This window comes from Streptomyces sp. NPDC044106 (assembly GCF_056433985.1).
Map to the genome: position 1 here is coordinate 280,134 of NZ_JBWKFZ010000009.1, position 55,696 is coordinate 335,829.

Consider the following 55,696-nt stretch of genomic DNA (forward strand, 5'->3'; position numbering starts at 1 on the left):
CGGCGTGGAGAACAAGGACTCCTGCCAGGGCGACAGCGGCGGCCCCATCTTCCGCAAGGTCCCCGGCCGCGAGGCCCCGATCCTGATCGGCGTCGTCTCCTACGGCGACGGCTGCGGGGCGCAGGGCGCACCCGGCGTCTACACGTCCCTGAGCTCGTCGAAGCTGTGGAAGACGCTGGACGAGTCGCCGTCGGGCAAGAAGGTCGGACGGGCGTTGAACCGCCGCTGACAGCAGGGTGATTCGGGCGGGCGGCCCGGGACGGACAACCGGGTCCCGGGCCGCCCTTCCCGAATGACCCGGTTCAGCGGATACCCTCGATGAGTTTCTCCAGTGCCTCGTCGCCGGTATCGGCGAGCAGCGTGACACTGTCCATGCCGATAAAGACCTTGCCGTCCGGCGCGATGCCCAGATAGCTGTTGCGGCGGTCGGCCTCGCCGACGGGATACAGATACGCGCCCGCTTCCTCGCTGAGCACGTCGAAGATCTCGTCGTCCCATTCGGCCGCGAGAGGGTCGAGCCGGAAGCCCATGCGGGCCATCGTCCTGCCCGGGCCCCGCTCTTCGCACGCCAGGCCTCCGAATTCGGCGAGGAAGAGCCGCGCCGCCTCGTGAATCTCGAAGCCGCCGTGTTCGTGCAGGACTCTCTCCCACTCGGCCGTGGGCACGGTACGCCCGGGGTGCCAGCCAGCCGGCCGCAGTACGCGGTCGGACTCCACGGACCAACGCCCGGGGGATTCTTCAGTCATCTCCAGGTCACCGCCGTGATTCCGAATCGGTCGAGCACATGCTGACCTGACGAACATGGGGCTTTCGGCACACCGTGTTTCGGATTGCCCACCGCCCGCACATCGGCGTCGGATCCTTCTCCAGATCCAGGACTCACTTCAGTGACCGTATGCGGAAGCGAAGTCACTTGCAGCCCTCTGATCAGGGAAAGCTGTCCCCGCTACGCCGCAAAGCGGAACGTAGAAGTCACCGCGTCGAAAATGTCGAAGAAGGAGTCCGCCAGGTCCAGGATCTGGCTGCTGCCCGAGACGAGCGCGACCTTTCCCTTCTCGCCCGGGACCGGGATGAACGTCTGCATCAGGACGACGCGGATCGTGCGCTCGTCGCCGTCCACGGAGATGTCCTCGATGCCGTACGTGCGGGCCGCGAGGCCGACGCCCGGGATGTCGACCGTCGTCACCTTCCGCCACGCGTCACCCTCCCGCCTGGCCTCGCGCACGCCGAGCTGGGCGACGATGCGCTCGGGGTCGGTGGGCAGCAGGTCGCCGTCCGGGGTGCGGGCGCCGACCAGGGAGACGGTGACCGAGCCCGTGACCGGCGTATCGCCGCCGAAGCTCTCCGCCATGCAGCCGCAGTACAGCGCGCCGGACTGCCAGGCGTCCTTCGCCGCCTTGCGCAGGAACGCCTCGAAGGTGTCCCGGTGCGGGGCCAGCTCAGGACGCGCGCGGACGCGGTCGTTGATCATCTGCCGGATGGCGGCGTCGCGCGACTCGGGGCGCACGTCGAACTCCCACCACGTCTCCGGCACCTTGATGCTGAATCCGCCGCGCGCGATGGTCTGCGGTGGTGTGTAGCGGGCCATGGCTGGCACTCTCCCCGTCCCCGGTCCGACTGGTATGCGAGCGCCAGCCTACGGGGGCCGCCCTGCGGGGCTGCCCACGCGGGCTACTCCCCGGTGGCTCCGTCGATCCGCTCCCTGAGCAGGTCGGCGTGGCCGTTGTGGCGGGCGTACTCCTCGATCATGTGCGTGAGGATGTAGCGGAGCGAGTACGTGTCGCCGCGGAAGTCGACGGTGGCGTCGAGGGAGTCCAGGGCGCCCACGATGGCGCGGGAGCGTTCGCACTCCGTGTGCCATATCTCGAACGCCTCGTCGGGGTCGGCGTCCGCCACGTCGAAGTCGGCGTGCTCGCCGGGGACCCGGCCCTGCCAGTTGGCCCTGGCCGCCTCGCGGTTCAGGACGTTGCGGAACCAGCTCCGCTCGACCTCGGCGAGGTGCCGGACCAGCCCCAGCAGCGACATGTCGGAGGGCGGCACGGCCCGTTCCTTGAGCTGCTCGGCGGTCAGCCCGGCGCACTTCATGGCGAGGGTCTCGCGCTGGTACTGGAGGAACGCGGTGAGGGAGGCGCGTTCGTCGGCGGCGGAGTGTGGGGGTTGGGTTCTGTGGGGGGTGGGGGTCGGTGCGGGGGCGGGGGCTTGGGTTCGGTTCTGGGGAATGTCGTCGGGCATCGGGCCATCATGGTCACTTGGGGGCAGGGGCGCTCGCATTTTGGTGAGGGGGGCCGGTGGTGGGGTTGTGATGATCGGCGCTCCTCCCGGGGTGTGGCCGGGCAGCAAGGAGCTGCGGAGGAACGGAGCAGCGCACGTGCTGCAGGCGTTTCCTACTCCCAGTGCAGTGTTCCTGCCACGGTGTCGAAGAGCCCCACCATGTGCTGGGCAAGGCCTTCCATAGGAGTGGAGAAGGTCAGGGTCAACCATTTCCTACTCGCCGGGACGGGCACGTGGTACGCCACGGTCGTCGTCGCGAGGGTGTTGCCCATCTGACGCGCGGGGTCGGCTGCCTCGGTCTTCTCGGTCCGCACCGCGTCGCCCGCCGCGTCCAGTCGCCGGACCTCCGCGAGGCGTCCGGTCTCGCCCAGTCGGCGGGCCAGGTCGTGTGCCGTACGGCAGCCCGGCCAGCCGTCCGGGAGCACGCTCACGAGCAGCGATGAGGCCAGAGGCAGGCCCTCGACCGTCAACAGCGAGATGTACAGCTCGACGCCTCCCTCACGGTGCGCCTTCTTCGCCTGCTTCTGCAGGTCCCGCATCAGGCGTTCCTTGAGCACGGGTGCGTTGTCGACACCCGCGAACTGGCGGTCGGCCAGCGCGATGATGCCGCGGTCGCGTTCGCCGGGGTCGAGGTGCAGTTGGAACCAGCCGGCGGGAACGAAGATCGTGTAGTTGCCGGGAGGAGAGTCCCACTCGGTGCGGAGGGGCATGTCAGCTTTCGGTGGGGGCGGGGGCGTTGTCCGTGGTGGGCTCCGGGGGGACGGGGAGGAGGCGCATGGTGGGCATGAGGCTGTCGACGAGGCTTGTCAACTCGTCCGTACGCTCGAAGTTCAGCCACCGGGCCTCGACCACCAGGATCTCTTCCTGGCCGTCGGGCCAGACTCCGTACCGGAGCGCTTCGCTCAGCTTCTTACCCCAGCCAAAGCGCCGTTTCTCGGCCAGTACCGCCTGCACCCGGACGGCAGGGCCGATAGGCAGGTGGACGTCGGAGACCTGTGCATCACCTTTCACTTCGGCGTAAGACCACTTCACCAACCGAGGCAGGTACTCCTCTGGGGCGGGCCGCCGGACATCGTCCTCTCCGTATACGAAGACCGACAGATCCGCGAGCAGGATGCCGCCCTCCGTGTAGGCGACTGTTGTCAGGACCGGGCCGGACTCGAACGCCCCCAGCGCCAGCTGCTCCAGCTCATCCTGCAGCGAGGCCTTACTAACGCCGAGCTGCAGGGGATTGAACTGCTCCACAAGGCCTGACGCCATCCGTCGGGCCTCTGCACGAGTGCCTTCGTGGAGTGTCAGGGGGAGCCAGCCGTCATCGAAGTCAAAGTCGACGATGTAGTCCTCCTCAGGGGCGGGACCACTCCCCGTCGCCTCGTTCTGCGCTCGTTCCATCAGCTCACCTCGTCCAGGAGAAGACCACCAGCGGTGATCCCGCTACCGGCTACGTTCAGCGCTGTCACACGACTCGACATTTTGTTGACCGCGAAACCGTCACTCATACCCTTTCCCAGGTGTTTCATTTCCTTGAGGTCTGACGCCACAGAAGCATCCGAGAGGGACAACGACTTGAACCCTCCCTTGATGACGCTCCCATTTCCGCGGTCCCGAAGCACTTGTGCCGATTCGCGGTAGCCACCCTTGAAAGCGTCCGACCAAGTGGACCCCTTGAAGACCTCGGTGACCGGCTCCCGGATGGAATTCGAGATGTCACCCTTCTGAAGACCTGCGACGTGGGCGACATCTCGGTTGAACTTCTGGCGGTTTCGCTTGCCCTGCCGCGGGGTCTGCCTGCCGCCCTTGGCAGCCCTCATACGCTTCAACACCCCCTCCGCATACCGACCACTGACCTTGGACATCGCCTTGCCCGCCCCCATCATCAGCAGACCCACCGCCGCCGTGGCGAGCTTGGTCCAGGACGCGTCGCCCATGGCCACCTGAATCGCCGTGCAGGCGATATTGACCAGCGTGGCCACCATGGAAATGCCGCCCAGTAGCCCTGCGAGGCCTTGGCCGACGACGGGGATCCAGCCGACGGCCAGAGCGGCGAGGCCCGCGTACTTGGAGATGTCTTCGCTCCAGCTCGAAGCCCCCTCCACGAAGTCCGCGAAGTCGTCCCAGAAGCCGTCCTTGAGAGCGTCACCCGAAATGACTTCGTCGATCGCCTCACGGGCCCGGCGGGCGGCCGCGTCGCGGATTTCCTGAGCCTTCCGCAATTTCCCCCGGGCCGCCTCCAAGGACTTTCCGGCGGCCTGTGCCTTGTCCTCCAGGTCCTCTCTGCCCCCTTTCCCGGCCCCCTTCTCCTTCCCGGACAGGACATCCAGCCCTTTCCGAGCAGCACTCTTCTCGGCCTCGGCGTCCCGCGCCTCCTGTCGGGCGATCTCCGCCATCCGCTGCGCCCGGTGGAGTTCGGTGGCGTAGTTCCCGGGCGGGGCCGTCGCGTTGGATTCGTAGTCCGAGCCGTGGTCCACGAGGCGGTCGCCGACCGCGTCGGCCACCGTCTCGTACCGCTTGTGCGCGGCCTCCAGGCGGCCCCGGCACTTCTTCGCCTTCTCGCGGAACTCTTTGCCGGCGTCACTGTCCCAGGAGTCGGCCTCGGACGCCGCTTTCAGGTGACGGACCTGGCGTTTCAACTCGTCGGCGGTCCTGCGTAGTTTGCGGCCGAGCTGCTCCAGGCGGTCGGGATCGCCGGGGACCGGGTCCTGGTCCGCCAGCGGCTGCCAGCCTTTGGGGCGCGCGCCGGCCATCAGGACTTCTTCTTGACGGTCTTGTCGGCCTCGCGGAGTGCTCCGGCCAGTTCGCCGTCGACGCTCTCGTACGTCTTCGCCGCCGCCTTCGCGATCTCGCCCAGCCGCTTGATCTCGTCCCCGAGTTCCTCTCGGTGGCTCTCCCAGTTTTCGACGAAGTCCCCGAACTGCCAGGACAGGTCGTGCTCACCGAAGTCGTCCTCGTACTGCCCCTTCAGTTTCCCGAGGCCGTCGAACGCGTCCTTGATCCGGCCGAGGCCGACGCCCATCTCCCGGATGACGCCCAGGTCGTCGATCCTCGCGTACTCGCCCATCGGGCCCGCCCTCCCCCACTGCCGTGTCGCGGCCTCCCGCCGCCACCAGGGGCAACGAGAACCGGGGGTTCGGCGATACGCCCGGTCCCCCGCCCCGTTTCCGCCAGTCGGAGCCTCCACCGACCGGGCCCAGCGTCACGACCAGGTGACAGTCCCCTCGCATCAGGTGACTTGTCCCGCTATTGAGCCTGGCGGAATCAATAACCCCGTGGATAGCGTCTGCCCGTCGGAGACAACTACGCCCCACCGGGAGTCGACTGTGAACCGCCGCACCATGCCCGTCACCGCCGCGCTCGCCGCGACCGCAGCCTTGCTGCTGACAGCCTGCGGTGGTGGGAACGACGAGAAGTCCAAGGGCGACGACAAGATCGCCGGAGCGGACCAGGGCTCTGAGAAGCCGAAGAAGTCGGCCGACCCGGCCGCGGCGTCGGACGAGGACAAGCCGGACGGTGTGGACCTGTCCCTGCCCAAGGACATGAAGCTGGTCTTCGACTGGGACAGGCCCAAGGACAAGGACGAGGCGGCGGCCATGGATGACGCCGCCAATTACGTTCGCGCCATCTACCGGGGTGTCGACAAGCGCACCTCGAAGGAGGCGGCGGTGGCTGCGTACTCCACCGGTGACGGCCTGCATTACGCGAAGGTCCAGATCGACGACAGGGTCAAGGGCGGCTGGACGGCCACCGGCACCCGGCGCCACTACCGGGCCACCACGCGCTCCGCCCCCAACGGCAAGGCGGTGGAGGTCGCGTTCTGCGTGGATTCGAGCAAGTTCTACGGCAAAAAGATCAAGTCCGGGAAGGTCCTGAAGAGCAAGCCCAGCATCGAGGACTTCGACTACTTCAAGATCGTGATGTCCAAGTTCCCCACGGGTCAGGGCCTGTGGCAGGCCTCCAAGGTGTTCGTCGAGATGAAGGCGGAGAAGTGCCGGTGAACAGACCACGCCTCACATCCCTCGCAGCCGGCGCGGCGGTCCTGACGCTCGCCGTCACAACCGTCGGCCTCGCGGCACCGGCGTATGCCGCGGAACCCTCCAGCAACGGCAACGGAAGGAGCGCTGAACAACAAGGCGGAAGCGACGCCACCGGCATCTACGCCGCCGCGAAGGTCCAGTACTCCGGAGCCGTGGCCAAGGGCCGCAGCAGGGGAAACGTCTCCTCGACCGACGTCAACTGGGCGCCCCCACCCTGCTGGTACGCCCCGATGTACGGCGCCAAGCAGTTCAAGGAGAAGATGTCCAAGGAGCTCAAGGAGGCCGCGAACTCGCCCGGCATGGGCGGGCACGCGGGCGCGGCCATCAATCAGCTGCAGCGCCACTACGAGGACGACTACGGCTGGAGCGACACCCCCGGCTACAAGGACTACAACGTCGACAAGGACGGCGAGGGGATGTTCTGGGCCGCCGTCGAGAACCCCGACGAGCCGGACTACCTCAAGCGGACCTCGTGCAGCGACATCCCCTTCTGGGTCGACAAGGGGGAGGCCCCGCCGCCCCGGTACGAGCAAGCCATCAAGCCGGAAATGCTCGCCGCCCTCGCCTACCAGCGCATGGAGCTGCCGAAGACCAAGGTCAGCCTCGCACCCGACGGCACCACGAAGGTGAACCTGCCCACCTGGGCCTGGCTCGACAAGGCGGACTTCGGTGACGTGAAGGCCACGGCGGAGATCAACGTCCCCGGCTTCCACATCGAGGCGACTACGACCGCCAAGCCCAAGTCGCTCACGCTCGACCCCGGCACCGAGGACGCCACCATGCTCCCCGCCTCCGGGGAGTGCCCCATCGTCGGCGACAGGATCGGTGAGCCGTACGCGAAGGGGAAGGCGAAGGAGACCCCTCCCTGCGGCATCGTCTACCACCGCTCGAGCGGAGGCCGGACTCTCCCGCTCAAGGCCGCCCTCACCTGGGAGATCAGCTGGACGGGGACGGGCCAGGCCGATCCGGTCGGCATGCCGGACGGCACGATCGAGGTGACGCAGGACATCACGGTCGAGGAGGTGCAGTCGATCAACCGTTGACCGATGGCAGGCGGACGCCTGGCGCCCGGCGCCCGGTACTCAGTACTCGGCGCCCGGCACCCAGCCCCAATTCCGTGCCCCCGGTCACGGACGATTGGCATCTCCATGCGTCCATGCGTCCACGCGTCCACGCGTCCTGGCTGGCAAGGCACATGATTCGGCCCCGTCGTCGATAACGGTCCCGCACGACTCGTGGAGTTCGCGTAACAGCGCGGCCACCTTCCGTCCGGATAATGCCGCTTGACCCGTTTTCGGAACTGGTGGCGGCTTCAACCATGCGGTTATCGTCGACCTGCCGGAGCACCTACCAGTGCACCTGCCAGAGCACACTCGTACGCCGGGAAGACACTGACGTCGTCCCTTCACTGGGCACGAGCGTCGTTCCGCGGCCAACCGAATCACTTGCACGGGGGAGACAGATGAGTGGGAGAACACGCGCCGATCTGGACGTGATCAGGGAATGCTCGGAATCGTTGTTCAGGATCCACCGGGAGTTCAAGAACAACAGCAACCCCGCGGACGGATTCGACGACGCACTCGGCAGTGACAAGCTTCGTAACGTCTTCGACGATTTCTCGGAAACCTGGAAGAAGACGCGCAAGAAATTGATGAAGGACATCGAGCAGCTGGCCAAGTTCACGGACACGGCGGCCGACACGTACGAGAAGGTGGACCACGAACTCGCCGAGGCCCTCCGCAAGGCCCGCAAGGACGCGAAGAAGGGGAAGAAGTGACTGCGCGCCCGAGCGACTGGGAACCCCTGTGCAGCGAGGACCCCGTACCCGGTGATCCGTACGAGGTCGCGCGGCTGGGCAAGAAGCTGCGGAACATGGCCGACGAGATCGACAAGCAGGCCAGGAACATCGAGGCCCTGGCGTCCGTGGAGAGCTGGGACAGCGAGGCGGGGCGCGCGTTCCACGAGATCGCCGACGGGACCTCCGGACGTCTGAAGCGGTCGTTCGAGCGCTATGACGAGGCGGCCAAGGCGCTCGGCACCAAGGTCGTCGACGGCGGCGAGTCCAAGGAGTACGCCAGCGAACTCCACCGCGCCCAGAAGATCGCGGACAAGGCGCTGAAGGACTTCCGTGAGGTGGAGGGCGACCTCGGGGACACGAATACGCCGCTCAAGCCGGCCGGGACGAAACCGCCGTCGGACATGTCCGACACCGAGCGTGAGCGGCAGGCGAAGAAGCGGTCGGCGGCGCTGAGCAAGTTGGGCGAATGCCGGGGCGAGATCGATCGCGCCAAAGAGATCCGTGACGACGCCGCCAAGGCCGCGGCGAAACACATCAAGAACATCATTCATCACGACGGCGTCCGGGATCCCGGCGGATTCATGAACTGGCTGGCCGACTGGGCCGACCGGTTCTCCAATCTGTCGGCCATCTTCTCCATCCTGGCCGTCATATGTGCCTTCGTGCCGCCACTCCAGGTGCTGTTGCCCGTCTTCACCGCCCTCGCCGTCATCACCAGTGCCGCCGCGCTGGCCGGGCACGCCTACGACATGACCGCGCGGGGCGGGAAACTCAACCTGTTGAAGCTGGGCCTCGACGCCCTGGGAGTCATGCCCGGACTCGGGGCGCTCAAGGGATTCGGTGCGTTGAAGGGCCTCAAGGGCCTGTCCAAGCTGCGCGGGCTGCGGTTCAGCGGCTCGGGCGCCGCGGCCGGCGTCACGGACAAGTTCTTCAACGGAATCGCGGTGAAAGGGGTCAACGCCCTCCTCAAGAAGGCGGGCAAGCCCGCCCTGGACGGCGAGCGGATCACCGCGGGCATCAAGACCGGAAGTCTCGGCAGCGCGCTGTACAAGATCTTCACCGGCAAGGACGGTGCGGCCACCGGGGACCCGGGCGATCCGGCGCCGAAGCCGCAGGGCACCGTACCGCCCACACCGCGCCCCTCGCCCCAGCCGTCACCCACACCGTCACCCAAGCCGTCACCCAAGCCGTTCCACGCCGCGCTCGCCCACTGAGCCGTCAGTACTCGCCCACTGAGCCGTCAGTAAAGGAGCACGATTCACATGCCGGATGAGGAAGACAGCAATCGCGAACCCGGGCCGTGGGAGTACCGGGCGCGGGAAGGCATCATCAGGAAGATGATTCCCGGCGATGTCTTCGCCGCGGTGCCGGCCGCCCGGGAAGCCGCCGAGGCCGAGGGGCGCAGGCTGCACTTCGACTTCTTCGACGACGAAGCGGTCCTGAAGATGCTGCGCCTCCGCCACATCGACGAGGCCCAACTGAACAGCGCCGGAAAGAAGTTGGCGTGGTCCGCGGTGCCGATCCTCTTCGGCCTCTTCGCCTACTGGGGCGCATACGTCCAGTACTGGGAATCCGCTCGCAACCAGAAGCTCTTCTACGTGGCGGCCGGAGTCATCCTCGCCGGGCTCGTGCTGTACTTCGTCACGACGCTGATCCGCCAGTGGGGAAACCGCCCCCGGCAGAAGGTCCGGGCCAGGGCGGCGGCCTATCGCAAGGTCGCGCACATCGCCGCCGAGAACGGCGGTGACGTCCCTGCCTTCTACCCCCACTACGGGCCGTATCCCTTCGCCGCCAATTTCCACGCGGACGCCGACGAGCTGGAACTGCCGGACAGGAACAGGTTCTGATGAGCGTGGTGATATCGGACGGCGGGCCGTCCTCGTCCTCCCGGGCTGCGTCGGTCGCCGCCGCCACCGAGGGGGAAGTGATCAACGTCCGCTGGGTCATGCCGGAAGGGTTCTTCGAACTCCCCACCGAGGCCGACTCCATCGACGACCTCGCCGACCGGCTCATCCAGCTGGCCGAGGAGATCATGCCCAAGGGCACCCCGGACATGCAGTACCGGTGGGCCGCCATGTGCGTCGCCTCCTACGACGAGCTGGTCGAAGCAGGCGTGCAGTACGCGGGGTTCGTCATCACCGAGGTCGACGGCGTGCGCTGCACCGCGAACGTGAACCTCTCGCTCGTCGACCTGGCCGAGGAGGCCCGGGTCAGTCCGGTCCACAACACCGCGCTTGCCCTGCGGGGTCTCGGCCAGGGCGAGGTGGCCGAGATCGAGCTGCCCTGCGGCCCGGCCGTCTCCTGGGTCGGCACGCGCAAAGCGGTCATCGAGGCGGCCATCGCCCCCTCCGGGCAGGACGAGCCGTTCTGGACGTCCTTCATCAACGTCCAGGTGCCGCTCTCCAACGGCACCGCGGTCGTCCTGGAGATGACCACCCCGACCCAGGAGGGCTGGGACGTCTTCTCCTCCATGTTCGCCGGCATCGCGAAGAGCCTGACGCTGTTCGACACCGAGGGCCGTCCCATGGACACCCGCGGCAGGCTGCTGGAGATCGACGGGTGACCACCGAGACCGCCCCGCCGCCCACGAGCGACGAACCTCCCGAGGACTACCGGCTTCTGGTCCCCCGCGACTGGTTCCGCGTCGATCTCACGCTCGACCGCTGGCGGCCGCAGCTGAAGACGTTCGTCGACCAGCAGGCCGCCGGGCGGCACATGTCCGCGGAGGCACGGCAGGGCCTCTGGACCACCCTGCGCAACACCGCGGAGAGCGGGGTCTCGCAAGGGTCCCTGGAGCTGTTCCTCAGAACGGAGTCAGCCACGTCAGCCACTGCGGCCGCGACGCCGGCGACCTTGCTGGTGTCACTGCTCGCGATGCCGGGCGACCTGTACGCCACTCCGGACGACTGGGCGCGCTCCCTCTCCGACCGCAGAGGCAGCGGCACCGAGGTGACCGTCATCGACCTCCCCGCCGGCCGGACCGTCCGCGCCGCCACGGCGACGGCCCTTGACCTCTTCGTCCACATGCCGGGCAAGGCGGGCTACCTGCTGCTCGCGTTCACCGTGCCACTGAGCGGCATCAACAGCCCCATGGGCAGACTGTGCGAGGCGATGGCTCGGTCGCTGCGGTGGGTGTGAGGGGGGCGGGCGGCTGGGCCACGGGTCGTCTTCGGTGCAGTAGAAGTACAGCTCGGTGATTCCCGGTACGCCTCGAGGACCGGTGACCTTTCGCCCTCCGAGGCCGCCGGCCTCCCCGTGTCTTTGTGGCACAACACGGTGACATTCCGCCGAGCCATGACGGCACGTCAGGTTCGACGCGCCGCTTGATCGGTTCTGGGTGACGGCCCGCTTCAACCACCTCGGCGTGAATCTGGCCGCCACGACGGTCGCGACCCCTGTCGCCCTTCGCGTCGACGCGGGCACGGAGTTCGCGGATCCCAAGTCCTGCGAATACGACCTCACCAAGACAAGTCGGGTTATCGCGTGGACACTTCCAAGGCGCATTGCAACATCGCCTTCAAGGAATCCTCGGGCGACGGTTCCTACCCGCTGCAGGCCCAGGTCACCTGGAAGGTGACCTGGACCGACTCGGCGGACCCCGACGGCGCTCCCCAGAAGCCGACTCTGCCCGCGGGCCTGCCCACTTTCGAACAGGGCGTCACGGTCAAGGAAGTGCAGTCCGTCAACCGCTGACCCGCGTCAGGCCACCATCTGACCGTGAACCGAGGTAGGGGCGGCGGATGCATCCGCCGCCCCGGACCGCTCATGCCGAGTCCGCTACTTGCGCGCAGCCTTCCCCAGCTCGTCGTCGATCTGCTCGTACTTGTCCGCGGCGTTGGTCAGGTAGTCGCCCATGCCGTCCAGACCGTCGATGGTCTTCTTCGCGCCCTCGACGAACTCGTCGAAGTTCTCGTCGAACGCCTTCGAGGCGCTCTTGGTGACGAAGCCCGTCTCGACGAGGTGCTTGATGTACTTCTTCAGACCGTCGAGCTTCTCGTGGAGCTTGTCCTTCTCCTTGACCACGTGCTTGGCCGCGTCTCGCATGTCCTGATATGTGACATCAAGGTCCTTGGCCATGAGGCTCTCTCCTAATCAACTCGCCGCAGGGCCAACCCCCGTGGCTCCCATTACGCGGATGGTGCGATCTTCCGCTCTTGCGCCAGCAGCTTACGGGTGGGGCAGATGGGATCACAGCCCGGTTCAGTCACAGCTCTGCTATGAGCGACTGCGAAGCGGAGCGTGGGGTTTGGCCGGAGGACGGGCGGAGGGCGGGCGCCGTTTCGGGGAGTACCGCACACCGGTGCGCGAGGAGTCCGCGTGCAGGCCGTTGCCCGTGGGAAGGGGGGAGCGGATATCGTCAGGCGCATTGTTCAGCTCCGGGGAGGACGATCGTGCGCCTGACTCTGACCGTCGTCGATCCGTTCGGCGGGGGCGCCGCCGACGTGGTTCTCGACGCCGATCCCGAGTCCACCGTGCAGGACATCGCGGTGGAACTGGCCCGCCAGGTCGGCCACAGCGGGGCTCAGGTCATCCCGATCGGGCAGGGGCGGCACGTGCCGGGCGGCGGTGCCCCGGTGATCTACGTCGACGGGTACGCCGTCGACCCCGGCGCCACCGTCAGCACCTCGCCGCTGCGCGAAGGCGCCGTCGTCAGTCTCGACGACCCCGCCGGGTGCCTGCCGGGCGAGCCCTCGGGCCTGGTCGAGCTGCGCGTCGTGAGCGGGCCCGCGGCCGGTTCCGTGCACCGGCTCGGCATCGGGCGGTACGACATCGGCAGCGGGCCCGCCTCGTACATCCGTATCGACGATCCGGAGTTGCCCGCCCGCGCCCTGACGTTGTCAGTTGCAACCGACGGCACCTGCCAGGCCACCCTCCACGGGGACGCGAAGGACAAGGAGGGCGTCACCCTCGACGGCGATCCCTTCGGTGAGGAGAAGGAGGAGCCCGAGTACTTCGCGCCCGCCCCGCCCGAAGGCGAGTCCAAGAAGGAGAGGAAGGCGCGGGAGAAGAGGGAGAAGCAGGAGCGGAGGGAGCGGAAGGAGCAGCGGGAGGCGCGGGCCAAGGCCCGGGGCAAGGGGCGGCTCGACACCGTCGGCTGGCCCCTCGGCGCGCAGATCGCCCTCGGCAACACCCTCCTCGAACTCGTCAGGTACACGCCCCCGGACGCCGCCCTCAAGTGGTCCGAGGACGGCGCGGGGCTCGACTACAACCGGCCCCCGCGGCTGCGCCCGCCCGAGCGGCAGACCGCCTTCCGGCTGCCCACCCCGCCCCGGGAGTACGAGGCCCGGCCGCTGCCCTGGCTGATGGCGCTGTTCCCGCTGGTCGGCGCCGTCATCGCGGCGATGATCTTCAACCGCTGGTACTACCTGATCATGGCGGGGCTGAGCCCCATCATGCTGTTCGGCAACTACTTCATGGACAAGAAGCACGGGCGCAAGTCCCATGCGAAGCAGGTCAAGGAGTACAAGGAGACCAAGGCGCGGATCGAGAAGGACGCGCAGGACGCGCTGGTCGCCGAGCGGCTCGACCGGCGGCACGCCGTCCCCGACCCCGCGACCGTGCTCGCGATGGGCACCGGGCCCCGCACCCGGCTCTGGGAGCGGCGGCGGACCGACGCCGACCATCTGCTGCTCCGCTTCGGTACGGGGCAGCTGCCCTCCGAGGTCGTGCTCGACGACCCGGAGAAGGACGACCACCGGCGGCAGGTGACGTGGAAGATAGAGGACGCGCCCGTCGCGCTGCCGCTGAAGGGGCTCGGGGTCATCGGGATAGCCGGACCCGACGATTCCGCCACGGCGCTCGGCCGCTGGGCCGTGGCGCAGACCGCGACCCTGCACAGCCCGATGGACGTACAGTTCTACGTGCTGACCGAGAACACCTCCCGGGACAGCTGGGACTGGGTGCGGTGGCTGCCGCACGCCCGTCCCTCCGGCGGCCAGGACGTCAACGTCCTCATCGGCACCGACGCGGAGACCGTCGGCGCCCGCATCGGTGAGCTGACCCAGATCCTCGACGCGCGCGTGAAGGCCGTGGAGGAGAACAAGAGCCAGGGCGCCAACTTCTCCGACCCCGACATCGTCGTGGTGTGGGACGGATCGCGTCGGCTGCGCTCCCTGCCGGGCGTGGTGCGGCTGCTGCGCGAGGGCCCCGCGGTCAACATGTACGCGCTCTGCCTCGACACCGAGGAACGGTTCCTGCCCGGCGAGTGCCTGGCCTTCGTGGTCGCCGAACCGAAGCCGGACCCCCACGCGTACGCGGGCGGAGCGGCTTCCCACGGAATGCCGGCCTCCCACGGGGGGCCGATGTCCCACGGGATGCCGGTCCCCCACGGGGCACCGACCCCGCCCGCGCAGCCGGGGCACGCCCCCGGCGGCTTCCCCTCCTTCCAGGCCTGGCACACCACCGCGCCCGACCCCCACCGGGCCGGCGCCCCGCGCGAGCTGCGGCTCCGCGTCGAGATGAGCGGCGCCGAGCGGATCACTGACGTACGGCCCGACTTCGTGACCTCCGCCTGGTGCCTGCGCCTCGCGCGGGCCGTCTCCCCGCTGCGCGACATCAGCGGGGAGACCGAGGACTCCGCGCTGCCCGGGTCGAGCCGGCTGCTCGACGTGCTGCAGCTGGAGCCGCCGACGTCCGGCGCGATCACCGCCAGGTGGCAGGCGGGCGGCCAGTCGACGATGGCCGTCATCGGTGAGTCGTACGACGGTCCGTTCGGCATCGACATGCGCAAGGACGGCCCGCACGGTCTGATCGCGGGTACGACCGGTTCCGGTAAGTCGGAGCTGCTGCAGACCATCGTGGCCGCGCTCGCCGTCGCCAATACGCCCGAGAACATGACCTTTGTACTCGTGGACTACAAGGGTGGGTCTGCCTTCAAGGACTGTGTGAAGCTGCCGCACACCGTCGGCATGGTCACCGACCTCGACGCGCACCTCGTCGAGCGCGCCCTGGAGTCGCTCGGCGCCGAGCTGAAGCGGCGCGAGCACATCCTCGCCGACGCCGACGCCAAGGACATCGAGGACTACCAGGACCTGGTGCGGCGCGACCCCTCGCACCCGCCGGTGCCCCGACTCCTCATCGTCATCGACGAGTTCGCCTCCATGGTCCGCGACCTGCCCGACTTCGTGACGGGCCTCGTCAACATCGCCCAGCGGGGCCGTTCGCTCGGCATCCACCTGCTGCTCGCCACCCAGCGGCCCTCCGGTGTCGTCTCCCCCGAGATCCGCGCCAACACCAACCTCCGCATCGCGCTGCGCGTCACCGACGGCGGCGAGTCCAGCGACGTCATCGACTCCCCCGAGGCCGGGCACATCTCCAAGAACACCCCGGGACGCGCCTACGTGCGGCTCGGGCACGCCTCCCTCGTACCGTTCCAGTCCGGACGCGTCGGTGGCCGTCGCCCCGGCGCCGCCGACCCGGCCGTGCTCGCGCCCTGGGCCGACGCCCTGGACTGGTCCACACTCGGCCGCGCCTCGCTGGTGAAGCCGAAGGCCGAGGCCCGCGAGGAGGAGGAGATCACCGACCTGAAGGTCCTGGTCGACGAGATCATCGAGGCCAACCGGACGCTCGGCATCCCCGCCCAGCACAGCCCGTGGCTGCCCGCGCTCGGCGAGACCGTGCTGCTCGACGAGATCCCGGTGCCCGCGCCGCGCACCGCACCCGGCGCGCTCGCGCCCGCCGCGTACGGCGTCGAGGACCTCCCCGCCGACCAGGCGCGCCGCCCGGTCGTCGTGGACTTCGCGAGCTTCGGCCACCTGATGATCGGCGGCGCGCCGCGCTCCGGCCGCTCGCAGGTCCTGCGGACCATCGCGGGCTCGCTGGCGCGCACGCACTCCTGCGCCGACGTCCACATGTACGGCATCGACTGCGGCAACGGCGCACTCAACGCGCTGACCCGGCTGCCGCACTGCGGCGCCGTCGTCGGCCGCAACCAGACCGAGCGCGTGGTGCGCCTCATCAACCGCCTCAAGGGCGAACTCACGCGCCGCCAGGACCTTCTTGCCGACAAGGGGTACGCGGACATCGGCGAGCAGCGGGCCGACGCCGCCGAGGACGAGCGGCTCCCGCACCTCGTCGTCCTGCTCGACCGCTGGGAGGGCTGGCTGCCCACGCTCGGCGAGATCGACCACGGCTCGCTGACCGACGAGATCACCACGATCATGCGGGAGGGCGCGAGCGTCGGCATCCACATGATCATGACGGGTGACCGGCAACTCCTGGTGGGCCGCATCTCCTCCCTCACCGAGGACAAGTACGGGCTGCGCCTCGCCGACCGCTCCGACTTCTCGATGCTCGGCATCCCGGCCCGCAAGGTCCCCGAGGAGATCGCGCCGGGCCGCGCCTTCAAGAACGAGAGCGGCACGGAGACGCAGTTCGCGCTGCTCTCGGAGGACTCCACGGGTCAGGGGCAGGCCGCCGCCATCGCCGCGATCGGCGAGCGTGCCGCGGTCCGCGACGCCGACGTGCCGCGCCGGCGCCGCCCGTTCCGCGTCGACACGCTGCCGAGCCGCATCTCCTTCGAGGAGGCGTGGGAGCTGCGCGACCCGGACGCCTCGCGCTCCAAGCTGTGGGCGCTTGTGGGCATCGGCGGCGACGAGGTCATGGGGCACGGCCCCGACCTGGCGCAGGGCGTGCCCGCCTTCGTCATCGCGGGCCCGGCCAAGTCGGGGCGCTCGACGGTCCTGATGAACATGGCGCGCTCCTTCCGCGCGCAGGGCGTACGTCTCGTCGTCGCCGCCCCGCGCCAGTCCCCGCTGCGTGACCTCGAAGGCACCGAGGGCGTGCTGAAGGTGTTCACCGGGGACGACATCGACGAGGACGAGTTCGAGGAGCTCATCGACGAGGCGGACGCGTCGCCGGAGGACCCGGTCGTCGTACTGATCGACGACGCGGAGACGCTGGAGGACGCGGACGCGGCGAGCCAGTTCAAGCGGATCATCCAGCGCGGCAACGAGCAGGGGCTCGCGCTGGTCCTCGCCGGTGACGAGGAGGACGTCTGCAGCGGCTTCTCGGGCTGGCAGGTCGACGCGAAGAAGGGCCGCCGCGGCATCCTGCTCTCCCCGCAGGACAGTTCGAGCGGCGATCTGATCGGGCTCAGGATCTCGCGCAGCGTGGTCGGCGGGCCGGTCACCCCCGGCAAGGGCATGCTGCACCTGGGCACGGGCGAACTGGCCACGCTCACCACTCCGTTGTAGTCGCCGGGCGGGAATGCGGGAGCCGGGCGCCGCGCGCGCCTCACTCCACCGGTGCCAGCCGCGCCTTCGGATCCCCCGCCCCGGGATCGTCCGAGGTGTAGGTGAGGTTCTTGCCGTCCGGCCGCAGGTAGACCGTGTGGGACGACTGCGAGCACTGGCCGCCGTTGCCCTCCGCGCCCTTGCCCGTCGCCACGAGCTCGCTCTTCGTGGCCGACTTCAGGGTCAGGACGTCCGTGCAGGTGTTGCCGATCGGGTCCTTCTGCACGACCGTGCCGAGCCGTTGCCCCGGCTTCGCCTGCCGCAGGGTGACCGTGAACGTGCCGAGGGGCACCGTGCCTGCGTTCGCGTCGGCCTTGCCGCGCCAGGTGCCGAGGTACGCGCCGGGGACCCGGCCGCTGCCCGCGGTGTCACCCGGAGTGCCGGGCGCGGTCGCCGCCGGGGGCTGCCCGTCCTGGTCCTGTGACGCGTCGTCGTGGCCGCTGTCCGGCAGCATCCCGAAGACGAAGACCGAGCCGACGGTGACGGCGGCCATCGCACCCGCCACGGCGAGCGCCACCGTGCAACTCACCTTGCGACCCCGGCCGCTCGCGCCGTCCGGCACGGAGGTCGCGGCGACGGAGACGGAGAACCTGCCGGGCGGCCGGGTTTCCGCCGGGGTGTCGGTCCGGGGGCCCGGCACGGAGGGCGGGTGCGGGGGCGCGGTCGGCGGTACGGGGGGTGCCTGATCGGCGTACCTCCCGGGCGAGGAGTCGTACGAGGGGTCGTACGGCGGATGGAACGTCGGGGGGTACGACGGGTCCGGCGGCCCGAACGAGCCCTGCACGGCCGGGGTGTCGAACGCCACGGGCCCGGAGGGAGCGTTCACCGAAGCCTGCCCCGATCCGGAGACCGGCCCTGTTCCGGAGGCTGGCCCTGTTCCGGAGACCGGCCCAGAGCCCGCGACCGGACCCGAGCCCGAAGCCGCCCCCGTGCCCGGACCCGGCCCCGCCCCCGTATCCAGATCCAGCAACCGCACCGCGCTCCGGCTCACCCGTTCCACCACCTGCCCCGGCAGCCACCCGGACGCCACGAGCCGGGCCGCGCCCTGGGGCGCGAGACGGCGGGCGATCTCCTCCGGAGCGGGCCGCGCCGCCACGTCCTTGGCGAGGCAGGCCGCCGCGAGTTCCCTCAAGTCGCCGGTCAGCGAGCCCAGTTCCGGCTGCTCGTGGACGACCTTGTAGAGCAGGGCCGCCGACGAGTCACCGGGGAAGGGCGACTCCCCCGTCGCCCCGTACACCAGGACCGCGCCCAGCGAGAAGACGTCCGCGGCGCCCGTGACGCCCGTGCCGAGGATCTGCTCGGGCGCCATGTAGCCGGGCGAGCCGATGGACGCGCCGGTGGAGGTGAGCGACGCCGTGCCGTCCGTGGCCCGCGCGATGCCGAAGTCGATGAGGCGCGGCCCGTCCAGGGTGAGCAGGACGTTCGAGGGCTTCACGTCGCGGTGGACGAGCCCGAGGCCGTGCACGTGCGCCAGCGCCTCGGCAAGGCCCGCGCCCAGGACCCGTACGGAGTGCTCGGGCAGCGGTGCGCCCTCCCGTACCGCGTCCGTCAGCGAGGGCCCGGCCGCGTACCCGGTGGCGACCCACGGCACGGGCGCGTCCGGGTCCGCGTCCAGGACGGGCGCCGTCCAGTCGCCGCCGACCCGGCGCGCCGCGTCGACCTCGCGGCGGAAGCGGGCGCGGAACTCCTCGTCGAGCGCGAAGTGCGGGTGGACGATTTTGACGGCGACGGTACGGCCGCCCTCGCTGCGGCCGAGGTAGACCCGGCCCATGCCGCCCGAGCCGAGCCGGCCGAGCAGCCGGTAGGGCCCGATCACGGTGGGCTCGTCGGCTTGAAGCGGATGCATGACCTTGGCCTCCCCCAGGCGTGCCGCCGGACACCTCGCGTTCCTCAGAGCCTCTCTTTGAACCCCCGTCTGCGCCCCGGCGCCCGGCACGCGCCCTCGGCGCACGGAGCCCCAGGACAGGTGGCTCCGCCACATGACCTGGAACTCCGCACTCCGATCGCACGCACCGAACACCGCTGCGCCCGCGCTTCGCGCGGACGACGGGGGTTCAAAGACAGGCTCTGAGCACCGCGATCAGCGTAGTGCGGAAGTGAGCGGGAGAGGGGGTGAGGGAGCGGGTGAGGGGCGCACCCGCCCGGTTCACAGATTTCGCAGATCGCGCAGATCCATACCTTGCCGGTGAATCCGGACTTCTTTCCCCTCCCGCTATCCGGCCATTCGTTCACCGTGGTGATGCCCGAGTGTCGGCTGTGCTCAATCCGGACGCAATGAACTATTACGACGGCAGTGATATCCCGGGGCGGCCGTGAAAGGGCATGTGGGTGCCGGGCGGCGCCCCCCGATATCGCCAAGGCGAATTGCCGGACCGGTCACGGCCGCAGGAGCGACACTTCCACGTCCGCGGGGAAGCCCGCCGTCGGGCCGACCCGGCGGGCGAACTCGGTGACGCCCGCCAGCTGCTCGCCGCCGAAGCGGAAGTCGAGCGTCGTGAAGTACCGCTCCAGGACGCCTGCGTCGAAGGACTCCCAGCGCGCGGCCTGCTCGGCCACCTTCATGACCTCCTCCAGGGAGAGGTCGCGGGAGTTGAGGAACGCCTTGTGCACCTCGCGTACGACCTCCGGTTCCCGCGCCGCGTAGTCGCGTCGCGCCGCCCAGACGGCGAAGACGAACGGCAGGCCCGTCCAGTCCTTCCACATCTGGCCGAGGTCGTACACGTCCAGGCCGAGCCGCGGCCCGTCGATGAGGTTCGCGCGGAGCGCCGCGTCGCCGATGAGTACGGCGGCGTCCGCCTCCCGCATCATCAGCCCCAGGTCCGGCGGGCACGTGTAGTAGTCGGGCTGTACGCCGTACCGCTCGGCGAGGAGCAGCTGCGCCAGCTGTACGGAGGTGCGCGAGGTCGAGCCGAGCGCGACCCTGGCGCCGTCCAGCCGGTCCAGCGGCACCTGCGAGACGATCACGCAGGACATGACGGGGCCGTCGCAGCCGACCGCGAGGTCGGGGAAGGCGACGAGGTCGTCGGCGTTCTTCAGGAACTCGACGAGCGTGACGGGCGCGATGTCGAGTTCGCCCCTGACCAGCTGCTCGCTGAGCTTCTCGGGGGTGTCCTTGGTCAGCTCGAAGTCGAGGAGCGTCCCGGTCCGCGCGAGCCCCCAGTACAGGGGAAGGCAGTTCAGGAACTGGATGTGACCGACGCGCGGCCGGGGGGTGCGGCGGGAGCCGTGTCGCTGTTCGGCGCCTGCCCCCGCGGAGGCGTCCAGGGGAGAATTGTCCACATCGGGGAGGCTAGCCCCCGGACGGTGCGGCGCGCGGGCCGGGGCGCCGACGCGCCTGCCGCCGACCCCGCCGGGAACCGCGTCGTCAACCCCGTCGGAGGCCTGATCAAACCTGCGGGTGACGTGATCTTGCCCCCTATTGCATTCCCCTGCCTGCGTGCTAAGCTCGCCGCAAGTTGCAGTTTGGTTTCCCTTGCAGTACAGAGCCTGCGGAGCATGTAACTCCGTAGGCTCTCGTCGTTTTCAGACTTATGCAGTTGTTTAAACAATCGCTGGTTCTGGAGCAGGGCAACCCTTTGGCCCAAGGAGGGCTTATGGCTACCGGAACCGTGAAGTGGTTCAACGCTGAAAAGGGCTTTGGCTTCATTGCCCAGGAAGGCGGCGGCCCGGACGTCTTCGTCCACTACTCCGCGATCAACGCGAACGGCTTCCGCTCCCTTGAGGAGAACCAGGCCGTTTCCTTCGACGTGACGCAGGGTCCGAAGGGCCCGCAGGCGGAGAACGTCACCCCGATGTAATCGGGCGCCCCACGCGAGTGGGGCGTGTGGTTGCTCCGGTGACCAGATCCGGAGATTGACAGCAGTACCCAAGGAGCCCTGCTCCTCCGCGGTTGCGGAGGCTGCGGGGCTCCTGCCTTTTGCCGGCCGCGCGGTTCCCCGCGCCCCTGGCCCACTAGACGTGCTGCATGATCATGACGAACGTCGTATGCGGTTCCAGGGCCTCGTACGAGTGGGGGACGTCGCCCCGGTACGACATGTAGTCGCCGGGGGCCAGCTCCACCGTCTCGTCCTGCGGGCCCGCCAGGAGGCCGCCCGTGCTGATGATCAGGTGCTCCACCGAGCCGGGAATGTGGGGCTCGGACTCGCGGGGTGCGCCCGGCTCCAGGGCGCCGTGGTAGATGTCGCGCCGTACGCCGGTCGGGCCCGCCGAGAGCAGTGTGCCCGCGTACGAGGAGTTCTCGGCGAGCATGGTCGGGCCTTCGCCCGCGCGGATCACCGTCACCGCGGGCGCCGGCGACTCCACGAGGACGCTGAACGGCACGCCGAGCGCGACAGCCAGCGCCCAGAGCGTCTCGATGCCGGGGTTGCCGGACGCCGCTTCCAGCTGGGACAGCGTGGACTTCGCGACACCGGCGCGTTTGGCCAGCTCGGAGAGGGAGAGTCCGGCCTTGGTGCGCTCGCGGCGCAGCGCCGCGGCCACCCATTCGCGCGGCATGCGGGACCCGTCGGTCATCAGTTCTCTCCCAGCCCTCTCCCCGTTGCGTTCGGTAGAGCGGGCCGATCGTTCGTCTTGACGAACGCGACCCACTCCGCCCATCCTACGACCCATGCGTTCGCCACACCGAACAGATGACCCGTCCTGCCGAACGGACGACCAGGGGCCCGGTGGCCTCGTCCGCTTCTCCGACCTGCCACCCGGCGTCCTGCGTAACATCGCGCTCGTCTGGCTCGCCGACGCTGTCGTCGGCGTCTCCTTCGGCGCCATCGCTGTCGCGGGCGGGCTGCCCGTGTGGGTGCCGGTGCTCATGTCGCTGCTCGTGTACGCGGGCTCCGCCCAGTTCAGTGCCGTCGGCATCCTCACCGCGGGCGGCGGGCCGGTGGCCGCCGCCGCGACCGGGCTGCTGCTCAACACCCGTACGGCCGCCTTCAGCCTGGCCCTCGCCGACGACCTCGGCCGGTCCTGGCCCGCCCGGTTGATCGGCGCGCACCTCGTCACGGACGAGACCGCCGCGTTCGTCCTCGCCCAGCGGGGCGCCGCCCGGCGCAAGGCCGCCTTCTGGATATCCGGTGTCGGCCTGTTCGCCGCGTGGAACCTCAGCGTGCTCGCGGGCGCGCTCGCCGGGTCCGCCCTCGGCGACACCGACCGGTTCGGGCTCGACGCCGCGTTCCCCGCGGTGCTGCTCGCGCTGGTGCTGCCCGCGCTGCGCGGTGACAGCGCGGCCCGGCGCGCCTCGGCCGTCGGCGCCGTCGTCGCGGTCGCCGCCGCGCCGCTGCTGCCCGCCGGAGTGCCGGTCCTGCTCGCCCTCCTCGGCCTGCTGGCGGCGCGCCGCGGACCCCGCCGCCCCCGCCCCCGTCTCCGCCCCGGCCCCACCTCGTCGAGGAGCGCCTCATGAACGCCACGCTCGCCTGCATCCTGGCCCTCGCCGCGGGAACGTACGCCTTCCGTATCGCCGGACCCGTCCTGCACGACCGCGTCGAACTCCCGGCCCGAGTGCAGGAGTTGCTGACCGTCGGCGCCACGGTGCTGCTCGTCGCGCTGCTGGCCACCGGCGCGCTCACCGAAGGGCACGACTTCGCGGGATGGGCCAGGCCCGCCGGGGTCCTCGCGGGCGGGGTGCTGGCCTGGCGCAAGGCACCGTTCGCCGTGGTCGTGGTGGGCGCGGCCGCGACTACGGCGCTGCTGCGTCTGGCGGGGCCGAGCTAGACAGAGGTGAGGCCGGCTGGGCTGCGGCAGCCCAGCCCACCGGCCCCGGCGCCCCCTCCCCGCCCCCCGCGTACAGCTCCTCCACCACCCCCGCGTACCGCTCCGTCACCGCCTTCCTGCGCACCTTCAGGCTCGGCGTGAGCAGGCCGTCCGCCACCGTGAAGTCCTCCTCGACGACGGCGAACGCGCGGATGCGGGCGGGGCGCGAGACCGTGGCGTTGGCGGCGTCCACGGCCTCCTGGACCAGCGCCCGGACGCGCGGGTCGCGGGCGAGCGGTCCGTCCGGCGTCACCCCTTTCCGCGCCGCCCACCCGGCCACCTCCTCCGTGTCGAGCGTGACGAGTGCGACCGGGTAGGGGCGGCGGTCGCCGACCATCACGGCGTGGGAGACGAACCGCGAGGCCTCGATGGCCAGTTCACTCAGGGAGGGGGTGAGGTTCTTGCCGCCGGACGTGATGATGAGGTCCTTCTTGCGGCCCGTGATCGTGAGGAAGCCGTCCTCGTCGAGCTCGCCCAGGTCGCCCGTGTGCAGCCAGCCCTCCTCGTCGAGCGCGGCCCGGGTGGCCCGCGGGTCGTTGTGGTACCCGGCGAAGATCATGGCGCCCCTGGCGAGGATCTCGCCGTCGTCGGCGATGCGCAGCTCGACGCCGTCCACGGCCCGGCCGACGGTCCCGTACCGCACGGCGCCCGGGTGGTTGAGGGTGAGGACGCCCGCCGACTCCGTCATCCCGTACCCCTCGTAGAACGCGATGCCGCAGGCCCGCAGGAAGTCGACGGTGTCGGGCGCGATGGGGGCGCCGCCGGTCAGCGCCCACCGGACGCGCCCGCCGAGGGCCTGCCGGACCAGGCTGTAGAGGGTCTTGTCGGCGGCCTCGTACGCGTCCCTGAGCTCGTCGGGCAGCGCTCCGTCGGCGGCGAGGACGCCGATGCGGATGGCTTCCTCGAACCGTTCGCGTCCGCCCTCCCGCGCCTCGGCGAGGGACAGCACCACCGACCGCACCTTCTCGAAGAGCCGGGGCACGGACGGCAGATGTGTGGGGGACGCCTCGGCCAGTTCGCCGACGATGTCCTCCACGCGCCCGCCGAAGAAGGTGAGCGTGGCGCCGCCGATGAGCGCCCCGAACTCGATGAGCTGGGCGAGGAGATGGGCGAGCGGGAGGTAGAGGTACGTCGAGTCGCCGGGGCCGCCGTCGACCAGCCGCACGGTGGCGGCCTGCACGGCCAGCAGGTTGCCGTGCGTGAGCAGGCATCCCTTGGGCGGTCCTGTCGTGCCCGAGGTGTAGATGATGGTGGCCGGATCACTGCCGCGCCGGGCCTCGGCGCGCTCCAAAAGGGCTTCCAGCGGGCCGAGTTCACGCGGCTCGTCCGTCATCAGGATCACGTGCCGCACGCCCGGCAGCCGCCCCCGCAGCCGCTCGATCTTCGCCGCCTGCGCCTCGTCCTCGCAGATCACCACCGACGCGCCCGAGTCCCCCACCACCCAGGCGACCTCCGCATCGCCCGCCGTCGGATAGACCGGCACCACCACCGCCCCCGCCGCGAGGACGCCGAAGTGCGTGCGGGTCCACTCCGGCCGGGTCTCGGCGAGGACCGCCACCCGGTCGCCGGGACGGACACCCAGCGCGAGCAGGGTGCGGCCCACCCGGCGTACGGCGTCCCTGAGCCCGTCGTACGACAGCTCGACCCACGCCCCGTCGCGCCGGAAGCGCAGGGCGGGCAGCTCACCGTGGCGCCGCGCCGCCCACTCGGTCAGCAGGGCGAGGGTGGGAGGCAGTTCGGCCGGGGCGGGCCGGCCGGCAGGGGCGGGCACACGGGCCGTCGGCGGTTCTTTCCGCGTCTGCTGCATACGTACGACGCTAAGGAGCACGTCCGGCCGCCGGGATGACGGAAAACGTCAGCACCGCTGACCCCGTCGCTCACGCGGTGTTCTGGACCGGCCCCACCGGCGCTAACGTCGTGACATGGCCAGGCGGACGATCACCGTGCACCATGTGCGGGCCGTGCTGCGCGGCGCCGAGCGGCGCGGCGTGGACACCGTGCCGCTGCTGCGGGGGGCACAGATCCCGCCGCTGCTCCTCGGCGACGACCGGGCCAGGGTCACCGCGCCCCAGTTCGCGCGTCTCTTCAGGGAGTTGTACCGGGTCACGCAGGACGAGTTCCTCGGTCTCGGCTCCGCCGTCAGCAGGCCGGGCACATTCGCGATGATGTGCCAGGCCTCCCTGGGCTGCCGCGACCTCGGCGCCGCCGTCGAGCGGGGCACCACCTTCTACGGCCTCTTCCCCGGCGGCCCCGACCTCACCCTGGAACGGCGCGGCGGCGAGGCGGTGTTCGGTGTCCGCAACGACCTCGACCAGGACTATTTCCTCGCCGAGTGCCTCGTCATCATCTGGCACCGGCTGTGCAGCTGGCTGATCGGCCGCCGCATCCCGCTGCGCTGGGCCGAGTTCGGGCATCCGCCGCCGCCGCACAAGGACGAGTACGAGCTGCTCTTCGGCTGCGCCGTGCGGTTCGGCGCCGAGCGCACCGGCGCGGGGTTCGACGCGCACTGGCTGGACGCGCCGCTGATCAGGGACGAGGACGCGCTGGACGAGATGTTGCGCAAGGCGCCCTTCGAGCTGCTCACCCGGCGCGAGTACGGCACGACCGTCGCCGAGCAGGTGCGCCGCGTCCTCGCCCGCGCGCTGCGCACCTCGCCGCGGCTGCCCTCGCTCGGCGAGATCGCGGCGCGGCTCGCGGTGAGCCCGGCGACGCTGCGCCGCCGTCTCGCCCAGGAGTCGACGTCGTACCAGCGGCTGAAGGACGCGGTGCGGCGGGACGCGGCGATCGCGGGGCTCGCGGAGGGCCGTGAGCCGATCGCGGAGCTCGCCGCGCGGCTCGGCTTCTCCGAGGACACGGCCTTCCACCGGGCGTTCCGGCGGTGGACGGGGACGACGCCGGGCGCGTACCGGACGGGGACGGGAGCGCCCCCGTCCACCTCCTACGATTCCACCTCCTACGATTCCTCACCGTCCGCCGCGCCGTCGGGGGCCGTACCGTCGGAGGCCGGTGACGCGCCGGAATCGGGCGAGGCATCGGCATCGGCATCGGCATCGGCATCGGGCGAAGCGTCGGCATCGAGTGACGCGCCAGGGCCGGATGCCGCTCCGGAGCCGGATGGCACGCCGGACGCCTCCTCGCCGAACGGCTGAGCCCCCGCATCCTCGAACACCTTCCCGTTGAGCACCGCGCCGTCGCCCGGCACCGCCGCCTCGCCCTCCCGCTTGCCGAGGCGCCTGCTGGTGCGGCCCAGCGCGATCAGCACCGTGATCAGCGAGGTGGAGTTGCCCTCGATGCGCCGCGTGTACCGCACGGCCTCCTCGTAGGCGACGTGCGCCTGCGTCAGCATCTCCTGTGCGTCGTAGGCGTCGCCCATGTCCTTGAGGACGGAGGCGTACCAACCGGGGTCGCTCTCCCCGTCGACGAGCGCGAGCACGGCCTGGCAGGCGGCCACACCGTCCGCGAAGGCACCCTCGACCCCCAGGTGGCCGAGCTCCTCGTAGGTGAGCGCCATGTTGTGCAGGACCGCGGCCCGCCGCTCGGTGTCCACGATCTTGGGGGCCTCGGCGGCGAGCCTTTCGAGGACGTCCCGCGCCTCGGCCCGCTCGCCCATCGAGACGAGGGTGTTCGCGAGGGCGGTCATCGTGGTGGCGAGGTCGCCCGGGTTGTCGGCCCGCTGCTTGTACGTGACGGCCTGGCGGAAGTGCTCGGCGGCCTCCTTGTACTCGTGGGCGTCGCGGTAGGTGTCGGCGATGTCGTGCAGGATGATGCCGTAGACGCCCGGCGACTCCTCGGGGTCCGTCAGTTCGCGGGCCTCGTGGAAGCAGGCGAGCGCCTGCGCGAGGCGGGCGGGCTGCGGCCGGCTGATCTCTTCCGGCATGGCGGTCCTCCATTCGGAGTCGGGTGGCGGAGTCCCGCTCGCGTCCGCTCGTGTCGTGCCGGAGCCCGCGGCTCCCCCTCTGTGAACGTAGCGCCGGGGCGCCGCCCTGAACACCTGCGAGCCGGGGTCAACGAAGGTGAGCGTCCCGGTCAGCCGGAACTTACTCGCAGGTCAGTACGGTCGTTGCCGGACACCCCCGTCCCTCAAGGACAGTTGGGAGAGCCGCATGCACACACGTACCGGCGTCAGAGCGTGGGCCGCGGTGGCCGCGCTCGGCCTGTCGGCCGTCATCCCGCTCACCGCGGCGCACGCGGACGACCGCGAAAGCGCCGCTCCCTCAGTCTCCGGTTCCGCCGCATCCCCCGGAGACGTCGTGAGCGCCGAGCCGAGCAGCTTCCACCCCCTGCCGGGCCAGCCCACCAACACCAGAGCCTGGAAGATCCACTACCGCTCGACCACGGCCAAGGGCGAGCCGAACACCGTTTCCGGCACGGTCATCGTGCCGCAGGACGGCAGGAAGGGCCCGCGCCCCCTGATCACGTACGCCGTCGGGACCGTCGGCGTCGCCGACCGCTGCGCGCCCAGCGCCGGCTTCCCGCTGGGCACCACCGTGGAGGCCAACCTCATCCAGCAACTCACCCTGCGCGGCTGGGCGGTGGCCGTCACCGACTACGAGGGCCTCGGCACCCCCGGCGACCACACCTACACGGTGGGCCGCGCCGAGGGCCAGGCCGTGCTCGACGCCGCACGGGCCGCGATCCGGCTGCCCGACGCGGGCCTGGACGAGGACACGCCGGTCGGCATCATGGGCTACTCGCAGGGCGGCCAGGCCTCGTCGTGGGCGGCCGAACTGCACGGCTCGTACGCGCCCGACCTCCACGTCAAGGGCACGGCGACCGGCGGCATCCCGGGCGACCTGCTGAAGGTCGCGAAGTTCAACGACGGCTCGTACGGCTCGGGCCTGATCTTCATGGCGGCGATCGGCCAGAACGCGGCCTTCCCCGAGCTGGACCTCGACTCCTACCTCAACCCGCTGGGCAGGGGGCTCGTCGGCGCGATGAAGAACAGCTGCGTCGCGGACGGCTCGGTGCTCGGCTCCTTCAAGACCATAGCGTCGATGACGACGAGGAACCCCCTGGACCAGCCCGACTGGCAGCGGCGCCTGAACGAGTCGCGGGTCGGCACGGTCAAGCCGGACGCGCCCGTGTACCAGTACCACGCGCTCGCGGACGAGCTCATTCCGTACGGCGTGGGCAGGCAGGTCCGCGAGGACTGGTGCGCGAGGGGCGCGAACGTGGAGTGGCACACGGTGCCGGCCGCCGAGCACGTCGGCGGTGTGATCACGCAGTCGCCGTTCGCGGCGCAGTGGCTGGCGGACCGGTTCGCGGGGAAGCGGGCGCGGGGCAACTGCTGAGCCCAGGACCCCGGCGGGGTCGGGAAATGAGTGGGCAGCGTCGATTCATCCCCCTAGGATCTTGAGGTTCGCAGGGATTCCTGAGCCCGCCCTGCGGTGCTTCGAGAACCGGGGGGATGTCTCATCATGCCGACCACGCCCATACTCACGCCCCCGCCGGGCGACCCCTCGCTCGCCGACCCCGCGCCCGGCCCCGACTTCGTCACCCCCGTGGACAACGTCTTCGTCCGTGCCCATCTGGGCCTGCCGAAGATCGACCCGGCCGCGTGGACGCTGACGGTGGAAGGCCTGGTGGAGCGCCCCCTGCGCCTGGATCTCGCCGCACTCCTCGCGCTCCCCGCCTCTCAACTGACCGCCGTGCACGAGTGCTTCGGCAGCCCGCTGCGACCCGACACCCCGACGCGCGCGGTGACGAACATCGAGTGGACGGGTCTCCCCCTGGCCACGCTCCTGGACCGCGCGGCCCCCCTGCCCGCCGCCCGGCACGTGGTCTTCGAGGGCGCGGACGCGGGCTCCTACGGGGGCGACGACGATCTCACGTACGTGAAGGATCTCCCCCTGGAGACCGCGCACCGCGACGTGCTCCTCGCCCACGGCATGAACGGCGAGCCGCTGCGCCCCCGGCACGGGTTTCCGCTGCGGGCCGTCGTCCCTCGCATGTTCGGCACGAACTCGGTGAAGTGGCTGACCCGGATCGTGCTGACCGACGAACGTCCGCGGCACATGTTCACCACGACGCTCTACACGCGGACCCCGCGGGGCGGCGGCGAGGCGCGGCCGGTGCGCGAGGTGGACGTCAACAGCAAGATCCTCTCCCCGGCGGACGGTACGGAGCTGCGGCACGGCTCGCTGACGATCAGGGGCCGCACCTGGTCCACGACCGAGGTCGTCCGTCTCGACCTCTCCGTCGACGGCGGCCCCTGGGAACCGGCCACGCTCGACGCCCTGGGCGCCGAGCCGGCCTGGCAGGGCTTCTCACTGCGCCGTACGTTCCCGCCGGGCCCGCACACGGTCCGCTCCCGCGCGACGGACGCGGCGGGCCGCGTGCAGCCACCCCCCGGCGCCCGCAACTCCGTCCACGAGGTGGCCTTCACGGTGGCCGGGCCCCGCTGAGAGAGGTCAGGCGCGGTCCCCCCAGGCCCACAGCGCGAGCCCGAGGCAGCTGAACGCGGCGCCCAGCGCGCATACGGCGCCCCAGCCGAACAGCGTGTAGAGGGAGGTCGCGGCGAGGGCGCCGGTGGCGCTGCCGATCGAGTAGAAGACCATGTATCCGCCGATCAGCCGGCTGCCCGCGTCCGGGTGCCGGGCGTAGATCAGGGTCTGGTTGGTGACATGGACCGCCTGCACGGCGAGATCGAGCAGGATCACGCCGACGACCAGGGCCCAGAGCGAGTCACGGGTGAGGGACAAGGGCAGCCACGAGGCGGCGAGCAGTGCCAGGGCGATGCCGGTGGTCCGCCGGGAGAGTCCGCGGTCGTTGAGGCGGCCTGCCACCGTCGCGGCCAGGGCGCCGGCGGCACCGATCAGCCCCAGTGCCCCGATCGCGCTGTGGGACATGGAGTACGGGGCCTCGCTGAGGGGTAGCGCGATGCTGCTCCACAGGGTGCTGAAGGCGGCGAAGATCAGCAGACCGAACAGGGCCCGGAGCCTCAGCAGTCGGTCCCGTGCGAACAGGGTGATCGTGGAGCGGAGCAGCCGGCCGTAGCGCAGGGTGGTCCGCTCGGCCTCCCCGTGGCGCGGCAGCGTCCGGTACAGGACCAGGGCGAGCAGGGCGGTGAGCGACGCCGAGGCGAGGTAGACGGAGCGCCAGCCCGCGAGGTCGGCGAGGAGGCCGGACGCGGTGCGGGCGAGCAGGATTCCGATGACCACGCCGCTGGTGACAAGGCCGACGACGCGTCCGCGCTCGGCGGCGGGAGCCAGTGACGCGGCGAAGGCCACCAGGGTCTGCGTGACGACCGCGAGCAGTCCCACCGCGGCCATGCCCGCGAGCAGGGCCACTGCCGCGTGAGCGGTGGCCACCACGGCCAGGGCCACCACGAGCAGCAGCAGTTGGGCCACGATGAGCCGTCTGCGGTCCGCCACGTCGCCCAGCGGCACGAGGAAGAAGAGCCCCACCCCGTATCCGACCTGCGTGAGCGTGACCACGCTGCCGACGAGCCCCGGGCTCATGGCGAGGTCGTGGCCCATGGTCACCAGGAGCGGCTGGGAGAAGTAGACGTTGGCCACCGCGGCCCCGCAGGCGACGGCGAACAGTACGACGACACCGCGGGACAGGACGAACGCGGGACCCTCCCCGCTCCGGGCCTCGGTCGGCCGTGTCACAGCATCGCCTTCGCCCGGCATCAGCACTCCCCCACACACCTGGTTTCATCTTGCTACCGGCACGACGGTAACTACTTTGGTAGCATGTTGCAACCGTTATGGGAGAGGAACGCCATGGTGACCAGAACGCGCTTCGACGACAGCGAGTGTCCCGTCGCCCGCTCGGTGGACGCGATCGGCGACTGGTGGTCGCTGCTGATCGTGCGGGACGCCTTCGACGGAAGCCGGCGCTTCGGGGAGTTCCAGCGCAGCCTCGGCGTGGCGAAGAACATCCTCGCCACGCGGCTCCGCACGCTGGTCGACGGCGGTGTCCTCGCATCCGTCCCCGCCTCGGACGGCAGCGCCTACCGCGAGTACGTACTGACTCCGAAAGGCAAGGCGCTCTTCCCCGTCATCGTGGCCCTGCGGCAGTGGGGCGAACAGCACTTCTTCGCCCCCGACGAACCCCACTCACAGCTGGTCGACCGCCGCCGGGAACAGCGCCTGCGCCCGCTGGAAGTGGTGTCCGCGGACGGTCGGCGGCTGAACCCCGACGACACCACCGTCCACAAGGTTTCCACCCGGTGACCTGAGCGCGCGGGGTGAATCCGTGGCGCGCGGGAGACCGGGTGGTGTCCGGTCACGGCAGGATCTCGACGTACCCGTCGACCCCGTGCACGCGGATCCGCTGCCCGTCCTGGATGCGGCGGGTGGCCCCCTCCACGCCCACGACGGCCGGCAAGCCGTACTCCCGGGCGATGACCGCGCCATGGGTCATCAGGCCGCCCACCTCCGTCACCAGGCCCGCGATGCCGACGAACAGCGGCGACCAGCTGGGGTCGGTGAAGGTGGTGACCAGGATGTCGCCCGCTTCGAGGTCGGCCTCGGCCATGTCGAGGATGACGCGGGCCCTGCCCTCGACGATCCCGGCGGAGACCGGCAGACCGACCAGGGCACCGTCCGGCGCGTCGTCACGCCGGTACGCGCCGCTGATGGCCTCGCCGTCCGAGGTGAGCACCCGGGGCGGCGTGAGCGCCAGGTAGGACCGGAACGCGTCCTTGCGCCGCTGGATGAGCCCGGCGTCCACCCGCTTCGACCGTACGGCGTCGTGGAGTTCCTGGAACGTGAGGTGGAAGGCGTCCTCCGCCTCGGCGAGCACGCCGTCCCGCACGAGGCGCTCGGCCTCCGCGAGCAGGGCCCGCTTGTAGACGAAGAGGCGGCAGATGAGGGCGTACTTCGGGTACTCCCGGTAGCCGATGAAGGTGCGGACCCGGTCGATCATCGCCTTGGTCTCGTCGGCCTTCCGCTCCCCGTCCGGCAGGGCGCGCAGGCGTGCCAATACGTCCCGCTCCTTCTCCTGCGCCTTCCGTCGCCCCTCCTCGAAGCGGCGCGCGGCGGCGCCCGGCTCGAAGAGCCTGACGTTGTCGAGGAGTACGGGCACGAGCGTGTCGGGACGCTCGCTCCAGCGGGGTCGCGTGAGGTCGATCTCGGCGACGCAGCGCATGCCGTACCGGTCGAGGTAGGCCTCGATGGCGTCGCGCGCTTCGGCTCCGCCCGGGAGTTTCGCCAGGTCGTCCAGGAAGTCCGCGCCCCGGACACCTTGCAGGAACGCCACTGCCTCAGGATGCGGACGGATCACATCCGCGACGTCGAGCAGCGCGAGACCCATCTCCGACGTGATGTTGTCGGGGGCGGACAGGGTGAGCGTGTCGGCCGCGTTCTTCTCGCCCAGCCACTCCCCCAGCTTGTCGTTGAGCCACCACGTGGCCTCCATTCCCGCCATGATCGCCTGCATGCTCAGCGGATCGCTCAGCACGCGCTTGTGCTCCGCGAACGCCTCCGGCAGGAAGTCGAACAGCTCCGGCCCCACCTTCGCGCGGATGTCACGCTCCAGTGCGGCGAGGGACGCCTCACTGCGGCGGATCAGTTCGGTGACGAGGGCGGGGTCCGTCGGGATGGGTTCCGGGGCGGGGGCGCCGCCGGGCACCGGGGAGGGCGGCGCTGACGTCACTGACGGCTCCGTGGGTACGAAGTCGTCGCGGTCGAGGACGGTTTCCAGCGCGTCCCTGGTCAGCGGATCGCCCCTGCCCACCATGTCGAGGAAGGGGGCGCGGGTCGCGGGCGAGGTGAGCCGCGCGGTGGCGTCGACGAACAGCCGCCCGCCGGCGTCGATCATCGGCGCCATGGCCGTCAGCTGCCACACGGAGAGCCCCAGGGGCTTCATGGCGTCGGTCATCATCTGCTGGTGCCCGACGGAGAGGTAGACGCGGTTTCCCTCGCCCCCACTGTCGGCGGTGGGGGCGGGAATGGGAAACAGCGTCGTGACCGGCCTGCTCTGCACGATCCGGAAGTCGTCGTCGGCCAGGCACCATTCGATGTCCTGCGGGCCACCGAAGTCCGCCTCGATCCGCCGCCCGAGCTCCACGAGCCGCACGACCTGCGCGTCCGTGAGCGTCGGCTGCCGCTGCCGCTCCGGGGCGATCTCCACTTCCCGCGTACCGCCGCCCGGCAGGGCCTGTACGGCACGCTGCTTGGCGGCGATCGTCCTCTCGACGACCCGGCCGTCCCGCACCTTGAAGACGTCCGGGTTCACCAGGCCGGAGACCAGGGCCTCGCCGAGGCCGAAGCCCGCGTCCACGGTGGCGACCTTGCGGTTGCCGGTGACGGGGTCGGCCGTGAACAGGATGCCGGACGCGTCCGGGAAGACCATGCGCTGCACGACCACGGCCATCTGGACCGTACGGTGATCGATGCCGTTCCGGCGGCGGTAGACCACGGCCCGCTCGGTGAACAGCGAGGCCCAGCACCGGCTGACGTGCCGGAGGACCGCCGCCCGCCCCACGACGTTCAGGTACGTGTCCTGCTGCCCGGCGAAGGAGGCCGTCGGCAGGTCCTCCGCCGTCGCGCTGGACCGGACGGCGCAGGGGGCCTGCTCGCCGAGCCGGTCGAGTTCATGGGTGATCGCCGCCGCGAGGTCGGCCGGAAGGGCGGTGCCCTCGATGACCTCGCGGATCTCGCCGGCGAGCGTGCGGAGCGCCTCGCGGTCGTCCGGGTCGACCCGCGACAACTCCTCAAGGAGAGCGTCGAGCGACGGCGCCTCCGCGACGATCCGCCGGAACGCGTCCGTCGTCACGCAGAATCCGGCCGGCACGTCGACGCCGTCGATCCGTGACAGCGCGCCCAGGTGGGCGCCCTTGCCGCCGACGGCCGCGAGCTGCGTCTCATCGACCTCTCGAAGATCCCGCACGTACTGCTCGTTCATCGCGATGCCTCCGGGGCGGTCGTCTGCCGTTGTGAGCTAGGCCGACGATTTTGCGCCACCCCGGGGGCCTTGCCGCAAGCCCCCCAGTGCGCTATACGTTGTAAGTGGCAGGGAGAGCTCTCCCTGCCCTTTGTTCTACCCGGGCCCTCTGCCTGCTGATGGTCGGGTTCTTGTGCGCCCGGGTGTCAGTTCCCCGCGCCGCCCATGTTCTGCTTGCTGGCGTTCGCCCCGCCCAGCCCCTGCGCGAGCCCCTGCCCGGCCGCCCCGCGCTCCAGCGCGCCGCGCTCCCCTGAGCCGCCTCGGCGCCGCAGCACGAGCAGGCAGGCGCCGATCACCACGGCGGCCACGACCAGTACGGAAACGATGAGCATGCGTCCCTCTTCCCCCGGCGGGTCCGGCGGGCCCACGATGTGGCCCGCCCATTGATCCACATTGTCGCCCGCGCCCTGATCACGGGGCCAGTCTGGTTCCCGCCGGAATTTCCCTTGACGGGTAAGGAAGTTCGGCCCAGACCGTCTTGCCGGGGGTCCGGTCCTCGACGCATGGAGATCCACACGTACCCGCGGTTGATCACCGCTCCGGAAGAAGTCCGTGTACTGGCCGTTCGCTATGGGATCCTGCAAGCAGAGACGCTCACGCCTCGTGATTCGCCGGCTCTGATCGAGAAGATGCTGGGAGACCAATGAGCACCGAGCAACTGAACTGGTTCAAGTCCAGCTACAGCAGCGGCGGAGGCGGCGAGTGCCTCGAAGTCGCTTACCACTGGCGGGAGTCGAGCTACAGCACAGGCGAGGGCGGCGAATGCCTCGAAGTCGCCTACCCCTGGGAGAAGTCGAGCTACAGCAGCGGCGCCGGCGGCGAATGCGTAGAGCTCGCCACCCGCCCCCACGCCATCCACCTACGCGACTCCAAGAACCCCCAGGGGCCGACCTTCTCCGTCAGCCCCACCCCCTGGTCCCACTTCCTCACGTACGCCACATCCTGACGCGTCCTGACACGTCCCGACACGTCACTCAGTCCCGGGGAAGCAGCCACGCCGCCAACGCCGTGGTGACGCACAGAACCGCGCCCACGGCCACGAGCCCCGTACGCATCCCCGCGACGGAGAAGCCGGAGTCACCGCCACCGGCGAGCAAGGCGCCGAAGAGGGCCACGGACATCGCGCCACCCGTCTGGCGAAGGGAGTTGAGGAGCCCGGAAGCCGTACCGGCGCGCTCACCGGGGACACTGTCCATCAGCTGCGCCGTCAACGCGGGTACGCAGAACGCGCCGCCGAGGCCCGTCGGGACGACCAGGAGAAGGACGAGCCACAACGGCGTATCCGCGTTCAGCGGTACGAGGACGAACATGGCGAGGGCAAGAATCGCCTGGCCGAGCACGATGACCCGGCGCCGCCCGAACCGCTCGGCGGCACGGGGCGAGACGAGGTTGGTCCCCGTGATGAACGCGGCGAGCGGCACGAACATCAGGCCCGCCACGACGCCCGACATGCCGCGCAGCTGCTGGTAGTAGAGGCCGAGGAGGAAGGTCACGCCGTAGAACCCGGCGTTGACCGCGAAGCCGACCGCGAGGGCGACACCGACCTGGCGCTGCCGCAGCAGGCCGAGCGGGACCATGGGCGCGGCGTGCCGCTTCTCGGCGATGTAGAAGGCGAATCCGGAGCCGAGGGCCACGGCGAAGGCGGCGAGTACGGGCGCGCTCGTCCACCCCAGGTGCCCGCCCTCGATGACCGCGAACGCGAGCCCGGCGAGGGTGAGGACGGCGGTCGCCTGCCCGGCGAGGTCGAGGGGCGCGGGACGGCGGGGGGAGCGGGTGGTACGGGCGAGGAGTACGAGGATCAGCGCGCCGACCGGCAGGTTGAGGAGGAAGACGGAACGCCACCCGGCGCTCTCCGTGAGCACCCCGCCGAGGACCGGACCCACCGCGACGGCGGCGGAACCGCCCACCGTCCACAGCGCGATGGCGCGGGCGCGTCGACGGGCGTCGTCGTAGGCCTGCCGGATCAGCGCGAGCGAGGCGGGCATCACGATGGCCGCGCCCGCACCCTGGGCGACGCGGGCCGCGATCAGCGCACCGATGCCGGGCGCGAGGGCGCAGGCCAGCGAGGCGGCGGTGAAGAGCGCCACGCCCCAGACGTACGCGCGCCGCGCCCCCGCCCGGTCGGCGAGCGCACCCGCGGACAGCATCAGGGCGGCGAACATGAGGGTGTACGCGTCCACGGTCCACTGCAGCCCCGCCATGCCGCCGTGCAGGTCGGCGCGGATGTCGGGCAGCGCGATGTTCACGGCGGTGACGTCGATGGTGATGACGGTGAAGCCGAGGAGCGCGGCGAGGAGGGCGAGGGCGGGGGAGGAGGAGGTGCGGGGGTGCGGGGCGTCGGGAGCTGGGGGGCGGGGGGCCCGGACGGAGGGGGCGGAGAGAACGCCGGCGGACATGGAACTCCTACGGTGACGGGGCTCACGAGTCGCGGAGCAACGGGTGGGCGGGTGGGAAGCCGCCGCGGAGCGGCGAAGCACAGCCGTCGCGGAGCGACGAGGAAGGACGGCACGAACGGCAGACGGCGGCAGACGGCAGACGGCGACAAACGGCGGACGGCAACGAACGGCGGACGGCACCGGCCACCGCACCGCGGCCCGGTGACATCGCACCCCCTGGGTCACGGTGGCCGGGCCACCCGCACAACCCCCACTCTCCAGGGCGGCAGCCCCCCGTGGCAGGCCGCACCTCACCGGGGTCCCGCGTTCCTGGCCCTGACACGGCCCCCCACGCCGGAGACCCACCAGGGACAATGGCCGGATGACGGAAAGCACAGCGAGCCCGGCGGCCCCGACGGCCGCACCCGCACCGGCATCGGCACCCACGCCCGCGCCCGCCACCGGTACCGAGCTGGGCCGGTACCTCCGCGCCCGCCGCGCCAGGGTGACCCCGGCCGAGGCGGGCCTCCCTGCGGGCACGGGCCTGCGCCGCACGCCGGGCCTGCGCCGCGAGGAGCTGGCCACGCTGGCCGGTGTGAGCGTGGACTACTACACGCGTCTGGAGCGGGGCCGCGAGGCGAACCCCTCGCCCGCCGTCATCGACGCCCTCGCACGCGCCCTGCGCCTGACGGGCGACGCCCACGACCGGCTGCGCGACCTGGCCGAACTGGCCTCGGGCCGCCTCACGGAACCGCATCCCACGGCCGACCACACGGTCCGCGAGTCAGTGCTCCGCATGCTGGACGGGCTCGCCCCGCTGCCCGCGTACGTGGTGAGCAGGCACAGCTACATGCTGGCCGCCAACGCCCCCGGCAAGGCCCTGCTGCCCGGCCTGTGGGACTGGCCCGACGAGCAGCGCAACGTCGTGCGCTACCTCTTCCTGCACCCCATGGGCCGCGTCCTGTACCGGCCCTGGGAGGACACGGTCTCCAGGTCGGTCTCCCACCTGCGCGCGATCGGCGGCACCGACACAGACTCCCCGCAGCTGACGAGCCTCGTCGGCGAACTCCTCCTGAAGTCACCCGATTTCGCCCGCATCTGGGAGCAGTACGACGTCTGCGAGCGCGGCGGCGGCACCAAGACGTTCGAACACCCCAAGGTCGGCCCGATGACCCTCACGTACGAGGTGATGAAGCTGGCGCGCTCGGGCGACCAGCGCCTGGTGGTCTACCAGGCCACGCCGGACACCCCCGACGAGGCGGCGATGCTCCGCCTGGCCCCGCCCCGCTAGGGCCTGTCGTTCGGATCTGTCCGGGGTCGCGGGGTCTGGCACGCACATCTGCGGCGTTGTCGTCGGTTGCCAACGCTCCGCGTTGCCGCCCTCCTCCGCCTTGCAGCTGCACGCACCAGACCCCGCTCAAGCCCCGCCCAAGGCAAGGCCACCCAAGTCCGGCCTGATCCGAAAGACAGACCCTAGGGCCCGGCCCGCCCCAGCCCAGTATCCGGCCCCTCACTCCGCCGCGCAGGAACTCCCGGTCCTGGGCGTCTCCCCGTACAGCAGGAACCCGTCCACCTTGTCCCGCACGCACTGGGACCCGAGGTAGCCGGTGTGCCCGTCGCCCTTGTTGTCCAGGACGACGGCCTGCGGTCCGAGCCGCCGCGCCGTCTCCTCCGTCCACCGGTACGGCGTGGCCGGGTCGCCCCGCGTGCCGACGAGCAGCAACTCGGGCGACTTCACGTCCCGTACCTCCTTGCGGATGTAGTCCGTCCCCGCGGGCCGCCCGAAGCACAGCAGCACCGGCATCAGCATCGACTTGCCGAAGACCGGCGAGGCCTCCTCGAACTCCTTCTGGAGCCTGCCGACTTCCTTCTCTAGGTGCGCGGCGTCGGGCCGGTCGGGATCGTCGGCGCAGTTCACGGCCATGAGGGCGGCGGACGCGTTGTCCATGGGCACGTCCGGCCCGCTATGGCCGGGCACCACAGGCCGCGGTACCACCACCGGCCCCGGTTTCACCCCCGGTCCCGGCACCTGCCCCGGCTCCACCCCGCCCGGCAGCCCGCTGCTCATCCGCATCAGCGCCCGCGGGTCCCCGTCGGCGAGCAACGCCCCGAGCGCCTGCGAGAGCGCGGGCCAGGCCTGCCTGCTGTACAGCGCCTGGGTGAGGACGCCGACGACGTTCTGGCCGGTGAACCGCTGGCCCGCCATGGACCGGAGCGGCATCCTGTCCAGGTCCTTGATGATCTTCACGATGCTGTCCCGTGCCGCACGGGAGTCGGTGCCGAAGACACAGCCGGCGTTCCCGGTGCACCAGGTGAGGAAGTGGTCGAGGGCGGTCTGGCGCCCTTCGGCGGTCGCGAGGGACTGTGCGGCGACGGGCTCGGTCAGCGTGTCCACGCCGTCGAGCGTCATCCGCCCGACCTTCCCGGGGAACTGCGCGGCGTAGACGGCGCCGATCCGCGTCCCGTAGGAGAACCCCAGGTAGTTCAGCTTCTTGTCGCCGAGGGCCTGCCGCATGACGTCCAGGTCGCGGGAGACGTTGACGGTCCCCATGTGCGGAAGGACCGGCCCGGACCGCTCCTCGCACTCCTTGGCGACCTTGCGCAGCTTGCGCAGCACGGCGGCCGCGTCGCCCGCCCCCTCCGTGGTCGGATCGGGATTCCCCCCGGCGTCGCCACAGCTGACCGGATCGCTCAGGCCGACGCCGCGCGGGTCGAAGGAGACGATGTCGTAGTCCTTGCTCAGGAAGCCGAACTCCTTCTGCGCACCGGCGAGCGCGGAGACACCGGGTCCGCCGGGCCCGCCGAAGTTCAGCACCAGGGACCCGCGGGGCTTGCCGCTCGTGCTGGACTTCAGCCGGATCATCGCGATGTCGACGGTTCCGGCGGCGGGCTTCGCGTAGTCGACCGGGACGGTCATGTGCCCGCACCGCAGGTCCTTGGTTCCGCCCGCGGCCTCCGCCATGGTCTCGGTGTCGCCCTTGCACGCGGACCACTTGATCTTCTGCGTGTAGTAGCGCGACAGATCGGGCCGCCCACCACCGTCAGCGGCGGCGGCGGTGGCCCAGGCCATGCCTGGCATGCCCGGCACGCCCGGCACGCCCGCTCCCGCTCCCGCTCCCGCGACGACCAGCACGGTGACACCGGCGATTGCACAAGCTCCACGCACGGCAACCTCCCAGCCTGTTGCCCCTCGCTCACCCTAAGCGGGCCCGCCGGGCCTCGCCCGTTCAGCGCAGGGCACCCGTAAGTACACACCCACTACGCTGCGTAACACCTGCAACCTCGGGGCGGGCGCCTACCTCTCCAGAATCGCGGTGACCCCTTGCCCGCCCGCCGCACAGATGGAGATGAGACCCCGCCCCGGGCGTCCCCGCTCGGCGAGGAGCTTGGCGAGGGTGGCGACGATCCGCGCCCCGGTGGCCGCGAACGGGTGACCGGTGGCGAGCGACGACCCCGCGACGTTCAGCCGCGCCCGGTCCACGGCGCCGAGCCCACGCTTCTCCCAGGCGGCGAGCGTGGCGAGGACCTGCGAGGCGAACGCCTCGTGCACCTCCACGAAATCGAAGTCGCCGAGCCCGAGACCGGCCCGCTCCAGCATCCGGGGCACGGCGTACGCGGGCGCCATCAGCAGCCCGTCGTCGCCCCCGGCGACATCCCCGTGGACGAAGTCGACCGCCGCGCTCTCGCAGGCGGCGAGGTACGCGAGCGGTTCGAGCCCCCGGCTCCGGGCCCACTCCTCACTGCCGAGCAGAGCGACGGCGGCGCCGTCCGTCAGCGGAGTGGAATTGCCCGCGGTCATGGTCGCGCCGGGCGCCCCGGTCCCGAACACGGGCTGCAGCCGGGCGAGCTTCTCCACGGTCGACCCGGGCCGCAGGTTCTGGTCCCGCGCGAGCCCGCGGAACGGCACGACGAGATCGTCCAGGAACCCCCGCTCGTACGCGGCCGCCAGCCGCTGGTGACTGAGCGCCGCCAGCTCGTCCTGCGCCTCACGCGTGATGCCCCACTTCCGCGCGGTCACCGCCGCGTGCTCGCCCATGGAGAGGCCGGTACGCGGCTCCGCGTTGCGCGGGATGTCCGGTACGAGGTGCCGGGGCCGCACCCGCCCCAGCGCGCGCAGCCGCCCGCCCACGGACGTGGCCCGCCGCGCCGCGAGCAGGGCCCGCCGCAGCTCGTCGTTGACCCCGAGAGGGGCGTCGCTCGCGGTGTCGGACCCTCCGGCGATCCCCGACTCGATCTGCCCGAGCATCACCTTGTTGGCGACGGCGGCGACGGCCTGGAGCCCGGTGCCGCACGCCTGCTGGAGGTCGTAGGCGGGCGTACGGGAATCGAGGGCGGACCCGAGCACGACCTCACGGGCCAGGTTGAAGTCCCGGCTGTGCTTGAGCACGGCACCGGCGGCGAACTCCCCCACCACTCCCTGCCCTTGGAGGCCGTACCGCTGAACCAGCCCGTCGAGGGCGGCGGTCAGCATGTCCTGATTCGAGGAGGTCGCGTACGGCCCGTCGGACCGGGCGAATGGAATGCGGGTGCCGCCGAGTACGGCGACGCGGCGCACAGCGGGAAGACTCATGTCTCGACCAGCTCCTGACCCTTGAGTAACCTTACTCGGAAGTAAATTTACGACCGAGCTGGGAGTTGGACAATGGCCGACCGCTACCTGACCTTCACCGCCACCGCGCCCGGCCGCTTCCTGACCCGTCGCCTCGGCCTGCCCCAGCCGGCCCGGCTGCGCCGCTGGTCGCCGGAACGCCCGTCCCTGGGCGGCGAGTTGCTCCTGCTCACAGCGGGTCAGTCCTCGTACACGGCCGACCTGCCCACCCTCCTCACCTCGGCGGGCCACACCATCGCCCCAACGCCCGCGCGTCCCACCGCAGTTGTTCTCGACGCCACGGCGGTGGTCGACATCCGGACCCTCTGCGAGGTGCACGCGGCCCTGCACCCCGTGGTGCGCACGGTGGCGGACAACGGCCGCATCGTGATCATCGGCTCCCCGCCGGACCCGGCCGACCACCACCAGGCCGCGGCCCAGCAGGCGTTGGCAGGGTTCATACGTTCGCTCGCCAAGGAGCTCGGCCGGGGCCGCACCGCCAACCTCGTCCGCGTCACGGGCCCGATCGCCACCGCCGAGCCGACCCTGCGCTTCCTGCTCTCCCCCAAGTCCGCCTACGTCACCGGCCAGGTCATCGAGACAGGCCCCGCCGAGACGCTGGCCGCCCCCGCCGACTGGGAGCGCCCCCTCGCGGGCCGCACCGCCCTGGTGACGGGCGCGGCGCGCGGCATCGGCGCGGCGGTCGCGGAGGTCCTGACGCGCGACGGCGCCGAGGTCGTACTCCTCGACGTTCCCCCGTCCCGGCAGGACCTGGCCCGCGTCGCGGACCGCCTGGGCGGCTCGGCGCTCCCGCTCGACATCACGGCGCCGGACGCGGGCGAGCGCATAGCCGCGGCGCTGCCGGACGGCCGCCTCGACATCCTCGTCCACAACGCGGGCATCACCCGCGACCGCAAGCTGGCCAACATGGCGCGGGACCGCTGGACCCCGGTCCTCGACGTCAACCTCGGCGCCGTCCTGACGACCACGGACGCGCTCCTCAAGGCGGGCGTCTTCGCCCCCGGCGGCCGGATCGTCGCCACGGCCTCGATCGCGGGAATCGCGGGCAACGCGGGCCAGACGAACTACGCCGCGAGCAAGGCGGGCATCATCGGCCTGGTCCACTCCCTCGGGCCGCGGGCGCTCGCGGAGCACGCGGTGACGGTGAACGCGGTGGCGCCCGGCTTCATCGAGACGAAGATGACGGCGGCGGTCCCTCTCCTCATCCGCGAGGCGGGCCGCCGCATGAACTCCCTCGCACAGGGCGGACTCCCCGTGGACGTGGCGGAAACGACGTCATGGCTGGCGCAGGGCGGCGTGAACGCACAGGTGGTCCGAGTCTGCGGCCAGAGCCTCCTCGGTGCGTAGACCGAGTGGGCGGGTGGGTGGGTATCTCCCCCCGCCTTCCGCCTGCGGGCACGAACGGGCCCGCCGCTTCGCGGCGGATGTATCCCACCCACCCACCCGTTTGCCCCGCAGCGCACGGCGGAGGTAGGGGCAGGGGCGGGGGCGTTTGCCCCGCAACGTACGGCAGGACGGGGCCAGCCCCCACCGGGCCACGGTCGCACGCGCTCCCGAGGGGACGTGGGGGTATGTGCGAACGGAGCACCGAGCACGCTATAGCCCCATTGTCCGTGCAGCGCGACGCAGGGATAGCGAGTACGCACATACCCCCACGGCCCCGCCCCACAGACGCACCTCGCCCCAGCGAACCCGCACGAAACCCCACCCCAGCGCAGCCGCCCACAAACCCACGTCCCCGACCACGACCTCACGAAGGAAGACCATGCGAGCCCGAACCCCGCTCCCACTTCTCCTGCTCCGCGCCGCCGCCCTCTCACCCCTCAAGCACCCCGGCGCCCACCCTCACGCCCCCCGAACCCGTCTCACCGCCACCCGCACCTCCGACCCCCGCCACCTCACCGCGTACAACACGGTCTGCGGCTTCGGCTTCCCCACCAACACCGGCACCAGCCCCGAAGAACTGCCCCTCACCTACCCCCACGTCCTCGCGTTCCCCCTGGCCATGCGCCTGATGACCGCCCGCGACTTCCCGCTCCCCCTCCTCGGCCTCGTGCACACCTCCATAGAGATCACCCAGTACCGCCCCCCGCACCCCTCAGAGAAGCTGGAACTCACAGTAGGAACGAGGCAGTTGGCCCCCCACCGACGCGGCACAGAAGCGACCCTCACCACCCAGGTCACCTCCACCCGCGGCGAACTCCTCTGGCAGTCCGGCAGCACCTACCTGGCCCGCCACAAAACACCACCCCAAGCCCCGAGCCCCACCCCAAGCCCCACCCCAACCCCAACCCCAACCCCAACCCCAGCCCCCACCCCCGCAGCCGGAACGCAATGGCACCTCGCCCCCGACCTCGGCCGCCGCTACGCCGCCGTAAGCGGCGACCACAACCCCATCCACCTGCACCCGCTCACCGCCCGCCCCTTCGGCTTCCCGCGCCCCATCGCCCACGGCATGTGGACCTTCGCCCGCTGCCTGGCGGAGAACGGAGCGCAGGGTGCCGTCCGCGTCAGGGCGGAGTTCAAGGCCCCCGTCCTGCTCCCGTCCACGGTCACGTACACCGCCCGGGACCACACCTTCGAACTCCACGACCCCCGCACCGGAAAACCACACCTCACCGGCGAAACCAGCGAACCGCCGAGCCCCGCCCAACGCCCCCACAGCGCCCTCACGCGGGAGCCCAGCGCCGCCCCTCCATCAGGCCACCCAGCCCCGACCACGCGAAGTTCATGAGCGTCGCCGCCGCCTCCTTCGCCGAGACGGACCCCTCCGTGTTGGCCCACCCGGCCAGCGACTCCGCAGCGCCCACCAGCGCCTGCGCGAGCCCCGCGACCTCGCGCTCCGGCAGTGACGGGTCACCGTGCGCCGACCGCGCCGCCTCCGCGATCAGGGAGGTCACGAAGGCGACGATCTCCTCGCGCATGGCGGCGACCTCGGCCGCGAACGGTTCGCCCTGCGTCCGCGCCTGGCTGTGCAGCACGGCCCACCCTTCGGGCTGCTCGGCGGTGTGCGTGAAGAACGCCCGTAGCCCGTCCCACAGTTGGCGGTCGGCGCTCTCGCCGGAACCGGCGGCCCCGCTCGCGCCCTCCCGCACCGCGGCGACGAGCGCCGCGGCCTCCCGCCGGATGCACGCGCTGAAGAGCTCTTCCTTGGAGTTCAGATACAGGTACACGAGCGGCTTGGAAACACCGGCGAGCTCCGCGATCTCGTCCATGGACGCGGCCCGGTACCCCCGCTGCCCGAACGTCCGTACCGCCGCGTCCAGCATCTGCTGCTCCCGCACGGCCCGCGGCATCCGTTTCTGCCGCCGCTTCTCGCCCACCCCGGCCCCCGCCTCTCCACACTGTCCGTCCACACGTCAGCGTACGGTCAACGAGCCCGGAGGCGGGAACGACCGAAGCCCCGCCCCGGAATCGCTCCGGGACGGGGCTTCGACATGACGACGCGACTCAGACCGCGGCAGGCACCTTCTCCGCCGAAGAGGACGAAGAGGAGGGCGACACCGAGGACGCCGGGATCGACCGCGTCCCCTCGGCCTCGTCGTCCAGCTCATCCAGCTCATCCAGCGGCGACGCCGACGCGTTCTCGTACGCCTCCCGGTCGAGGATGTTCTCACGGGCCGCGACGATCACGGGGACCAGCGCCTGACCCGCGACGTTCGTCGCGGTGCGCATCATGTCGAGGACCGGGTCGATGGCGAGGAGCAGGCCGACGCCCTCCATCGGCAGGCCGAGGGTGGACAGGGTCAGGGTCAGCATGACCGTGGCGCCCGTCAGGCCCGCCGTCGCGGCCGAACCGACGACCGAGACGAAGGCGATGAGCAGGTACTCCTTGATGCCCATGTGCACGTCGAAGATCTGCGCGACGAAGATCGCGGCGATGGCCGGGTAGATGGCGGCGCAGCCGTCCATCTTCGTCGTGGCGCCGAACGGCACGGCGAAGGACGTGTACTCCTTCGGGACGCCGAGGCGCTCGGTGACCTTCTGGGTGATCGGCATGGTGCCGACCGAGGAGCGGGAGACGAACGCCAGCTGGATGGCGGGCCAGGCGCCCTTGAAGAACTGGAGCGGGTTGACCTTGGCGACGGTGGCGAGCAGCAGCGGGTAGACGCCGAAGAGGACCAGGGCGCAGCCGATGTAGATGTCGGCGGTGAACGTCGCGTACTTGCTGATGAGGTCCCAGCCGTAGTCCGCGATGGCGAAGCCGATGAGGCCGATGGTGCCGATCGGGGAGAGCTTGATGACCCACCACAGGGCCTTCTGGAGGAGGGCGAGAACCGACTCGCTCAGCTCCAGGATCGGCTGCGCCTTGTCGCCGATCTTCAGTACGGCGACGCCGGCGACGGCGGCCATGAAGACGATCTGGAGGACGTTGAGCTCAGTGAAGGGCGTGACGACGTCCGTCGGGATGATCCCGGTCAGGAAGTCGATCCAGGAGCCCGCGTGGTCGGGGGCCTTGCCGTCCTTCGGGGTGAGGCCGGTGCCGGAGCCGGGGTTGGTGATCAGGCCGATGGTGAGGCCGATGGCGACCGCGATCAGCGACGTGATCATGAACCAGAGCAGCGTGCGGGTGGCCAGCCGGGCGGCGTTGTTGACCTTCCGCAGGTTGGTGATCGACACCAGGATCGCGAAGAAGACGAGCGGCGCGACCGCCAGCTTCAGGAGCCCGATGAAGGTGTCGCCGACCTTGGAGAGGGTGGTGACGAGCCAGTCGACGTCCTGGTTGCGGGCGATCCAGCCGAGCAGGACGCCCAGGACCAGGCCGCCGAGGATCTGCGCCCAGAAGGGGATCTTCAGGAACCCGGGTATTCGGGAGCCGGACCTGGGCGTCCCGGGCGTCCCGGGATTCTCGGAGTTCTGGGGATTCTGGTGCTCGCCTGCCTGGTCGGCGGGCGTCGCGGAATTCGCGGACACGGACACACTCCGGTGAGGAAAGTCAGGGGGAGGGGGACGTACGGGAGCGGCGACCGCGAAGGGTCAGCGGGCCGCTGCATCGGGGGTCACGTTCAGATGTGACAGGCCGCGGACATGCAGCGGCAGAGATCGACATGCAGGCGCGCCACGAGCGGGACGCTCATGGCGTTGTGGTGCGCTGCTGCTGTCTTCATGTCGAACACGTTAACACTTGAGCTTTGAGAACATCAAAGGACTTGTTTGAGGTAGCGCCATAACAGCGACCCCAAGCAGCACGAGGCAACACAAAGAACCCCGGTTCCGGAGCGATGTGCTCCGGAACCGGGGTTCTGAGAAGTGTGCGACGTGTGCGACGTGCCCTGCGAGGCAGGCCCGCGACGCCCGCGAGCCGTCCGCGTCCGCCTACGAGCCCTGCGCCTGCGCGCGACCCTTCGAGCCGTTGGAGCCCTTCGCCTGCGAGCGTGCCGCGTCGTCCGCCTCGTCCTCCTGGGTGCGGTTCGCCTCCAGGTTGGCCTTGGCGCGGTCCACGCGGGCGACGACCTCGACCGAGGCGCGGTCGCGCTCCTTGCGCAGCGCCACGAAGCTGATGGGCGCGGAGACGACCAGCGAGAGCAGCAGCACCCAGAGCAGGTTCGAGTCGCCGAGGCCGCGCGGCAGGATCTCGGAGTAGACGAGGCCCCAGACGACCAAGAAGCAACCCACGAAGATCCCGAGGCGCATCAGCGTGTAGCGGAGCATGTCAATCCACTCTTCCGTTCCGAAATGAGCCCGAGCTGGACGAGCCTCTCCAGTGAAGCATGAGAGGGCTCGTCCCCGGCAAGGGGGTTCAGACCCGCATCGCCTGCGGTTCAGACCCGCATCCGCCTGCGGTTCAGACCCGCATAGCCTGCGGCGTCTCGCGCAGCAGCGGGTCGGGACCCTCGTACTCGCGGATCGCCTCGTAGCGCGTGTTCCGCTCGACCGGGCGGAAGCCCGCCTCGCGGATCAGGTCGAGCAGGTCCTCGCGGGTCAGCTTGTTCGGGGTGCCGAAGTTGTCCGCGTCGTGCGTGATCTTGTACTCGACGACCGAGCCGTCCATGTCGTCGGCGCCGTGCTGGAGGGCGAGCTGCGTGGTCTGGAGGCCGTGCATGACCCAGAAGACCTTGACGTGCGGAACGTTGTCGAACAGCAGACGCGACACCGCGAAGGTCTTCAACGCCTCCGCGCCGGACGCCATCGTCGTGCGTGCCTGGAGGCGGTTCCTGACCTTGCCGTCCTGCATGTCGACGAAGTCGTGCTGGTAGCGCAGCGGGATGAAGACCTGGAAGCCGCCGGTCTCGTCCTGGAGCTCACGCAGGCGCAGGACGTGGTCGACGCGGTGGCGGCGCTCCTCGATGTGGCCGTACAGCATCGTGCACGGGGTCTTGAGACCCTTCTCGTGCGCGAGGCGGTGGATGCGCGACCAGTCCTCCCAATGGGTGCGGTGGTCGACGATGTGCTGACGGACCTCCCAGTCGAAGATCTCCGCGCCGCCGCCGGTGAGGGACTCAAGACCGGCCTCGATCAGCTCGTCGAGGATGTCGGACGCCGACATCCCCGAGATCGTCTCGAAGTGGTGGATCTCGGTGGCGGTGAAGGCCTTCAGGGAGACGTCCGGGAGCGCCTTCTTGAGCTCGCTCAGCGAACGCGGGTAGTAGCGCCACGGCAGGTTCGGGTGCAGGCCGTTGACGATGTGCAGCTCGGTGAGGTTCTCGCCCTCCATCGCCTTGGCGAGGCGGACGGCCTCCTCGATGCGCATCGTGTACGCGTCCTTCTCGCCCGGCTTGCGCTGGAACGAGCAGTACGCGCAGGACGCGGTGCACACGTTCGTCATGTTGAGGTGACGGTTGACGTTGAAGTGGACGACGTCGCCGTTCTTGCGCGTACGCACCTCGTGGGCGAGGCCGCCGAGCCAGGCCAGGTCGTCCGACTCGTAGAGCGCGATGCCGTCCTCGCGGGACAGCCGCTCGCCGTCCCGGACCTTCTGCTCCAGCTCGCGCTTGAGACCTGCGTCCATGACCTCGCCCTTACCTCTCCCAGCGACCTACGATCCGCGACCCGCCGACGGCGACCTGCGACCTGCGACAAACTCCCGCCAACCGTACGCCTAGGACTCTTCCGGCAGCTCCCCGACCCGGTTCTCCCACTTGGTCGAGAGCACGATCGTCGTCCGCGTGCGGGAGACGCCGCGCGTGCCGCTGAGCCGGCGGATCGTCTTCTCCAGGCCGTCCACGTCCGTGGCCCTGACCTTGAGCATGTACGAGTCGTCGCCCGCGATGAACCAGCAGTCCTCGATCTCGTGCAGGTCCTTCAGGCGCCGTGCCACGTCCTCGTGGTCGGCGGCGTCGGAGAGCGAGATGCCGATGAGGGCGATGACGCCGAGTCCGAGCGAGGCGGAGTCGACGGTGGCGCGGTAACCCGTGATGACACCGGCCGCTTCGAGGCGGTTGATCCGGTCCGTGACGCTGGGCCCGGAGAGGCCGACGAGCCGCCCGAGTTCGGCGTACGAGGCGCGGCCGTTCTCCCGCAGGGCCTGGATGAGCTGCCTGTCCACGGCGTCCATAGGTGCGATGCCTTTCATTATTCAGCGATACCGCGAGTCTATGTGTAGAATCTAAGGCGCAACAGGGTTTGCACCCCGCAAATCTTTCTCGAACTCAGCCGATCAGCGATGATCCTTCAGACGATCACTCAGGAGTGAGTCACCCGTGTACTCGATCGAGATGGCCTACGCCCGGATGCGCGAGCTTCAGGACCTGGCCAACCGCTCGCGTGCCCACAAGCCCACCTCCGCGCCGAAGGGCGGCCTGCTCAGGAAGCGCGCCGCCAAGAAGCGCTAATCCCCCCGGGAGCCAGAGCCACCTCCGGATCCGGAACCGAGCTCTCCCTCCCACCGGCGGTACAGGCTGTGCGGCACCCGTGCCGCGTCAAGCACCCGCCCGGCGACGAAGTCCACCAGATCCTGGATGTGCGTCGCCCCCGCGTAGAACGCCGGAGAGGCGGGCAGCACGATCGCGCCCGCCTCGTCCAGGCTCACCAAGTGCTTCAGCGTCTGCCCGTTCAGCGGCGTCTCGCGTACGCAGACCACGAGCCGTCGGCCTTCCTTCAGCGTCACGCTCGCCGACCGCTGCAGCAGGTCCTTCGAGAGCCCGAGCGCCACCCCGGCCACGCACGCCGTGGACGCCGGCACGATCAGCATCCCCTTCGTCGCGTATGAGCCCGAGGACGGCCCCGCCGCCAGGTCACCGGCGGCCCAGTACCGCACGTCGGACACGTCCGCGTCGAACACCCCCGGCTTGCCGTCCGCGCCGCGCCCCAGCCACTGCCGCAGATCGTCCCGCCAGTGCGCGTCCCGGAACGCGATACCCGTCTCGTCCAGCAGCGTCAGTCGCGACGCCCGGGACACGACGAGGTCCACGCTCTCCCCCGCCGCGAGCAGCGCACGCAGCACAGCGGCGGCGTACGGAGTGCCCGAGGCACCCGACACCCCCACGATCCAAGGCCTACGCGGCGTATCTCCTGGGTTCACGCTCTGCAGCCTATCCGTCGGTGTTTCAGACGCTGAGTCCGCGTACGAGCAGATCGAGCAGCGCGCAGGCGAACAGGGCTATCCCGATGAAACCGTTCACCTGGAAGAAGGCGCGGTTGAGGCGGGACAGGTCGTGCGGCTTCACGATCGAGTGTTCGTAGACGAAGGCACCGGCGACGACCGCGAGGCCGAGCCAGAAGAACGCGCCGGCGTCGGTGGCCGCCGCGTACCAGACGAGGAGCGCCGTCGTCACGAAGTGGCAGGCGCGGGCGCCGCGGATCGCCGCCGGGATGCCGAAGCGCGCGGGCACCGACAGCACGCCGACCTCGCGGTCCGTCTCCACGTCCTGACAGGCGTAGATCAGGTCGAAGCCGCCGATCCAGATGCCGACCGCGAGGCCGAGGATCACGGCCTGCCAGGACCACTCGCCGGTGACGGCGAGCCAGGCGCCGATCGGGCCGATCGCCTGGGCGAGGCCGAGGATGGCCTGCGGGAAGTTCGTGAACCGCTTGCCGTACGGATAGACCACCATCGGGATCACCGCGACGGGGGCGAGCGCCAGGCAGAGCGGGTTGAGCAGGGCCGCGGAGCCGAGGAAGACGACGAGCGCGATCAGCGCGCCGGTCCACGCGGACTTCACCGTCACCGCGCCCGTGACGAGTTCGCGGTGGGCGGTGCGGGGGTTGCGGGCGTCGATCTCGCGGTCGATGATCCGGTTCGCGGCCATGGCGAAGGTCCGCAGGCCCACCATGCAGACGGTGACCAGGAGCAGCCGCCCCCAGTGGATGTTCTCGTCGAGGCGGAACATCGCGGTCAGCGCGGCGATGTAGGCGAAGGGCAGCGCGAACACCGAGTGCTCGATCATGACGAGGCGCAGGAAGGCCTTGGTGCGTCCCGGCTGCGGGAGCGCGGCTGATGCTGAACTCACGAGAGTCCGTACTCCTTCCAGCGACGGTCGACCTTCGCCGCCGTGTCCGGGTCGGACTCGACCATGTCCGGCCAGCCCCCGTCCCGGGTGTAGCCCTCCTCGGGCAGCTTCTTCGTGGCGTCGATGCCCGCCTTGCCGCCCCAGAACTGCTGGTAGGAGGCGTGGTCGAGGTGGTCGACCGGGCCTTCGACGACGGTCAGGTCACGGGCGTAGTCGGTGTTGCCGAGCGCGCGCCAGGAGACCTCGTGCAGGTCGTGGACGTCGCAGTCCTTGTCGACGACGACGATCAGCTTGGTCAGCGACATCATGTGGGCGCCCCAGATGGCGTGCATGACCTTCTGGGCGTGCTTGGGGTACTTCTTGTCGATCGAGACGATCGCGCAGTTGTGGAAGCCGCCCGACTCCGGCAGGTGGTAGTCGACGATGTCCGGGACGATCACCTTGAGGAGGGGCAGGAAGAAGCGCTCCGTGGCGCGGCCCAGCGGGCCGTCCTCGGTCGGCGGGCGGCCGACCACGATGGACTGGAGCAGCGGCCGCTTCCGCATCGTCACGCAGTCGATCTTCAGCGCGGGGAACGGTTCCTGCGGCGTGTAGAAGCCCGTGTGGTCGCCGAAGGGGCCCTCGGGCAGCATCTCGCCCGGCTCCAGCCAGCCCTCGATGACGACCTCGGCGTGCGCGGGCACCTGGAGCGGGACCGTCTTGCAGTCGACCATCTCCACGCGCTTGCCCTGAATGAACCCGGCCAGCATGTACTCGTCCATGTCACCGGGGAGCGGCGCCGTGGACGCGTACGTCACGGCGGGCGGGCAGCCGAACGCGATGGCGACGGGGAGCTTCTCGCCCCTGCGGGCGGCCACCTGGTAGTGGTTGCGGCTGTCCTTGTGGATCTGCCAGTGCATGCCGATGGTGCGCTTGTCGTGACGCTGCAGCCGGTACAGGCCGAGGTTGCGGACGCCCGTGTCGGGGTCCTTGGTGTGCGTCAGACCCAGGTTGAAGAAGGAGCCGCCGTCCTCGGGCCAGGTGAAGAGCGCGGGCAGCTGCTCCAGGTCCACGTCGTCACCGGTGAGGACCACCTCCTGCACGGGGGCGCTCTGCGACTTGACCTTCTTCGGCGGTACGTGCGTCATCGCGCCGAGCTTGCCGAACGCCTCGCGCACGCCGACGAACCCGTGCGGCAGCTCCGGCTTGAGCAGACCGCCGATCTTGTCGCTGATCTCGCCGTACGACTTCAGGCCGAGCGCCTTGAGCAGGCGGCGGTCCGTCCCGTACACGTTCATGGCGAGGGGCATCGCCGAGCCCTTGACGTTCTCGAAGAGGAGCGCGGGGCCGCCGGCCTTCTGGACCCGGTCGGTGATCTCGCCGACCTCCAGATACGGGTCGACCTCGGCCTTGATGCGCTTGAGATCGCCCTCGCGGTCCAGTGCCCGGAGCAGGGAGCGAAGATCGTCGTAAGCCATGCGTTCCAGTATCCGGCACCGGCTACCCTGGCCCCGTCACCGGGGGGCACGCACAGCTCCCGCCGCCACCGCTTGGGGGATCGCGCCACCATGCTCAGGTATCTGCCGTTCCTGCTGGTCCTGGCGGTGTGGATCTATGCCTTCATCGATGTCCTGAACACCCCCGAGAAGGAAGTCAGACACCTGCCCAAGGTGGTGTGGGTCATCATCGTGCTGCTCTTCGGCGAAGTGCTGCTCGGCCCCATCGCCTGGCTCGTCACGGGCAAGGTGCGGCACGCGCCCGGCGCGGGCGGCGGCATCGCGGGACGGGGCCGCGGGGGCAGCACGCGGTGGGTGGCGCCCGACGACAATCCCGAGTTCCTGAAGTCCCTGCGGGACGAGGACCCGGACAAGAAGCGGCGGGACCAGGGCGACGAGGGCTGACCGCGGGCTCGCACGGGCACGATGACAGGCATGAGCAGCGCATCCCGCATTCCGACGGTCGATCTGCGGCCGTGGCTTTCCGGCGACCCCGAGGCCCGCGCGCGGACGGCACGGACCGTCGACGAGGCCCTGCGCACGGCCGGGTTCCTCCTGGTGACCGGACACGGCGTCGACCCGGACCTGCGCGCGGCGATCCGGTCGTCGGCCCGCGGCTTCTTCCACCTGCCCGAGCGGGCGAAGCGGCCGTACGCGGTGAAGGTCGGCGGGCGCGGCTGGCTCGGTCCCGGCGCCGAGGCCAACAGCTACGCGGAGGGCACCGCCGCGCCCCCGGACCTCAAGGAGTCGCTGTCCTTCGCCGCCGACGAGCCGACCGGTGACGCGACCGTCGACGCGGAGTGGTTCGCGGCGAACACGTGGCCGCAGGAGACGCCTGAGCTGCGGGCCCTGGTGACGGCGTACCTGCGGGAGATGCGGTCGCTCTCGGACCGCCTCCTCGAACTCCTGGGCGTGGCCCTCGGCGAGGAGGCGGACTTCTTCACCCGCCACACCGCCCACCCCACCTGGGGCTTCAACATCAACTGGTACCCGGGCCGGGAGACGGTGGGCGAGCCGGAACCGGGCCAGTTCCGCATCGGCCCGCACACCGACTTCGGCACGGTGACGGTCCTCGACCGGGAGGCGGGGCGGGGCGGGCTCCAGGTCTTCACGGACGAGGACGGCTGGCAGGACGCGCCGTTCGACCCGGCGGCCTTCACGGTCAACATCGGCGACCTGATGGCACGCTGGACCGGCAACCGCTGGCAGTCGGGCCGCCACCGCGTCCTGCCCCCACCGGCCGCCCTGCCCGCGGAGGAGCTGATGTCGCTCGTCTACTTCTACGAGTGCGACCCGGGCACGGACGTCCGGGGCATCGACTCCCACGCGTACCTGCGGGGACAGCTGGACGCGATCACGGTGGAGCAGTAGCCGCGTACGCGCGGTCAGACTCCGGCGTACGAGTGCTTGCCGGTGACGAAGATGTTCACTCCGTAGTAGTTGAACAGCCAGCAGCCGAAGGCGATCAGGGCCAGGTAGGCGGCCTTGCGGCCCTTCCAGCCTGCCGTCGCGCGGGCGTGCAGGTAGCAGGCGTAGGCGACCCAGGTGATGAAGGACCAGACCTCCTTGGGGTCCCAGCCCCAGTAGCGGCCCCACGCGTCGCCCGCCCAGATCGCGCCCGCGATGATCGTGAACGTCCACAGCGGGAAGATCGCCGCGTTCAGGCGGTACGAGAACTTGTCGAGCGTGGCCGCCGAGGGCAGCCGCTCCAGGACGGAGGTGGCGAACTTGCCGGGCTGCCCGCCGTTCACCAGCTTCGTCTCGTAGCTGTCCCGGAAGAGGTAGAGCAGCGTGCCGACGCCGCCGACGTAGAAGACGGCGCCGCAGAAGATCGCGGTGGAGACGTGGATCCACAGCCAGTACGAGTGCAGGGCGGGGACCAGCTGGTCGCTGGAGGTGTACAGGACGGTGACGGCGAGACCGAGGTCGAGCAGGACCGTCGTGACCAGCGGGAGGCCGAGCCAGGCGATGTTCTTCTTCAGCGCGAGCAGCACCAGGTACACGGCGACGGCGACCGTGGAGAAGGTGATGCTGAACTCGTACATGTTGCCCCACGGCGCCCGCTGCACCGACAGGGCGCGGGTGAGCACACCGCCGAACTCCAGGAGGAAGGCGAGGACGGTGAGCGACACGGCGATGCGGCCGTAGAGGTCGCCCTTCTCGTCGCCCGCCGATGCGCCGGGGCCGTCCGGCACGTCGCGCGCGCCGCTCACGGACCGGGTGACGACCTGGGGCCGCTCCAGCGTCGCGGTGCCGCCCTCCTTCGCCTTGACGGTGACGGCGGGCGCGGCGGCGGCCTGTACGGCCTTGCTCGGCGTGAGCGCCGCCGCGGTGCGGGCGACCTTGCTGCGGCTGCCGAAGAGCCACTCCGCCATGTGCGCGAAGAAGGCCAGGAGGTAGACGGCCATCGCGGAGTAGATCAGCACGTTGCTGATGTGCGCGAGGTTCTCGTTGGGCTCGGCGGCCAGGGTGGCGGCGAGATTCACTTCTCAGCCCCTTCGGCAGGAACAACATCGGGGTCGGCGTCGGAAACGGCTTCCGCGTCCGGGTCTGGCTCGGGCGCCGTCGGCGCCTTGTCGTGCAGCTGGGCGGCGAGCTGGGCGAGCTCCTCGGGGACCTTGGCGGACTCGCTGCGGCCGAGGCCCGCCATCTCGACGACGGTGACGCCGTCGGTGCCCCTGACCGCCCGCACCCACACGCGGCGGCGCTGGATGAACAGCGACCCCGCGAGTCCGGCGACGGCGGCGATCGCGCCGCCGAGCGCCCAGCCGGTGCCGGGCTGCTGGGAGATCTGGAAGGTCGCCCACTCCTTGAGGTTCTTCTCGAAGGTGATGGACCCGGCGCCGTTCGGCAGCTTCATGGTCTCGCCGGGGCGCAGCCGCTGCTTGAGCAACTCGCCGTCGGCGTCCTTGAACTTCGTCATCTTGCGGGTGTCCAGCTGGTACACGTTCTGCGGGACACCGGCGTCGACACCGAGGCTGCCGTGGTACGCGGAGAGCGCGAGCACGGGGTACTCGGCGGCGGGGAACTGCGAGAACATCTGCCCCTTGCCCACACCCGCGAAGGTCGGCACGAAGAAGGCGTTGAAGCCGAGCTGGTCCGGCCTGCCGTTCTTGTCGCGGTAGCCGTCCATGACCTTGATGGCGCCGGTGGCCGTGCCGTTCTGGTCGATGGGCAGCACCGGCACGGACGCCTGGTAGACGACCTTGCCCTTGCCGTCGCGGACGGTGACGGCGGGGGCGAAGCCGTGGCCGATGAGGTAGACCTTCGAGCCGTCGACCTCCAGCGGCTCGTTGACCTCGATCGACTTCTTCTTCTCAACGCCGTCGGGGCCCTCGGAGTAGGTGACGTCCGCCCGGTAGGTGCGGGCCGTGCCGCGGTTGGGGCCGGACTTCTCGTACGTACCGACGAACTTGTCGAGCTTGAAGCTGAACGGCGCCAGGTCCTCGGTGTCGAAGAGGCTGCCGGACTTGAAGTCGTCGTACTGGCTGAGGGTGTTGGCGAACCCGTCGCCCTCCATGACCAGCTTGCCGCCCTCGGACTTGAGGAGCTGTCCGGCGGCGAAGGCGATCAGCATCACGATCAGCGCGATGTGGAACATGAGGTTGCCTGCCTCGCGCAGGTACCCCTTCTCGGCGGCGACCGAGGTGCCCGCGCCGGAGCCCGCCGTGTGCGCGCGGAAGCGGCGCTGCTTGAGCATCACGAGCGCCGCCTCGTGCACCTGCTCGGGCTCGGCGTCGGTGCGCCACGTCGTGTACGCGGGCAGCCGCGTCAGCTTCCTGGGGGCGCCCGGCGGGCGCCCGCGCAGCTGGCCGACGAACTGCCAGCTGCGGGGCACGATGCAGCCGATGAGGGAGACGAAGAGCAGGATGTAGATCGC

General features: G+C 70.5%; 52 protein-coding genes and 1 pseudogene (2 of these 53 only partly in view). 24 read left to right on the forward strand and 29 right to left on the reverse strand.

The genetic code is table 11. The annotated features are described in order from the left end of the window. Nucleotides 1–229: the final stretch of a S1 family peptidase gene (locus tag AC07DI_RS18595; RefSeq protein WP_478905237.1), read on the forward strand. The gene continues 653 nt to the left of window position 1, outside the view; 229 of the gene's 882 nt are visible here — the last part of the coding sequence; the start codon falls outside the window, past its left edge; its stop codon occupies nucleotides 227–229. Between the two features lie 73 nt (nucleotides 230–302). Here the strand turns inward: AC07DI_RS18595 and AC07DI_RS18600 are convergent, their stop codons facing one another. The 7 genes from AC07DI_RS18600 to AC07DI_RS18630 form a co-directional block, all read right to left on the reverse strand. Then, entirely contained in the window at nucleotides 303–746 is a 444-nt protein-coding gene (locus tag AC07DI_RS18600; RefSeq protein WP_478905238.1) for an SUKH-3 domain-containing protein, read from the reverse strand. Between the two features lie 200 nt (nucleotides 747–946). Then, nucleotides 947–1,588 carry a hypothetical protein gene (locus tag AC07DI_RS18605; RefSeq protein WP_478905239.1) on the reverse strand — a complete coding sequence of 214 codons (642 nt, stop codon included), beginning with the start codon at nucleotides 1,586–1,588 and terminating at the stop codon, nucleotides 947–949. Between the two features lie 83 nt (nucleotides 1,589–1,671). Then, on the reverse strand, nucleotides 1,672–2,232 hold the full coding sequence (locus tag AC07DI_RS18610; RefSeq protein WP_478905240.1) for a DinB family protein: 561 nt from the start codon (nucleotides 2,230–2,232) through the stop codon (nucleotides 1,672–1,674). A gap of 152 nt (nucleotides 2,233–2,384) precedes the next feature. Continuing rightward, on the reverse strand, nucleotides 2,385–2,981 hold the full coding sequence (locus tag AC07DI_RS18615; protein WP_384250662.1) for a hypothetical protein: 597 nt from the start codon (nucleotides 2,979–2,981) through the stop codon (nucleotides 2,385–2,387). A gap of 1 nt (nucleotide 2,982) precedes the next feature. Further along, on the reverse strand, nucleotides 2,983–3,663 hold the full coding sequence (locus tag AC07DI_RS18620; RefSeq protein ID WP_478905241.1) for a hypothetical protein: 681 nt from the start codon (nucleotides 3,661–3,663) through the stop codon (nucleotides 2,983–2,985). Beyond that, the gene (locus AC07DI_RS18625; protein ID WP_478905242.1) at nucleotides 3,663–5,015 is read right to left on the reverse strand and encodes a hypothetical protein; all 1,353 of its coding nucleotides are present in this window, start codon (nucleotides 5,013–5,015) and stop codon (nucleotides 3,663–3,665) included. Before AC07DI_RS18625 ends, AC07DI_RS18620 begins: the two co-directional genes overlap by 1 nt. Continuing rightward, nucleotides 5,015–5,329 (reverse strand): hypothetical protein, encoded by a 315-nt coding sequence (locus AC07DI_RS18630; RefSeq protein ID WP_478905243.1) that lies wholly within the window; start codon nucleotides 5,327–5,329, stop codon nucleotides 5,015–5,017. Before AC07DI_RS18630 ends, AC07DI_RS18625 begins: the two co-directional genes overlap by 1 nt. Before the next feature lie 259 nt (nucleotides 5,330–5,588). On the opposite strand from AC07DI_RS18630, the gene AC07DI_RS18635 reads away from it, so the two are divergent. From AC07DI_RS18635 to AC07DI_RS18670, 8 genes are all read left to right on the forward strand, one after another. Further along, nucleotides 5,589–6,263 carry a hypothetical protein gene (locus AC07DI_RS18635; RefSeq protein WP_478905244.1) on the forward strand — a complete coding sequence of 225 codons (675 nt, stop codon included), beginning with the start codon at nucleotides 5,589–5,591 and terminating at the stop codon, nucleotides 6,261–6,263. After that, nucleotides 6,260–7,345 carry a hypothetical protein gene (locus AC07DI_RS18640; protein ID WP_478905245.1) on the forward strand — a complete coding sequence of 362 codons (1,086 nt, stop codon included), beginning with the start codon at nucleotides 6,260–6,262 and terminating at the stop codon, nucleotides 7,343–7,345. Before AC07DI_RS18635 ends, AC07DI_RS18640 begins: the two co-directional genes overlap by 4 nt. Before the next feature lie 419 nt (nucleotides 7,346–7,764). After that, nucleotides 7,765–8,079 carry a hypothetical protein gene (locus AC07DI_RS18645; RefSeq protein WP_384250676.1) on the forward strand — a complete coding sequence of 105 codons (315 nt, stop codon included), beginning with the start codon at nucleotides 7,765–7,767 and terminating at the stop codon, nucleotides 8,077–8,079. Then, nucleotides 8,076–9,314 carry a hypothetical protein gene (locus tag AC07DI_RS18650; RefSeq protein WP_384250678.1) on the forward strand — a complete coding sequence of 413 codons (1,239 nt, stop codon included), beginning with the start codon at nucleotides 8,076–8,078 and terminating at the stop codon, nucleotides 9,312–9,314. Before AC07DI_RS18645 ends, AC07DI_RS18650 begins: the two co-directional genes overlap by 4 nt. A gap of 48 nt (nucleotides 9,315–9,362) precedes the next feature. Beyond that, complete coding sequence (locus tag AC07DI_RS18655; protein WP_384250680.1) at nucleotides 9,363–9,947, forward strand: hypothetical protein; 585 nt, start codon at nucleotides 9,363–9,365, stop codon at nucleotides 9,945–9,947. Further along, complete coding sequence (locus AC07DI_RS18660; RefSeq protein WP_478905246.1) at nucleotides 9,947–10,663, forward strand: hypothetical protein; 717 nt, start codon at nucleotides 9,947–9,949, stop codon at nucleotides 10,661–10,663. The genes AC07DI_RS18655 and AC07DI_RS18660 overlap by 1 nt, the downstream gene beginning before the upstream one ends. After that, on the forward strand, nucleotides 10,660–11,238 hold the full coding sequence (locus tag AC07DI_RS18665; RefSeq protein ID WP_478905247.1) for a hypothetical protein: 579 nt from the start codon (nucleotides 10,660–10,662) through the stop codon (nucleotides 11,236–11,238). Before AC07DI_RS18660 ends, AC07DI_RS18665 begins: the two co-directional genes overlap by 4 nt. A gap of 345 nt (nucleotides 11,239–11,583) precedes the next feature. Continuing rightward, on the forward strand, nucleotides 11,584–11,793 hold the full coding sequence (locus tag AC07DI_RS18670) for a hypothetical protein (protein WP_478905248.1): 210 nt from the start codon (nucleotides 11,584–11,586) through the stop codon (nucleotides 11,791–11,793). 84 nt (nucleotides 11,794–11,877) lie between these two features. On the opposite strand, the gene AC07DI_RS18675 is transcribed toward AC07DI_RS18670, so the two are convergent. Next, nucleotides 11,878–12,177: a WXG100 family type VII secretion target gene (locus AC07DI_RS18675; RefSeq protein WP_384250691.1), complete on the reverse strand. Its 300-nt coding sequence runs from the start codon at nucleotides 12,175–12,177 to the stop codon at nucleotides 11,878–11,880. Between the two features lie 314 nt (nucleotides 12,178–12,491). On the opposite strand from AC07DI_RS18675, the gene AC07DI_RS18680 reads away from it, so the two are divergent. Further along, nucleotides 12,492–17,294 carry an FtsK/SpoIIIE domain-containing protein gene (locus tag AC07DI_RS18680; RefSeq protein ID WP_478905249.1) on the forward strand — a complete coding sequence of 1,601 codons (4,803 nt, stop codon included), beginning with the start codon at nucleotides 12,492–12,494 and terminating at the stop codon, nucleotides 17,292–17,294. Between the two features lie 40 nt (nucleotides 17,295–17,334). On the opposite strand, the gene AC07DI_RS18685 is transcribed toward AC07DI_RS18680, so the two are convergent. Both AC07DI_RS18685 and AC07DI_RS18690 read right to left on the reverse strand, forming a co-directional pair. Then, nucleotides 17,335–19,179 carry a serine/threonine-protein kinase gene (locus tag AC07DI_RS18685; RefSeq protein ID WP_478905250.1) on the reverse strand — a complete coding sequence of 615 codons (1,845 nt, stop codon included), beginning with the start codon at nucleotides 19,177–19,179 and terminating at the stop codon, nucleotides 17,335–17,337. Between the two features lie 530 nt (nucleotides 19,180–19,709). After that, nucleotides 19,710–20,597 (reverse strand): menaquinone biosynthetic enzyme MqnA/MqnD family protein, encoded by an 888-nt coding sequence (locus tag AC07DI_RS18690; RefSeq protein WP_478905311.1) that lies wholly within the window; start codon nucleotides 20,595–20,597, stop codon nucleotides 19,710–19,712. Nucleotides 20,598–20,926: 329 nt separating this feature from the next. Here AC07DI_RS18690 and AC07DI_RS18695 point away from each other — a divergent pair, with 329 nt between their 5' ends. After that, a complete protein-coding gene (locus tag AC07DI_RS18695; RefSeq protein ID WP_006138897.1) occupies nucleotides 20,927–21,130 on the forward strand; it encodes a cold-shock protein in 204 nt (67 codons plus the stop codon). Nucleotides 21,131–21,284: 154 nt separating this feature from the next. Here AC07DI_RS18695 and AC07DI_RS18700 read toward each other — a convergent pair whose 3' ends face one another. Further along, nucleotides 21,285–21,845 (reverse strand): helix-turn-helix domain-containing protein, encoded by a 561-nt coding sequence (locus tag AC07DI_RS18700; RefSeq protein ID WP_478905251.1) that lies wholly within the window; start codon nucleotides 21,843–21,845, stop codon nucleotides 21,285–21,287. Nucleotides 21,846–21,939: 94 nt separating this feature from the next. On the opposite strand from AC07DI_RS18700, the gene AC07DI_RS18705 reads away from it, so the two are divergent. Both AC07DI_RS18705 and AC07DI_RS18710 read left to right on the forward strand, forming a co-directional pair. Then, nucleotides 21,940–22,725, forward strand: coding sequence for an AzlC family ABC transporter permease (locus tag AC07DI_RS18705; RefSeq protein ID WP_478905252.1), 786 nt, complete (start codon nucleotides 21,940–21,942; stop codon nucleotides 22,723–22,725). Then, nucleotides 22,722–23,036, forward strand: coding sequence for an AzlD domain-containing protein (locus tag AC07DI_RS18710; protein ID WP_478905253.1), 315 nt, complete (start codon nucleotides 22,722–22,724; stop codon nucleotides 23,034–23,036). Before AC07DI_RS18705 ends, AC07DI_RS18710 begins: the two co-directional genes overlap by 4 nt. Here the strand turns inward: AC07DI_RS18710 and AC07DI_RS18715 are convergent. Continuing rightward, nucleotides 23,002–24,882 (reverse strand): AMP-dependent synthetase/ligase, encoded by a 1,881-nt coding sequence (locus AC07DI_RS18715; protein ID WP_478905254.1) that lies wholly within the window; start codon nucleotides 24,880–24,882, stop codon nucleotides 23,002–23,004. The two genes, AC07DI_RS18710 and AC07DI_RS18715, sit on opposite strands and share 35 nt — an antisense overlap. A gap of 115 nt (nucleotides 24,883–24,997) precedes the next feature. Here AC07DI_RS18715 and AC07DI_RS18720 point away from each other — a divergent pair, with 115 nt between their 5' ends. Then, entirely contained in the window at nucleotides 24,998–26,224 is a 1,227-nt protein-coding gene (locus tag AC07DI_RS18720) for an AraC family transcriptional regulator (protein ID WP_478905255.1), read from the forward strand. Nucleotides 26,225–26,637: 413 nt separating this feature from the next. Here AC07DI_RS18720 and AC07DI_RS18725 read toward each other — a convergent pair. After that, nucleotides 26,638–26,952, reverse strand: a pseudogene (locus AC07DI_RS18725) (tetratricopeptide repeat protein); the annotation flags it as partial. 226 nt (nucleotides 26,953–27,178) lie between these two features. On the opposite strand from AC07DI_RS18725, the gene AC07DI_RS18730 reads away from it, so the two are divergent. Beyond that, entirely contained in the window at nucleotides 27,179–28,366 is a 1,188-nt protein-coding gene (locus AC07DI_RS18730; protein WP_384250716.1) for a lipase family protein, read from the forward strand. A gap of 126 nt (nucleotides 28,367–28,492) precedes the next feature. Continuing rightward, nucleotides 28,493–29,479: a molybdopterin-dependent oxidoreductase gene (locus AC07DI_RS18735; RefSeq protein ID WP_478905256.1), complete on the forward strand. Its 987-nt coding sequence runs from the start codon at nucleotides 28,493–28,495 to the stop codon at nucleotides 29,477–29,479. A 6-nt stretch (nucleotides 29,480–29,485) separates the two neighbouring features. Here AC07DI_RS18735 and AC07DI_RS18740 read toward each other — a convergent pair whose 3' ends face one another. Then, nucleotides 29,486–30,709 carry an MFS transporter gene (locus AC07DI_RS18740; RefSeq protein ID WP_478905257.1) on the reverse strand — a complete coding sequence of 408 codons (1,224 nt, stop codon included), beginning with the start codon at nucleotides 30,707–30,709 and terminating at the stop codon, nucleotides 29,486–29,488. A gap of 93 nt (nucleotides 30,710–30,802) precedes the next feature. Between AC07DI_RS18740 and AC07DI_RS18745 the strand changes: the two genes are divergently transcribed. Then, nucleotides 30,803–31,255 (forward strand): winged helix-turn-helix transcriptional regulator, encoded by a 453-nt coding sequence (locus AC07DI_RS18745; protein ID WP_478905258.1) that lies wholly within the window; start codon nucleotides 30,803–30,805, stop codon nucleotides 31,253–31,255. Between the two features lie 52 nt (nucleotides 31,256–31,307). Here AC07DI_RS18745 and rph read toward each other — a convergent pair whose 3' ends face one another. Continuing rightward, a complete protein-coding gene (gene rph / locus AC07DI_RS18750; RefSeq protein WP_478905259.1) occupies nucleotides 31,308–33,929 on the reverse strand; it encodes a rifamycin-inactivating phosphotransferase in 2,622 nt (873 codons plus the stop codon). Between the two features lie 185 nt (nucleotides 33,930–34,114). After that, nucleotides 34,115–34,300 carry a hypothetical protein gene (locus tag AC07DI_RS18755; RefSeq protein ID WP_384250730.1) on the reverse strand — a complete coding sequence of 62 codons (186 nt, stop codon included), beginning with the start codon at nucleotides 34,298–34,300 and terminating at the stop codon, nucleotides 34,115–34,117. A gap of 311 nt (nucleotides 34,301–34,611) precedes the next feature. Between AC07DI_RS18755 and AC07DI_RS18760 the strand changes: the two genes are divergently transcribed. Then, nucleotides 34,612–34,914: a DUF397 domain-containing protein gene (locus AC07DI_RS18760; RefSeq protein ID WP_478905260.1), complete on the forward strand. Its 303-nt coding sequence runs from the start codon at nucleotides 34,612–34,614 to the stop codon at nucleotides 34,912–34,914. 28 nt (nucleotides 34,915–34,942) lie between these two features. On the opposite strand, the gene AC07DI_RS18765 is transcribed toward AC07DI_RS18760, so the two are convergent. After that, a complete protein-coding gene (locus AC07DI_RS18765; protein WP_478905261.1) occupies nucleotides 34,943–36,364 on the reverse strand; it encodes an MFS transporter in 1,422 nt (473 codons plus the stop codon). Nucleotides 36,365–36,725: 361 nt separating this feature from the next. Between AC07DI_RS18765 and AC07DI_RS18770 the strand changes: the two genes are divergently transcribed. Further along, nucleotides 36,726–37,634 carry a helix-turn-helix transcriptional regulator gene (locus AC07DI_RS18770; RefSeq protein WP_478905262.1) on the forward strand — a complete coding sequence of 303 codons (909 nt, stop codon included), beginning with the start codon at nucleotides 36,726–36,728 and terminating at the stop codon, nucleotides 37,632–37,634. A gap of 219 nt (nucleotides 37,635–37,853) precedes the next feature. Here AC07DI_RS18770 and AC07DI_RS18775 read toward each other — a convergent pair whose 3' ends face one another. Then, nucleotides 37,854–39,509 carry an alpha/beta hydrolase gene (locus AC07DI_RS18775; RefSeq protein ID WP_478905263.1) on the reverse strand — a complete coding sequence of 552 codons (1,656 nt, stop codon included), beginning with the start codon at nucleotides 39,507–39,509 and terminating at the stop codon, nucleotides 37,854–37,856. A 129-nt stretch (nucleotides 39,510–39,638) separates the two neighbouring features. Further along, nucleotides 39,639–40,913 carry an acetyl-CoA C-acetyltransferase gene (locus AC07DI_RS18780; RefSeq protein ID WP_478905264.1) on the reverse strand — a complete coding sequence of 425 codons (1,275 nt, stop codon included), beginning with the start codon at nucleotides 40,911–40,913 and terminating at the stop codon, nucleotides 39,639–39,641. A gap of 72 nt (nucleotides 40,914–40,985) precedes the next feature. On the opposite strand from AC07DI_RS18780, the gene AC07DI_RS18785 reads away from it, so the two are divergent. Together AC07DI_RS18785 and AC07DI_RS18790 are read left to right on the forward strand one after the other, a co-directional pair. After that, a complete protein-coding gene (locus AC07DI_RS18785; RefSeq protein ID WP_478905265.1) occupies nucleotides 40,986–42,299 on the forward strand; it encodes a 3-oxoacyl-ACP reductase in 1,314 nt (437 codons plus the stop codon). A gap of 418 nt (nucleotides 42,300–42,717) precedes the next feature. Further along, nucleotides 42,718–43,686, forward strand: a complete 969-nt coding sequence (locus AC07DI_RS18790) for a MaoC family dehydratase (RefSeq protein WP_478905266.1) — start codon at nucleotides 42,718–42,720, stop codon at nucleotides 43,684–43,686. Here the strand turns inward: AC07DI_RS18790 and AC07DI_RS18795 are convergent. The 5 genes from AC07DI_RS18795 to AC07DI_RS18815 form a co-directional block, all read right to left on the reverse strand. Continuing rightward, on the reverse strand, nucleotides 43,622–44,248 hold the full coding sequence (locus AC07DI_RS18795; RefSeq protein WP_384260566.1) for a TetR/AcrR family transcriptional regulator: 627 nt from the start codon (nucleotides 44,246–44,248) through the stop codon (nucleotides 43,622–43,624). The two genes, AC07DI_RS18790 and AC07DI_RS18795, sit on opposite strands and share 65 nt — an antisense overlap. Before the next feature lie 154 nt (nucleotides 44,249–44,402). Next, entirely contained in the window at nucleotides 44,403–45,761 is a 1,359-nt protein-coding gene (locus AC07DI_RS18800; protein ID WP_478905312.1) for a dicarboxylate/amino acid:cation symporter, read from the reverse strand. A gap of 507 nt (nucleotides 45,762–46,268) precedes the next feature. Next, nucleotides 46,269–46,604 carry a DUF4229 domain-containing protein gene (locus AC07DI_RS18805; RefSeq protein ID WP_384260540.1) on the reverse strand — a complete coding sequence of 112 codons (336 nt, stop codon included), beginning with the start codon at nucleotides 46,602–46,604 and terminating at the stop codon, nucleotides 46,269–46,271. A gap of 133 nt (nucleotides 46,605–46,737) precedes the next feature. After that, nucleotides 46,738–47,901: an aminofutalosine synthase MqnE gene (gene mqnE, locus AC07DI_RS18810; RefSeq protein ID WP_384260537.1), complete on the reverse strand. Its 1,164-nt coding sequence runs from the start codon at nucleotides 47,899–47,901 to the stop codon at nucleotides 46,738–46,740. Nucleotides 47,902–47,991: 90 nt separating this feature from the next. Then, nucleotides 47,992–48,447 (reverse strand): Lrp/AsnC family transcriptional regulator, encoded by a 456-nt coding sequence (locus AC07DI_RS18815; RefSeq protein ID WP_384260563.1) that lies wholly within the window; start codon nucleotides 48,445–48,447, stop codon nucleotides 47,992–47,994. A gap of 145 nt (nucleotides 48,448–48,592) precedes the next feature. On the opposite strand from AC07DI_RS18815, the gene AC07DI_RS18820 reads away from it, so the two are divergent. Continuing rightward, on the forward strand, nucleotides 48,593–48,724 hold the full coding sequence (locus tag AC07DI_RS18820) for a hypothetical protein (protein WP_384260569.1): 132 nt from the start codon (nucleotides 48,593–48,595) through the stop codon (nucleotides 48,722–48,724). Here AC07DI_RS18820 and AC07DI_RS18825 read toward each other — a convergent pair. From AC07DI_RS18825 to AC07DI_RS18835, 3 genes are read right to left on the reverse strand one after another with little or no spacing between them, the layout of a single operon-like run. Further along, nucleotides 48,721–49,413, reverse strand: coding sequence for a UbiX family flavin prenyltransferase (locus AC07DI_RS18825; RefSeq protein WP_384260534.1), 693 nt, complete (start codon nucleotides 49,411–49,413; stop codon nucleotides 48,721–48,723). The genes AC07DI_RS18820 and AC07DI_RS18825 overlap by 4 nt on opposite strands. Nucleotides 49,414–49,438: 25 nt before the next feature. Continuing rightward, nucleotides 49,439–50,341: a menaquinone biosynthesis prenyltransferase MqnP gene (gene mqnP, locus AC07DI_RS18830; RefSeq protein WP_384260531.1), complete on the reverse strand. Its 903-nt coding sequence runs from the start codon at nucleotides 50,339–50,341 to the stop codon at nucleotides 49,439–49,441. Continuing rightward, nucleotides 50,338–51,798, reverse strand: coding sequence for a menaquinone biosynthesis decarboxylase (locus AC07DI_RS18835; RefSeq protein WP_478905267.1), 1,461 nt, complete (start codon nucleotides 51,796–51,798; stop codon nucleotides 50,338–50,340). The genes mqnP and AC07DI_RS18835 overlap by 4 nt, the downstream gene beginning before the upstream one ends. Nucleotides 51,799–51,888: 90 nt before the next feature. On the opposite strand from AC07DI_RS18835, the gene AC07DI_RS18840 reads away from it, so the two are divergent. Both AC07DI_RS18840 and AC07DI_RS18845 read left to right on the forward strand, forming a co-directional pair. Further along, entirely contained in the window at nucleotides 51,889–52,221 is a 333-nt protein-coding gene (locus AC07DI_RS18840) for a PLD nuclease N-terminal domain-containing protein (RefSeq protein WP_384260525.1), read from the forward strand. A gap of 30 nt (nucleotides 52,222–52,251) precedes the next feature. Further along, complete coding sequence (locus AC07DI_RS18845) at nucleotides 52,252–53,187, forward strand: isopenicillin N synthase family dioxygenase (protein WP_478905268.1); 936 nt, start codon at nucleotides 52,252–52,254, stop codon at nucleotides 53,185–53,187. A gap of 14 nt (nucleotides 53,188–53,201) precedes the next feature. On the opposite strand, the gene ccsB is transcribed toward AC07DI_RS18845, so the two are convergent. After that, entirely contained in the window at nucleotides 53,202–54,302 is a 1,101-nt protein-coding gene (ccsB, locus tag AC07DI_RS18850; protein ID WP_478905269.1) for a c-type cytochrome biogenesis protein CcsB, read from the reverse strand. Beyond that, nucleotides 54,299–55,696, reverse strand: partial view of a cytochrome c biogenesis protein ResB gene (gene resB, locus AC07DI_RS18855; RefSeq protein ID WP_478905270.1) — the 3' portion only. The gene runs 354 nt beyond the window's last position; 1,398 of the gene's 1,752 nt are visible here — the last part of the coding sequence; its start codon lies off the right edge, out of view; its stop codon occupies nucleotides 54,299–54,301. The genes ccsB and resB overlap by 4 nt, the downstream gene beginning before the upstream one ends.

Coding starts and splice junctions, on each gene's coding strand:
- AC07DI_RS18615 (WP_384250662.1), bottom strand. CDS start 2,981: ATGCCCCTCCGCACCGAGTGGGACTCTCCTCCCGGCAACTACACGATC.
- AC07DI_RS18705 (WP_478905252.1), top strand. CDS start 21,940: ATGCGTTCGCCACACCGAACAGATGACCCGTCCTGCCGAACGGACGAC.
- AC07DI_RS18730 (WP_384250716.1), top strand. CDS start 27,179: ATGCACACACGTACCGGCGTCAGAGCGTGGGCCGCGGTGGCCGCGCTC.
- AC07DI_RS18715 (WP_478905254.1), bottom strand. CDS start 24,882: ATGCAGCAGACGCGGAAAGAACCGCCGACGGCCCGTGTGCCCGCCCCT.
- AC07DI_RS18660 (WP_478905246.1), top strand. CDS start 9,947: ATGAGCGTGGTGATATCGGACGGCGGGCCGTCCTCGTCCTCCCGGGCT.
- mqnE (WP_384260537.1), bottom strand. CDS start 47,901: ATGGACGCAGGTCTCAAGCGCGAGCTGGAGCAGAAGGTCCGGGACGGC.
- AC07DI_RS18735 (WP_478905256.1), top strand. CDS start 28,493: ATGCCGACCACGCCCATACTCACGCCCCCGCCGGGCGACCCCTCGCTC.
- AC07DI_RS18675 (WP_384250691.1), bottom strand. CDS start 12,177: ATGGCCAAGGACCTTGATGTCACATATCAGGACATGCGAGACGCGGCC.
- AC07DI_RS18695 (WP_006138897.1), top strand. CDS start 20,927: ATGGCTACCGGAACCGTGAAGTGGTTCAACGCTGAAAAGGGCTTTGGC.
- AC07DI_RS18845 (WP_478905268.1), top strand. CDS start 52,252: ATGAGCAGCGCATCCCGCATTCCGACGGTCGATCTGCGGCCGTGGCTT.
- AC07DI_RS18795 (WP_384260566.1), bottom strand. CDS start 44,248: ATGCCGCGGGCCGTGCGGGAGCAGCAGATGCTGGACGCGGCGGTACGG.
- AC07DI_RS18610 (WP_478905240.1), bottom strand. CDS start 2,232: ATGCCCGACGACATTCCCCAGAACCGAACCCAAGCCCCCGCCCCCGCA.
- AC07DI_RS18700 (WP_478905251.1), bottom strand. CDS start 21,845: ATGACCGACGGGTCCCGCATGCCGCGCGAATGGGTGGCCGCGGCGCTG.
- AC07DI_RS18760 (WP_478905260.1), top strand. CDS start 34,612: ATGAGCACCGAGCAACTGAACTGGTTCAAGTCCAGCTACAGCAGCGGC.
- AC07DI_RS18620 (WP_478905241.1), bottom strand. CDS start 3,663: ATGGAACGAGCGCAGAACGAGGCGACGGGGAGTGGTCCCGCCCCTGAG.
- AC07DI_RS18770 (WP_478905262.1), top strand. CDS start 36,726: ATGACGGAAAGCACAGCGAGCCCGGCGGCCCCGACGGCCGCACCCGCA.
- AC07DI_RS18630 (WP_478905243.1), bottom strand. CDS start 5,329: ATGGGCGAGTACGCGAGGATCGACGACCTGGGCGTCATCCGGGAGATG.
- AC07DI_RS18600 (WP_478905238.1), bottom strand. CDS start 746: ATGACTGAAGAATCCCCCGGGCGTTGGTCCGTGGAGTCCGACCGCGTA.
- AC07DI_RS18785 (WP_478905265.1), top strand. CDS start 40,986: ATGGCCGACCGCTACCTGACCTTCACCGCCACCGCGCCCGGCCGCTTC.
- AC07DI_RS18765 (WP_478905261.1), bottom strand. CDS start 36,364: ATGTCCGCCGGCGTTCTCTCCGCCCCCTCCGTCCGGGCCCCCCGCCCC.
- AC07DI_RS18790 (WP_478905266.1), top strand. CDS start 42,718: ATGCGAGCCCGAACCCCGCTCCCACTTCTCCTGCTCCGCGCCGCCGCC.
- AC07DI_RS18835 (WP_478905267.1), bottom strand. CDS start 51,798: ATGGCTTACGACGATCTTCGCTCCCTGCTCCGGGCACTGGACCGCGAG.
- AC07DI_RS18780 (WP_478905264.1), bottom strand. CDS start 40,913: ATGAGTCTTCCCGCTGTGCGCCGCGTCGCCGTACTCGGCGGCACCCGC.
- AC07DI_RS18745 (WP_478905258.1), top strand. CDS start 30,803: ATGGTGACCAGAACGCGCTTCGACGACAGCGAGTGTCCCGTCGCCCGC.
- AC07DI_RS18740 (WP_478905257.1), bottom strand. CDS start 30,709: ATGCCGGGCGAAGGCGATGCTGTGACACGGCCGACCGAGGCCCGGAGC.
- AC07DI_RS18805 (WP_384260540.1), bottom strand. CDS start 46,604: ATGCTCCGCTACACGCTGATGCGCCTCGGGATCTTCGTGGGTTGCTTC.
- AC07DI_RS18625 (WP_478905242.1), bottom strand. CDS start 5,015: ATGGCCGGCGCGCGCCCCAAAGGCTGGCAGCCGCTGGCGGACCAGGAC.
- AC07DI_RS18840 (WP_384260525.1), top strand. CDS start 51,889: ATGCTCAGGTATCTGCCGTTCCTGCTGGTCCTGGCGGTGTGGATCTAT.
- AC07DI_RS18605 (WP_478905239.1), bottom strand. CDS start 1,588: ATGGCCCGCTACACACCACCGCAGACCATCGCGCGCGGCGGATTCAGC.
- AC07DI_RS18710 (WP_478905253.1), top strand. CDS start 22,722: ATGAACGCCACGCTCGCCTGCATCCTGGCCCTCGCCGCGGGAACGTAC.
- AC07DI_RS18655 (WP_384250680.1), top strand. CDS start 9,363: ATGCCGGATGAGGAAGACAGCAATCGCGAACCCGGGCCGTGGGAGTAC.
- AC07DI_RS18685 (WP_478905250.1), bottom strand. CDS start 19,179: ATGCATCCGCTTCAAGCCGACGAGCCCACCGTGATCGGGCCCTACCGG.
- AC07DI_RS18645 (WP_384250676.1), top strand. CDS start 7,765: ATGAGTGGGAGAACACGCGCCGATCTGGACGTGATCAGGGAATGCTCG.
- rph (WP_478905259.1), bottom strand. CDS start 33,929: ATGAACGAGCAGTACGTGCGGGATCTTCGAGAGGTCGATGAGACGCAG.
- AC07DI_RS18815 (WP_384260563.1), bottom strand. CDS start 48,447: ATGGACGCCGTGGACAGGCAGCTCATCCAGGCCCTGCGGGAGAACGGC.
- AC07DI_RS18755 (WP_384250730.1), bottom strand. CDS start 34,300: ATGCTCATCGTTTCCGTACTGGTCGTGGCCGCCGTGGTGATCGGCGCC.
- AC07DI_RS18720 (WP_478905255.1), top strand. CDS start 24,998: ATGGCCAGGCGGACGATCACCGTGCACCATGTGCGGGCCGTGCTGCGC.